The following is a 43,214-nucleotide window of genomic DNA, read 5'->3' as shown; positions in this document are numbered from 1 at the left end:
TCCGATGGCATGCCAACCTACCACCTGGCCAACGTGGTTGATGATCACCTGATGGCCATTACTCACGTGATCCGTGGTGAAGAGTGGATCAGCTCCGCGCCTAAGCACAAGCTGCTGTACGAATACTTTGGTTGGGATATGCCAGAGCTATGTCATATGCCGCTACTGCGTAACCCGGATAAGAGCAAGCTCAGTAAGCGTAAGAACCCAACGTCGATCATGTTCTATGAGCGTATGGGCTTTATGCCAGAAGCCGTACTGAATTACCTCGGTCGTATGGGCTGGTCTATGCCGGACGAGAGCGAGAAATTCAGCCGTGATGAAATGTTCAGTAACTTCGACATCAATCGTGTGTCTCTGGGTGGCCCGGTATTCGATGTAGAGAAGTTACGTTGGCTGAATAGCCTCTGGCTGCGTGAGCTGTCTCCTGAGCAGTTTGTTGAAAAGTTCGCTCAGTGGGGCTTCCGCCCAGAGAACGTGTTGCCGGTGATCCCACACGTTCAACCACGGGTTGAAGTCTTTTCTGACGTTGCCCCTCTAGCCGGGCACTTCCTGTCGGGTATGACGCCGCTGACGCCTGAGAGCTTTGAGCACAAAGTGCTTGATACAGAAGCGACAACCAACATTCTGCAGATGGGGTTGTGGCAACTGGAAGCTATCCGTCACTGGGAAAAGGAGAACATCGAGCAGGCGCTGTTTGGGTTAGCAAAGCAGATGGATGTCAAAATCCGCGACTTCCTGTACCCATTCTTTATCGCGATTGCCGGAACATCATCAACTATCTCAGTACTCGACACCATGGCCTTGCTTGGCCCGGATATGAGCCGTGCGCGTGTTCGCCATGCTGTCGATACACTGGGTGCTCCGGGTAAGAAGAAGCTGAAGAAGCTCGAGAAAGAGTACACCTCGCTGCTTATCGCGATGGAAAATGCCCAGCAAGCTGATTGATCAGTTCAGCGGTACTGATTAACCAAAAGAGCGGCTTCTATGCCGCTCTTTTTGTTTGAGGTGGCGTTGTAAGTTGTTGTTTATGTGAATTTTTTTCGCAAAAGAGTTGACAGCCCTGAGGGACGCCATTAATATTCGCGCACGTTTTGAGACGGGGCCTTAGCTCAGCTGGGAGAGCGCAACACTGGCAGTGTTGAGGTCAGCGGTTCGATCCCGCTAGGCTCCACCAAAACCTTCTTGCTTGTCCTTGTGTCCCCATCGTCTAGAGGCCTAGGACACCGCCCTTTCACGGCGGTAACAGGGGTTCGAATCCCCTTGGGGATGCCACTTATTTTTTCATATCCGTTTATACACCCTCAGTTTTTAAGAACTAATCCTTAAGACCGTTTTTTGATGCCTGTTTTTTGGTGTCATTCGTCGTGAGACGGTACAATGCCAAAAATTTTTGGTGGTTGGATATGGTTCATCTCCCTAATGCAATTAAAGAAAAAGCCCGCGCAATTCGCCTTGTCGTATTCGATGTGGACGGCGTATTAACAGACGGCACGCTCAGTTATTCCGCCTCCGGTGAAGAGGTGAAGCACTTCAATGTGAAAGACGGTGTTGGTATTAAACTGCTCAATGTATTTGATATAGATACCGCCATCATCTCCGCAAAGGACTCGGCACCGCTTGCCAAGCGAGCTGCTGACCTTGGCATTAATCGTTTTTTTCCTGGCACCAAAGAAAAGTGGCCAGTGTTGGCGAACCTGATGGATGAGTTGATGGTTGACCCGTCGGAGGTCTGTTACGTCGGTGATGATGTTATTGATCTTAAGGTAATGACCCGCGTTGGTTTAGCTATTTCCCCTGCAGACGGTTTCTGGATGGTGCGTGATCGTGCCGACCTTATTACTGAAGCATCGGGCGGGAAGGGCGTTGCCCGCGAAGTTGCCGATATTGTTCTGGGCAGTCGCATGCCCTTAGAAGAGGCCTATATCAAGGCCATGCTGCCTGAATTCGAAAGCCTGAATGATGTGAAGGATAAATAATTAGTGAAAATTTTAGTTACAGGTGCAGCCGGTTTTATCGGCGCTTTTACCAGTAAAAAACTGGTTGAAATGGGTCACGAAGTAATCGGTGTTGATAACCTGAACGATTACTACGATGTTGCACTTAAGCACGGACGTCTTGGATGGCTTGAGCCACTGAGTGGTTTTCAGTTCAAACAGCTCGAGCTGGCTGACCGGGATGCCGTTGCCGCGTTGTTCAATGAACATAAGTTTGATCGCGTTATTCACCTGGCAGCGCAGGCGGGTGTCCGTTATTCGATCACCAATCCTCATGCCTACGTCGATAGTAACCTGATTGGGTTTGTGAATGTGATGGAAGGCTGTCGTCACCATGAGGTAGAGCATTTCGTTTATGCCTCATCCAGCTCAGTATACGGGCTCAACACACACCTGCCGTACAGCACAGGCGACCGGGTGGATCATCCGGTGTCACTGTACGCGGCGACGAAAAAATCCAATGAGCTGATGGCTCATACCTATGCTCACCTGTACCGTTTGCCGACGACTGGTCTGCGCTTTTTTACTGTGTATGGCCCGTGGGGGCGTCCGGATATGGCGTACTTCAGCTTCACTAAGGCGATTCTTGAGGGCAAAACCATTAATGTCTTCAACCATGGCAAGATGCAGCGTGATTTCACCTACATCGATGACATCGTTGAAGGCGTAGTGCGCATCGCGATGAAAGTGCCAGAGCCGGTCGAGAACTGGACGCCGGAATCTGGTGATTGCTCACGCAGCTCCGCGCCGTACAAAATCTACAATATCGGTAATCATAATTCGGTTGAGCTCGGTACCTTCATTGAAACGATCGAAGGCGCGCTGGGTGTTGAGGCCGATAAAAACTATATGGAAATGCAGCCCGGTGACGTGCTGGCCACTTATGCGAACGTGGATGATCTGGCGGCTGATGTTGATTTTGCCCCGAATACGCCACTGGCAGACGGCATCGGCACCTTCGTCGACTGGTATAAAGACTTCTATAAGGTCAAATAATGTCTGGATACAAAATCGTAATCCCCGCTCGTTTCGCATCAAGCCGTTTACCCGGCAAGCCGCTGATTGATCTGGCCGGTAAGCCAATGATCCAGCATGTTTATGGGCGCGCACTTGAGGCTGGCGCCGAAGACGTTGTCGTTGCTACCGACGACGACCGGATCGCTGATGTTGCCCGGGGCTTTGGTGCGGATGTTGTAATGACCTCTCCGGATCACGAGAACGGCACTGAACGCATTGCAGAAGTGGTCTCGGTAAAAGGCTGGTCTGCGGATACTGTCGTCGTGAACCTGCAGGGCGATGAGCCGCTTATTCCTAAGTCTCTGATCGAATTGACCGCGGAAGGTCTGCTGCAGAACTCAGATGCTGGTATGAGTTCTGTCTGTACGCCGATTACCACTGCGCACGATGCGTTTGATCCAAACGTCGTAAAAGTTGTCCTCAATGAGCGGCATTTTGCGATGTATTTCAGCCGCGCACCTATTCCATGGGATCGCGACCTGTACAAAGAGAGCCAGGAGGAGGTGACAGCGCGCATGCCTGTATACCGTCACATTGGTATGTACGGATACCGGGTTTCTTTCCTCAACGATTACCGTGAGATGGCGCCTTGCCCGATTGAACTGACCGAATCGCTGGAGCAGCTGCGTGCGCTCTGGTACGGCGTGAATATTCACATGTCAGTCATTGATCAGGCACCGGGCCATGGCATTGATACGCCACATGACGTTGAACGTGTAGCTGCTATTCTGAAAGCAGGTCATCACAACTAAGGTCTGGAGCCACTATGAACGGAATTAGCCAGAAGTTAGGTTACGCGGGGCTGATCCCGTTCGTATTTTTTGCTCTATCTGTCCTTGCTGGCAGTACCTGGGCCCCCGATTTTTTCACGCTTTACTCGGCATTGATTCTCAGCTTCATGGCGGGTGCTTGCTGGGGCGTTATGCAGGCGCAGCGTGATCATGTGTCTTCGGCAGAGCTCGGATTGTCGATTGGCGTGTTCTTGTGGGGTTGGCTGATGTACTTCGTTCCTCATCTCGCGGGACTGCCTGGCCTGTTACTCGGCTACTGGGTTCTGGTCTGGCTGGAGCGCCAGCCCGTCTTTCGTCAGAGCTATAAGCGGGATTACCGGACCATGAGGTGGACGCTCACGCTTGTGGTCAGTGCCTGTCATGCGGTCGCTTTCTGGGGCCTGCTGACGTAAGTTCTTCGCAGGCCAGTTTTTACAGGGGCAAGCGCTATAGAGACAAGCGTCGCGCTTCTCGTGGGCGCTGACCTGTCTCCGTAAGGGGCTTGTAGTAGGCTTCCATGCGCTTCACCCGGCTGGCGTCACCCATAGTCGCGATCCCTTGTGTTTCATCGGTAAGCTGCAAGAGGCCCCACGGTGCAGTAATAAGCAGATCGTCCTGTACTTCAGGGGAAACTCGCAAGCTGATACGGCTGCTGAGTCTCTGTTGTAATCGTAACAGTGGGTGGCGGTTAATGCCGCCCCGCTCAGAGGGAATCAGAATTTTCACCCGGCGCCTGTGTGAATCGAGAGCAAACTCTCTGACGGCATTGAGTGCTGCTTTGTCCCACCATAATGGGTGGGTTAAATCGCAGCAGGTGATAATAGCGTTGCGGGGGCGCATGGCGAGAATCATTTCGACCCAGCCCACAAGTGAAACTAAGTCGTTCTGCGGATAAATATTCTTATCGCGACCCGGGCGAAAAACATAGTTTGTTTCAGGCGCGCCAGGTGCCTTGTATATATTCAGGTGCGGAATCCCTGCATCATCAAAGAAACCCGCTTCAATATTAAAACCATTCTTCTGATAGAAGGGGACGGCATGCGCCTGAGCCGCGGCTCGAATTTCGCGGATTTTTAATTCGTTGCGGGCGAAGTCTTCGATGGCATTGATTAATCGTGAGCCCCAGTGCTGCCCTCTGAACTCTCTGAGTACTGCCATGCGCCCGAATTTACCCGTGTGCATAAGTCGTGCGCAGCCTATCGGATTCCTGCCATCCAGTGCCAGAAAATGAATTGCTTCAATGTCGTATTCGTCCCACTCCAGTTTGGGCGGCACACTCTGTTCCTTAATGAACACTTCTTCCCGGATCTTTCGGATGATATCGCGGGATGCACGCCAGTCGGTGATGCGAATTTCCAAGTTTCTGCTTCCCTGTCTTTATGTAATAAAAAGAATGGCTGCTTAATCGTAAATCATCAAGGAGCCGGGAGTTTAAATAGCAACAATCAGGTCACAAAAAATGAGGTTGCTGAGCAGGTTTTTTGTTTCTGGCTCTACGAAAGAGCCGATCAACCATTCGCTGTCAAAGTAAGGGGAGTCGCAGAGCTGCTTAATAGTGTCGCAGCAGGATACTGGTAACCGAACCACTTCGCCCTGACAGTAGAAAGCGACAGACGAGTCATCGATGCTATATGCGAAACGCGCCTGAGGGTGGCGACCCCACTGATCAGCTTCCTGCAGTGTGTTGACGGTATCGGCCCAGTCATGATCCGTGACCTCGTAAACCGGTGCTTGTTCATCATATTTCGCTTCTGTCATAAGTTGCCCCAGCGTCGCTTTGAGCAGAGCAGGGTTATCAATGGCTTTTATCAGAAGAGACTTCAGGCGCTCTGCAGCATGCCCGGTAATTTCGCTTGGGGAGCTCTGAATGCTCAGGTCTGGGTCTGAGTATCTGTCGTCTTCGGTCAGTTGCGGTAAGGCCGAGTCGATCGCGCGTTCAAGGAGCTCGGAACTTGATGGAGCACGGAAACCAATGGAGTAGGTCATGCACTCACCTTGTGATATTCCCCAGTGTGCGAGGCCGGGAGGAAGGTAAAGCATATCGCCGGGTTCAAGAATCCAGCGATCATTCTCTTCAAAGTCAGCGAGAATCTTTACGCTGGGGCCTTCCAGTATGCTGCTTTTTTCGGTGCACATCTGACCCACACGCCACTCTCGCTGCCCCTCCGCCTGAAGCAGGAACACATCATACTGATCCCAGTGCGGGCCAACGCTGCCGCCGTCGGTGGCGTAACTGATCATCAGGTCGTCGATACGCCATGAAGGGACGAAACGGAAATTCTCCAGTAGTTCCGCCGCTTCTGGTACCCACTGATCGACCGCCTGTACGAGCAGGGTCCACTTGTTATGGGGTAGGTCTCGGTAGTCGGTTTCGGTGAACGGACCTTTTTTGACTTCCCATGGGCCTGTCTTACCTTCTTCGATGATCAGGCGTGATTCGATGTCATCCTCGAGGCTGAGGCCTGCAAGCTCGTCGGCCGCCAATAAAGGCTTAAAACCTGGAATCGCCTGACGGATAAGTACCGGCTTTTTTTGCCAGTAGTCGCGCAGGAATTCTTCAACAGAGAGGTGGCCGAGGACGTGCATCAGTAGGGCTCCGAAAAGGCTGTGGTAAGGGTACAAAAAAGCCCCCTTGCGGAGGCTTTATCAGAAGCGCAGGAGCGATCAGACTTTTTTAGCCTGAGCCTCTGCGTTACCTACGTAAGAGGCAGGAGTCATTGCATTCAGCTCATCTTTTGCAGACTGCGGCAGCTCAAGAGACGCGATGAATTCGCCCATTGCATCTTTGGTGATGGCTTTGCCACGAGTGAACGCTTTGAGTTTTTCGTATGGCTGCTCAATACCGTAGCGACGCATCACAGTCTGAACTGGCTCGGCCAGAACTTCCCATGCGTTGTTCAGATCTTCGCCCAGGCGAACTGCATTGACTTCGAGCTTGCTGATGCCTTTCAGAGACGCCTGATACGCGATCATGCTGTAGCCCATACCAACACCCATGTTACGTAGCACAGTGGAGTCAGTCAGGTCGCGCTGCCAGCGGGAGATCGGCAGTTTCTGCGCCATGTGTGCAAGTACGGCATTGGCCAGACCGAGGTTACCTTCGGAGTTTTCGAAGTCGATCGGGTTAACCTTGTGCGGCATAGTAGAAGAACCCACTTCGCCAGCGATGGTCTTCTGCTTGAAGTAGCCGTTCGAGATGTACGCCCAGATATCGCGATCGAAGTCGATCAGGATAGTGTTGAAGCGCGCGAAAGCATCGAACAGTTCAGCGATGTAGTCGTGTGGCTCGATCTGAGTCGTGTACGGGTTGAAGGTCAGGCCCAGTGACGTCACGAAGGTTTCAGCGTTGGCTTCCCAGTCGATATCCGGGTACGCAGACAGGTGAGCGTTGTAGTTACCAACAGCACCATTGATTTTGCCCAGCAGCTCAACGGCTTTGATTTGCTTGATCTGACGTTCCAGACGAGCAACAACGTTCGCCATTTCTTTACCCAGCGTTGAAGGTGATGCAGTCTGGCCGTGAGTGCGGGACAGCATTGGCAGGGCAGCCTGCTCATGAGCAAGCTTACGGATCTCGTCAGCGATCTTCTGCATCATCGGCAGAATGGTGTCGCGACCTTCTTTCAGCATCAGGCCGTGTGACAGGTTGTTGATGTCTTCAGAGGTACAGGCGAAGTGAACAAATTCGTTAACCGCTTTGAGCTCTTCGTTGTCTGCAAACTTCTCTTTGATGAAGTATTCAACGGCCTTTACATCGTGGTTGGTTGTTGCTTCGATGTCTTTTACGCGCTGAGCATCGGCTTCGCTGAAGTTGGCAACGATGGCGTCAAGCTGAGCATTGGTGTCTGCAGAGAACGCTGGAACTTCGGTGATGGCTTCGTGTTCGGCGAGACGCTGCAGCCAGCGGATCTCAACTTCAACACGGGCACGGATAAGACCGAATTCAGAGAAAACAGCGCGCAGTGAAGCAGTTTTGCTGCCGTAGCGGCCGTCCAGCGGAGAAATAGCGGTAAGTGCAGACAGTTCCATGGGGTCTCTCAATCTTTGGTAATAGGTTGGGCATTCGATGCATTTTCTGGCGCGGGATTCTAACGGATTTTGAGCGAGATCTCAGTACCTGAGAGCCAATATGAAGAGAATCAGTCGTGAATTATTACCGGTAAGTCGAATATTCGGGTATTTAAAGCCAGTTACGTAGGCAATGTGGGCACTTCTGGTACAATCGCCGGTCAATTTTTACGGGTGGCTTTAGCAGGACCACGAATGCTCGACAGTTTATTTGGTTATATCGATCACCCCGCCTGGCCTGTTCTGGTCGTGGTTATATCTACCTTTATGCTCGAAGACCTGGCGATTATCGGAGCGGCTCTTCTTGCCGCAAGTGAGAAAATGGCGCCGGGCGTCGCTTTTTTTGCTGTGTGCCTCGGGATGTTTATCGGAGATACAGCGCTTTATCTGTTGGGGAGGGCGGCTCTGATATGGCCAAAACTGCGTCGTAAAATACGTCACCCCATTATTCAGAAGCAGGTCCAGCCATTACGGGACTCACCTTGGAAGCAGCTGATGCTGATTCGCTGTATGCCAGGGCTCCGCACGTTTGGGTATATTGCCTGTGGTCTGGCAAGAGTACCTGCAACGCCTTTCTGTTTTGCTAATCTGGCGTCGATTATTGCCTGGGCGGCGGCTTTGTTTATTACAACCTACGTACTCGGACGCCAATTCGGAGAGCAACTGCATGAATGGATGTGGTTTCTTTTGCCATTCGCCATCATCGCGTTCATTTATACACAACGGCGCGCTCGTCAGTCGATGGAGGAGGCGGCCTGATTGGCCAGGCTGCTGCGCAAGCCGCCGTATTGATCAGACTTGTACCATAGCGCCTTTGTTTACCCCCTCAAAGGCGCGAACACGAATATCTTTGCCCGGGTGGCGCTTGCTGATTTCTTTAGCGAGGTGATCGGCGATCAGTTCTACTGTCGAATCGGTGCTCATCATATAGCAATGTGCGCGGTTCAGGGTCAGTGAGAAATCACCTTGTTGTGCAGTGTAAGCGAAAGAAAATGTGTCAGTGTCGTCTGAGGCGAGATCTTCAGTGCTGCCGATATAAATATCCCGCCAGAGGTCAGCCCAGTAGGACTCTTCCTGCTCATCACGTTGACCATCAAGCCAGATCTGGATGCGCGAACGGTGTCCGTGGGCAATCCGTTGGCAATTCCCTGCGTGCTTCTTAAGGCCGTGAGAGTAGTGGTAGAAGGCACCGTCAATCGTTTCAGGGGTGAAGTCCAGGGTCAGTTGGTCAATGGTATCCGGGAAATACATCTGGAGCTGTTTGATAGACCAGGCAGCGACGCTCGCCGCTGTAATTTCAGTCGAGTCGATCAGGGTCACGGCTTCTGCTGGAGCACTCATTTCGACGATGCCGCGCCCGGTTTGCATAGAAATATTCACGCGCTCGCCGGTCTTCTTAACTTCGAGGCCAGGTGCCTCGGCAGGCACAAGAAGTCTGTGGTCGAGTTCGGTATCCAGCCACTGACGAAGTGTTTTCTTAACAATGCCGAAGTCACAGACCATGCCCTGGTCATCCAGTGCTCCTTCAAGGATGGCTGACGCCCACCAGGTCTCTCCGACGATCCCTCTGTTCGCGTCTAGGTAGCTGAAATCGACATTGGTGAGTTGTTCGACAAATAAGTGCATAAATACTCCGGTGCAGATGGGCGCGATTATAGAGCAAAGATGGCGACGACGCAGCCAGGCAGATCCGGCATGGCGAAGTGCCGGGTTTTGTCAAAAGGGCGCTGTCTCTGGTGGCATCAGAACGCGTGGCTGATATGATGGCGCATATCTACATCCCTTTTTATTTGAGGCTCGTGTGACCAGACCGCTTTTTCATGTCAGTCGTTTAGCGTTTCCCGACAGTATGTCTGTATCCCGCTGGGTTGTTATCCCGATGGTCGCTGCGCTGGCAGCCTGCAGTGATAATGACAGCAGCTCATCTGTTACAACCATCAATCTGGATGTGCAGGTTGGTCAGGAAGATTTCAATGAAGCCATGCTCAGACGGGTAACTGTCGACGAAACCGGTATGCCTTCAGAGGTGCAGCCGGGAGTTCTTAGCTTTGCCCGCTTCACGACGGATGATGAGGGTCAGGCCGTAGTCGCTGCCGATGGTACTGAAATCGTCTATCTCGATGTCTATGGGCGTGAAAATGTCGATGGCACGTCGACGACTCGACGCTGCCAGCTCGTTGATGGTTGCGGCTCTGTCGCTTTCGGTGCTCAGTACACAATTGTTGGTGCGCCTGGTTGGCGATCGGTTGCTGCTGGTATCGAGGATGGCCAGCGCATTCGAATCACGCCACTCACTGATCTGGCAGCTCAGCTCGCTTTCGATCGTGTATACAGTCAAGATTCTGGTACCCAGCAGGATGCAGGTTGGTTAGATACTGGTTTCTATTCTGTGTATTCGACACTTCAAGCCGAATCACAGGTTTCACGCTTGTTTGGTATCGATTCTATCCAGAGTCGGGAACCCGCAGACCTGACTCAAATAGAGGAGTGGCGGGGCGCTAACCAGACAGAAGCACAATATTCAATTCGCTATGGTGCTCTTTTAGCCGCGTGGCAGTCCTATGAATTGTCCTATACATCAACGACAGATCTGCCGTCTTTCGCTTCAGCGGTTGCTGCTGACCTGGTGGCAAATGACGGCCAGTTGATGCAGCGCGGCGGAGCGCAGACTCTCGCTCTTTACGATCTTTATGACGCAGCCATCAGTAACCTGAATGATTTAAATGTCACGAATTCAACCGTGTCTGGTTATGTTGCCAGTGTTGTTGCTCAACTACAGACGGAGCGCGATGCGTTTGTAGATGGGGACCTGACGTCGGTTATACCGGCTTCTTTGAGCTCGCTCCTGGGTGACGAGCTGGAGGATTACCAGTTAGGCCTTCAGCGCACGAAAGCCTTTGTGCAGGAACTTCGCGACTACGGCAACAGCTTTTTCGAAGACGGTTACCGGGAGCAACTGGATAGCTACGCCGATCTGTTGAGGGGTGTTGGTGAAGACAATGCTGAAAATCTCGATGAAATCACAACCGCAGTGTCGGAAATCGCTGGTTTCTACCGGGATTGCTATCTCAACAGTGGCTGCCCATCAGTCAGCCCTGAGTGGGAGTGGTATCAGAGTCATACCTACTCTGCGCCTGTACTGACGCTTAACGGCGGTGATTTTGAAGTATCGCAGGCCGTTGCGGACATTAATTTGCTTGATGAAGATGATGCTCCGACCAGTTCCCGCGCAATAGATATTCTGATGACTGGGACTTTAGTTGCCAATGGTCTGCGTCTTGAGCTGGATCATACCTACAGTGATGACGAAATCAGCAGCCCAAGTGGTTTGCGAATTTTCTATGAAAATACCGTGACGGTTCTTCAGGATGAGGTGTCTGCCCCGGCATTGGCCTACCAGATTCGTTGGACCGATTTCACCCTTTACGATGCAGGCGATGTTGGTAGCGCTAACGAAACTGAGCTTACCGGTGCATTTAGTATCCTGTACCAGGGCGTCGATGACCCTGACGGTGTCTCCGGGCGTCGTTTTAATATCTCAGAAGTGGTTCTGAATAGTCGCATCTCTGATGTTTATGAAGACGATAACGGCACGGATTCAAACATTACGACGGTATTTCTCACGGCCAGTGCCAATCAGGCAGCAGATTATTACCCAGAGTCTGAGTTTGCTTCGTTCAATGCATTCTTTGAGCGGGCACCCCTTTACCCTGAAGGGACAGTTGCTAGTGGGCTGGTTCAGTACCGTACTGGTACGCAAACCGTAAACGGGCGCGAGACTCAATATCTGGACTATTTCGTTGAAGGTGGGGACGATTACCGTTATCGATTCTACCCAACGGTACAGCGCGAAGACGTCAGTGATATCGATGGTGATGGTGATACCGAAGAACTAATTGCTACGCATGATTATGAAGCGTGTTTACTGAGCGGTACTGCTGAGTCGCCAGTGATTGAGCGTTGCCAGCCGAAGCAGCGGTTAAATGCTGAACAGGATCTGCAGAATGCGGTGAATGAGTTGTGGCAGATTGGCGTTTTCTCCCGCCCGGAAGTACCGGGGCAGGGTGTGTACTTCGTTGAATTCCCAGTTGAAGCTGCCGATGATCAAGGGTGCCTGACACTTTCTCCGTTGCCGACATCTCTATCTTCATTGGACGGCACCTTGTACAGAAGCGCGCAATTGGGCCTGTCGAATGCACGTTTTACCAGTGAAGTCGTGCTCGACTACTCAACGGCGACTGAACCGAAAACGCTTGTCGATATTCAGGTGACAGCCCCATACAGTGAACAGGTTGATGTGTCGCTTTCAGTGTCACATGACTATACGAGCGTCAATACTACGGGTCTCTATCAGGGCGTGGGCGCTGACCTTGATCGTCTGATTTTCGATTTCAGTACTGAGAGCGGTACGGTTGAAGCCACGAGCCTGTCTGTATTTAAAGACGGTGTTGAACTCTCTCTCGCTGATGGCTCAACCGACACGGTGGACAGCGAAATTATCCTGGGCAGCAACCTTGATTTGGTCGACGGTGCACCGGTTTATCGTTATATCGTCGGTGATGATGGCGAGTACCGTCGCTGTGTTGTGTCAAACACGGCCGAGCCTTCGTTCAGTCGCGATCCTCAGGAAGCCGTCTACGTGCTGAATTATCGCGATAAGGTTTACGGAAAAATTGTCTATGAAAGCGGTGTCTGGATCATCCGTTATATCGATGGCACCTGGGAGTCACTGAACTGATTCTGCAAGCACCGGCAGTGCCGGTGCTATTGGGGTTCCCGTGTTGAATCAGAGTGTTCCGTAGGAGATAGGAAGCTGTATATTCACCCGTGTATTGGGATTGTATCCGTTGCGCGGGCGCTTCCAGCCGGTCTCCCCACTAATTCCTTCTTTAATGCGGTGAATCTTTCCGCCGCTCGTGAGGTAAGCCTGTACGTCAGCTTCCAGTTGTTGACGAAGCTCTTCGGGACTTGCTTTACGTCTATCTGCACCTTTCTTCGAAGCCATATCGGTTCTCCTGTGCGCCGCGTCAGATCTGGTTGTAAGTCAGACTGCTAACGGCAGAGTCAATGTCAGTTACTTCGGGTGCGGCCAAGCTCCTGAGTCATTATAAACACCTTGTATATTATATGTATAGGTTTTGTATTGCTTTTGGCAGGCAACGGTATGGAGGTTTTTGAGGGGCTGCCCGGGAATATCTGGCACGGAGTCGGAGAGGGGGGGCTGCGATACGTGGTCGCGATACGAAAACAGTTGCGTTATACTCCCGGCCCTGAAATTTCACCGGTCTAAGATGCAGCCGTACATTTGGCTGTGTCCCCAAAAGAGTTGAGGCTAAACAATGACAGAATACGTTCAGAAGGGTGGACTCCAGATCGCCCAGGAGCTGTACGATTTCATCAATGACAAAGCAATGCCAGGCACTGGTATTGAACAGGATGCGTTCTGGGCGAGCTTTGATGCTATTGCCAATGAACTGGCTCCAAAGAACAAGGCGCTGCTGGCTAAGCGTGATGATCTGCAGGCCAAAATCGATGCTTACCACACTGAGCGTAAAGGTCAGGCTCACAACGCTGCAGAATACAAAGCGTTCCTGCAGGAAATCGGTTACCTGCTGCCAGAAGGCGAAGACTTCGAAGCAACTACCGCAAACGTCGAGCCAGAGATCGGCCAGATGGCTGGTCCTCAGCTGGTAGTACCGGTTATGAATGCTCGTTTCGCTCTGAACGCTGCGAACGCGCGTTGGGGCTCACTGTACGATGCTCTTTACGGCACTAACGTCATTTCTGAAGAAGACGGTGCTGAGAAAGGTCAGGGCTACAACAAAGTACGTGGTGACAAAGTTATCGCTTATGCGCGTAACTTCCTGAACGAATCAGCCCCACTGGCGGCTGGCGATCACGCTGACAGCACTAAGTACGCTATCGACGCAGGTAAACTGGTCGTTACGCTGAAAGACGGCAGCACTACCAGCCTGAAAGATGCTTCTCAGCTGGTTGGCTTTAAAGGCGAAATGGCTGCACCAGAAGCGATTCTGCTGGTTAACAACGGCCTGCACTTCGAAATTCAGATCGACGCAACCAGCCCAATCGGTTCAACCGACGCTGCTGGCGTAAAAGACGTTCTGATGGAAGCGGCACTGACCACCATTATGGACTGTGAAGACTCTGTTGCTGCTGTTGATGCAGAAGACAAAGTCGTGACCTACGGTAACTGGCTCGGCCTGATGAAGGGTGACCTGGCGGAAGACGTAACCAAGGGCGGCAAGACTTTCACCCGTACTATGAACCCAGACCGTGAGTACACTGGCCTGAACGGTGAAACCGTTAAGCTGAAAGGTCGCTCAATGCTGTTCGTTCGTAACGTGGGTCACCTGATGACTAACCCTGCGATCCTGCTGGCCGATGGCAGCGAGATCCCAGAAGGCATCATGGACGGCATGATGACTACCCTGATCGCTATGCACGATCTGAAGGGTAACTCCCCGTTCCAGAACTCGACTACCGGTTCTGTCAACATCGTTAAGCCTAAGATGCACGGCCCAGAAGAAGTGGCATTCGCCAACGAACTGTTCGGTCGCATCGAAGACGCACTGGGTCTGCCACGCTTCACTATGAAGATGGGGATCATGGACGAAGAGCGTCGCACCACGGTTAACCTGAAAGAATGTATCCGTTCTGCGAAAGACCGTGTTGTATTCATCAACACTGGCTTCCTGGACCGTACTGGTGACGAAATCCATACGTCTATGCTGGCAGGTCCGTTTGTACCTAAGACTGTCATGAAGCAGCAGACCTGGATCAACGCCTACGAAAACTGGAACGTTGATACTGGTCTGGAAACAGGTCTGCAGGGCCGTTCACAGATCGGTAAAGGCATGTGGCCTATCCCTGATGAGATGGGCATGATGATGGAGCAGAAGATCGGCCATCCTAAGTCTGGCGCGAACACCGCATGGGTTCCATCTCCGACTGCCGCTACTCTGCACGCGATGCACTATCACCAGGTAGACGTATTCGCTGTTCAGAACGAACTGAAGAGCCGTGAGCACGCGTCTGTTGACGACATCCTGAGCATCCCTCTGATGACCGCTGAAGAAGCTTCAGCTCTGACTGAAGAACAGATTCAGAAGGAAATCGACAACAACTGTCAGGGTATCCTGGGTTACGTTGTTCGCTGGGTTGATGCAGGTGTTGGTTGTTCTAAAGTGCCAGACATCAACAACGTTGGCCTGATGGAAGACCGCGCAACGCTGCGTATCTCTTCTCAGCACGTTGCTAACTGGCTGGAACACGGTATCTGTACCCGCGAACAGGTTGAAGACAGCCTGAAGCGCATGGCTGCGGTTGTTGATGGTCAGAATGCGGGTGACGCTTCTTATATCAATATGGCGCCAGGCTTCGACACTATCGCGTTTAAAGCGGCGTCTGACCTGATCTTCAAAGGTAAAGAGCAGCCAAGTGGTTATACCGAGCCGCTGCTGCACGCATACCGTCTGAAGTTCAAAGCTCAGTAAGTAGCGTCAAGCACTGTAAAAAACCCGGCAAATGCCGGGTTTTTTTGTGTAAAGGGGCAGTAAAACACCTGTCTGAGAGCTATCCTGTGCCTACTCCAAACGTAGAATGACATAGAACAGAATAAGAGTAATAAGAAGATGGTTCATAAGCTTACCTCAGTAATCCTTATCGGCGTGCTCCTTCAGGCCTGTTCAGGGAACTCCAGTTCTACCCGCACCGTCAGCGGTGAAGAGGAGACTTATGGTATTAGCGGTCGAATAGGGACGGCGACCTGGGGTACCCGAATCAGTGCAACACCGATCAACTATGAGGGTGGCCCGACGCTCATAGAAAACGATAGCGGTAATCTTGTATACGATGGTGCAGCTTCGCAGTCTTCTCAAACGGGTACTTACGAGCTGACGGCAGAGGCCGAAGACGTATCAGGATCGTTTATCTTTATCGCGAATACGGACAACGGGGATGTGTTCTATCGCTGTGAGCGAGTACAGGGGTGCGACTCGCTCGCTTACGGAAAATACGTTCCTCTTCCAGATGATCTGGATGTCCGGGCTGGCGTCGGTGAATTGCTTGACGGCATGACGGTCAACGTCAACTGGATTACTGATATCGCAAGCAGTATGGCCAGAACGGTTTATATCGACGCAGTCACGAACGGCCTCTCTGCAGACGATCGGGCTGACATAAATCAAGCCGTGTTGGATGATATAGAAACTGCGAAAACAGGTGTGTATAACCAATACACGATGGAGTTGGCCAATCTTCATGTCTCTGAGCTCTTCGGTCTGACGGATATTATTTCGTCGCCTGTAGTTGCCCCCAGTCAGATTACGCAAGTTGAGACAGTTTCAGGTGACGCTCTGGTCGAAGGGGTCTATTACGGTGCGTTAATTGCTGCTTTGCCGTATCTCGCTGATTCGGCTAACACCGACTTCGTAACGAAACTGGGTGAAATTACCGGTGATGTAATTGATCGGCGCGGGCAGTTGTTGGAGAAAAGTGAGTCCCCAGATGTTGTAACTAAGTTCGAGATTTTCTCTACGGCCAGCACAATACTCCGGGATAACATCAATTACTTTAACGGGCTTGGTGCCAGAGTCCCTGCTGGTGCAGTCACAGCTCTTGAGAGGCTCGACGGCGTCGCAGCCTCTATGAGAGAGGACGTTGAAACATCGGTAGATATCGATGTGCCAGCCTGGTTAGCGGGTTGGCGTACTGCAATAGAAAACAGCAAATATTTTCTGACGGACCTTACTGCGGCAGTGAAGAATTTCTGGGGCTATGATGAAAATCAGCCCAGCTTCATCGATCCTGTTCATGGACGTCGCGTTGATTCATATTATCTGGCGCATGAAACAGCGCTGAACACAGTGGCAGACCTGGCATTTGGGCCTACTGGTGTTCTCAATGAAATATTGGAAGGTGCTGAGATCCTTGCTCGTTGTGAGTTCGGAGAGGGTGATTGCACCCCGCCAGTGGGGTTCGCCATCGAAACTGATGAGAGCGATTCGGCAGGGCTTCCTAGTGACCGTGTACTTATTGACGGTTCACTTCGGCTTGTTATGCGCCCGATTGAAACCACGGATGCGGATGCCGGACTCTATAATGTATTCGACTTTGAGATAGAGTCTGCTGACAACCCTGAAGATGACGTTGATGCCATTCCGTCCGAAATTAAGAATGCTCTGGCACTTGGAAACGGTAAAAAGCTTTACTGGTACACGGAGGCCATCTCTGACGGAAGCATAACAACTCGTCCTTATGTTCGGGTGTTTTATGAGGACAGCTACGCGTCTCCTCCAGTAGGATCATTTCTGGACGACTCTGATCCCTCGCACGTTGCCCCGACGCAGATCGCGATCGTCTGGCCTTTGGTTCGGTTTGAGCAGGGGATCTCAGGTGCAGGTGCTGGTGATAATGGTGAGCATGAATTCAACGCGCTCATTGAGGCCAACCTTGTAGGGGTCAAAGACCCACTCGATGATGCTTCTCAGACGAGGTATAACCCAGTTACATTCGTCGTTCGTGCAAGATCTACACTTGAACCGGATGCAGAGAACAGGACTGACTTGAACGTTCAGCTCAGAACGACAAACTCTTCATCGTATTACCCAACCAGCAAATGGCCTGCTACCCACGAGTTCTTCCTTGGGAGGCCAGATGCTCCAGCGACGATTGGTGTAGAACCGGACGACGAGCCGCTGGTAAAAAGCCTTTATCGCGATCAGACCGTCTTATCGAATGGTCGGGTTATAGAATATTTTGATGAAGAGCTTCGTGGGAGGGACTTTATTAGTCGGATCAAGTTGTACCCCTACGACTCTACTACTAACACGACCCGCTCCGAGTCATGTAATGTTTCCATCGTTGATGGCGAACGGGTTGAACAGAGTTGCGACACTGTTATTGAGCTAGCCGGGGAGGTAACTCTTGATGAGCTTCTAGAGAGAAATTATGAGAATAATGTTCTTTCCAGATACAGCGTGCCTGGCAACGGTATATATGAAATAGACTTGTCTACGTCTGATATTGTATCCGGTAATGAGTATCAGGGCCTTACCACAGGGACTCCGTATGGGCCGTTCAGCGGTACCTTCTATGACGATATAGAGCTGGGGATAGATCGTCTTACTGCCGTTGCAGAAAGTTACCTCAAAGACCCAGAAGAAGAAGCACTGATTCCTGTTATCTTTGAACTAGCTCTTGAAAGACAGGTAGAGGATGAATTCGCATTGAGTGCCTCGTACGGCTTCGGCTCCGAGGAAACTTATGAAAATATCAGCAACCAGTTAGGTGTTGTTGCTGGCGGAGATGCACAGGGCTTTTATCTCGAATTGGCCGTCTCGGAAGAGCAGATCAGTGATGGGGAAGGCGGACTGAAAACCATCGAAGTCGAACGTGGTTACTGGTTGATTTCACGCTCAAACGTATCTATGGGTGGTACTGATCAATCGGTTCTTGCTCAAATAGCTACTCGTACGGAATACACGCAAGGCAACGATGAAACGGCCTGCGGCTTTAACGACCGCGATAAATTGTCAGCAGCAGCGCCAACAGATGCAGATTCAAATGATGGCTGCGAAGCAGTCGCTTATCTGACTGTACGTGGCGCGCTAGTTGGCACAATTCGCGAAGAACGAGAGAACGTATTTGTCGCCCGTTTCGTTGATGGCACCTGGATGATTATTGGTGATTAAGAAGGTCATACTGCTGTCGTCTGCTGTCGCCATCGCGAATAGTGTTGATGCGGCAGCAGGGCAGCCTTCAGAGTACTCCGGCGATGTCAGTTTCTCCTTGTCTGCTGAAGCAAGCTCTGAGCCTGTTCCGATTGATCAGATGATCGAAGGTTGGGAGCAGGACGCTGATACCGGCGAGTACGCGTATGCGGATATGAGTCTCGCAGCATCCGCGTCTTACCGGAACTTCACGTTAAATGCGGAACGTCGCTGGTTCTATTCACTCAAGTTTTCTCCTGACACAACAGCCGTCTACCTGGACGCCGAGTTTGGTATAGAAACTCAGCAGGACAGAGACCTTAACCTGGTTGCCAAGGTATTCCAGGCTCGTGGGATTGGTGGTTCTTATCGCTTTGAGGGTGAGAATTGGTCGGTGTCACCCGCCTTTATGCTGTACAAGCTGATCCATTATCAGTTTGGTTCATTTGTTGGACGAAGCTTCGCTGACGAGGGTTCTAACTTTTCGGCAAGCCTGTCGTACTACTTTGACGAGTATCGCTTTCCTTCCTTCGATACGCTTCCTGAATATGAAGACCCGCAAGGCAGTGCATCTCAGGAGTGGTTTGGATACAGCGCGTCCCTTTCAGGAGCTTGGGCCCCGACGGATGAACTGGAACTTGCCCTGCAAGTGAGAGATCTCTGGAATCTTCTCGACATGGGTAACTCCGGACATCGCTCAATATGCGCAGAAGTCGGTGAGGTTACTAACCCTGTCTGTTCGAGTGGCGGTGCTGCCAGTGGCGACGACAATCCGAAGACACTGGAAACATCAATTAAATCGACAGTTGTCGCGAATGCAGTTCATAAGCCGCTGGATGTCTACGTCCAGTATTATTGGCATGACGTTTACCGGAACCTGTCTGTCGAAAAACGATATCCTTTCGGTAGCGGCAAAGTGGGTGTTGTTGGAACGTCGAAGCGCCAGCTCGGTGCTGCTTTCTACTGGCAGGGGCTCTCTGCCAGCTACATCGTAGATGATCTCAATATAAAACAAGTCCGCGATGCCCGTATTGGGTTGTCGTATCAATATCGGTGGTGACTGGTCTTCGTTGATCAGTCGCTGGTGAGAGATCCCCCGTGATTTCAGGCTAAGTCACCACTGCGTCAGACGTGCAATTCCGGTATCATGCCGGCATCAATCAGACAGGATGCAGCATGTACCTTGAGTACTTTGGCTTAGACAAACTGCCATTTACCATCTCTCCGGATCCGGATTTTCTGTACCCGTCACCTGGGCATCAGGAAGCGTTGGCACACCTGAGCTATGCCCTGACGGATCAGGGCGGGCTTATCTGCCTTACTGGCGAAGTGGGTACGGGTAAAACGACACTGTGCCGGGCGCTTATGGCGTCTATCCCAGAAGGTGATCATGTTGCGTATATATTTAATCCGCAGCTCTCGCCTATAGAGTTAATGCAAAGCATCTGTGATGACCTTGGCATCGCCTATGAAAGAAGCGCATCGCTCAAGGAAGTCTACGCATCCATCAATGAAGCACTGGTGAGCTTCTACGGGAAACATCAGCGTGTTATTTGCGTGATTGATGAAGCCCAGTCCATGCCAGTCGCGCTACTGGAACAGGTTCGCCTGTTGACCAATCTGGAAACAGACCGGGAAAAGCTACTAACCCTCGTTCTGGTAGGGCAACCAGAGCTTCGCGATTTGCTTAAGCGTCACGATTTGCGCCAGCTGAATCAGCGTATTACTGCCCGTTACCACCTGGATTTGCTGAGTCTCACCGAAACTTCCGAGTACGTTGAGCATCGTCTGGTCTGCGCTGGCGGGAATCAGATGTTATTTGATCCTGCCGCTATCGAAACTATCTGGCGGGCCAGCGAGGGAACTCCACGCCTGATTAACAGTATTTGCGACAGAGCTCTGCTAGGTGCCTACGCCACTAGTAACCATACCGTTGGAACAGACATTGCCAAGCAGGCGATTATTGAAGTGCTTGGGGCAGATTATGAGACGGTTTCTCCAGTTCATGCAGGAAAAGGGGCGGCTGGCATTGCAGAGACCTCAGGCAAAAGCATATTAAAAAGCGCACTCGCTTTCTGCGCGGCTGCTGTGTTTGTCTTTGCGGGTGTGATTGCGTACCAGAATATTCCTGCACTTAAGACGGTCTCATTAGACCGTAGTGATCCGTATGCCGTACTTGAGGCCTCCCGCACTGAGGGCGCCGCGAATTGTGACTCTTCAGGTTGGCGGTGTATTCCGGTCGACTGGGATATCTCTGAATTGCGCGAGCTGAATCTGATCGCAGTCGTCAGAGTGGGGAGCAGGGGTGCAGAAGCAGAATGGTATGACCTTGAAGAATACGAGAGAGGCTATGCCGGTGAGGCCGTGATTTTATGGCAGGGGCCTGCTGACTACACCAGTGCCGTCAAACCTGGGGAAACAGCTCCAGTCATTCGTTGGGTGCGCTCGCGTCTCGGCGCTGGCTGGGATAAGGAGTGGACCAGTATCGGGCCGGGTGGTGTTCAGGTTGAGGTCAACCCGGAATTTTACGACCCATTGCTAGAACGAGCAGTTGCTGAATTTCAGATCGCTGAAGGTTTAAAAGCAGATCGGATTATTGGGCCGAAAACCCTGATGTATCTGCAGGCGAGGCAATAGCATGTCATACATCCTCGATGCATTGAAGAAATCCGAACAAGAGCGGGATGAGCGCAACCCGGCCCAAATGCCGCCTAAAAAGGGCCTGATCTCAGAATCTGCTGAGACTGGAAAAGTGGCTTCAGAGCACGAGCAGCAACGTAATACGGACAGTAATACTTCTGCTCGCATGGGAATTTCTGCCGCTCTGGCCGTTGTGCTTATCTTAGGTGCTATCGCTACAGCCTTTTATTCTTCGCCCGCTGACAAGCAGGGCGCTACACCATCGGCTGCCGAAGAGACTTCGCTTTCTGAAACGGACTCAGAACCTGCAGCGGTTATGACGACGGCAGAGCTTTCTGCAACTCAAATCGTGGTAGCAGAAAGTGCAATTGAGGATATTGAGGCGGAACAAAGCGACGTTGAGCCAAAAGCGCCTCTTAAAGAAGCGCGAGCACCGTTCGAAGCATTGGAGCGAATTCCGGATCTGAATATTACGGGGCATACGTTCAGTTCTGTACCAGCTAAGCGAACAGTGACTATGAATGACCGTGTATGGCGAGAAGGTGAGCAAGTGGTGGAAGGTGTAGTCCTGCAGGAAATCACGCGCGACGGCATCTTGCTCGACGTTTCCGGGTGGCCCGTAGTAATTGGTCGTACGCGTGGATGGAAGGCTATTCGCTGATGCTGCAAAAAGAAACAAAAGAGCGTATTCAGTCGCTGTATCGCGAAGCGATCAAAGCATTGGAATTACGTCCACGCTATGGCCAGCGCGTCATGATTGCAGAAATCGCGAAAGCCCTGGGCTCGATTCATGAAGGCGAAAAAGACGAGCGTGACAACGACGCCGGAATTGCAGTCGTAGAGGCGGGGACCGGCACTGGTAAGACTCTGGCTTACCTTATCGCTTCTCTGCCAGTAGCTATAGAACGAGAACGTAAACTACTGGTCTCGACGGCAACCGTTGCCCTTCAGGAGCAGATCCTTGATAAGGATTTGCCTGCACTGAAAAAACACCTCTCTCTACCGTTTAATTTTGCATTGGCAAAAGGGCGAGGTCGTTACCTGTGCCTGGCGAAGCTGGATAAAGCCTTGCAGCAACTCTCCGGCATTCTGTCTACGGTCGATCTGTTCGAACAGACACCCGAAGAGCAGGATCGCGAGCTCTATGAAAAGATGCTGATGAAATACGGCAGCGGCGATTGGGATGGAGATCGGGATCGCTGGGATGATGAAATTGAGCATAAACAATGGTCCCACCTGACGGCGACTCACCGGGAATGCTCGAATCGTCGATGCCCCCATTTTCAGAACTGCGCTTTTTACAAAGCCCGGAGCGCCATGGAAGATGCCGATGTCATCGTCGCTAATCACGACCTTGTGCTTGCGGATCTTTCGCTTGGTGGGGGGGCTATTTTGCCGGCGCCTGAAAAAACCATTTATGTGTTTGATGAAGGGCATCACCTTGCCGATAAAGCACTGAATCACTTCCGGCTGGAATTTGGCGTGCGCTCAACACGCCAATGGCTAAAACAGCTGGAAAAAGTCATCGAGCAATTTATTGCTGATGCCGGAATGCCCGTCGGGTTAATGCATTCGTTGCAGGAGATGCCAGCGAATCTTCAGGCGTTGTCCCAGAGCGCGAGCCTTGTCTGGCCTCTGGTGATGGATTTGATGCAGGACAGAGATCGTCAGCGTTTTGAATTTGGTGTATTGCCAGAATCGCTCCGCGAGCTTTTGCAGACAATGAAGGCCCCCTTGCAGCCCGTAGTTCATTGTCTCGACAAAATGTCGGACATGCTGCAGAAGTCTCTGGACCCGAATGAGACTGGAGATTTTCAGCGAGAAGTTGCTGAGGCCTGGCAGGCGCCGGTTGGTATTATGTTGGCGCGTGCTGAAGAGCTTTCAGAAGCACTGTCATGGATAGCGGCGGAAGAGGCAGAAGGCGAATTGCCTGTGGCTCGGTGGCTAAGCAAACGTCCGTATGGTGATGACTGGGATATTTCGCTGTCGGCGTCGCCAATTTCAGTGGCAGCGCAGCTGCGCAGGAACCTATGGAGTCGTTGCTATGGTGCTGTTGTTACCTCGGCAACACTCACGGCACTGAATAGTTTCAACTCGCTGAAATGGGAAGCCGGTCTGCCAGACTGGGCGGTCTACGAACGTGTAGCCAGCCCATTTAACTACCCGGAACTCGGGCAGCTCGAAGTGGTTCAACTGGCGTCAGATCCCAAAAGCGAAGCGTTCGAGAGTGACGTTCAGAATTGGCTCAAAGAGGCAGTGAACCCCGACGAAGCAACTTTGGTCTTGTTTAGCTCGCGAGCACAGCTTGAAGCTACCAGAGACTACTTTATTCGTGACTGGTATGAGCACTTACTGTGTCAGGGGTACTTGCCGAAAAGTGAAATCGTACGTCGTCACAAGGAACGTATTGATGACGGGAAGGGCAATGTGATCTTCGGATTAGCATCCTTTGCAGAGGGGATCGACTTACCCGGTGAGTATGTGACCCATGTGGTGATCGTTAAGATTCCGTTTGCGGTACCAGATGATCCTATCCAGTCTGCCATATCGGAGTGGATGGAGAGCCGGGGGCGGAACCCGTTTATGGAATTAACGCTACCGGCTGCATCGATTCGCCTCATTCAGGCATGCGGCCGGCTGATCCGTAAAGAATCCGATCACGGCAAAGTCAGCATTCTCGATAAGAGATTGGTGTCTTCCCGGTACGGGCAGCTCTTGCTTGATTCTCTGCCGCCGTTCCGGCGTGTGTGACTCTCGCTTGAGTTAATGCAGTCCGGATTTCAGGCAATAAAAAACCCGCCGAAGCGGGCTGTGTATCTGGCAGTCCTGCCGTGCACTCAGTTTCAGGCCAGTTGGCCTGCTACTTCCTCAACTGTTGGTTGATCTTCACGGACCATCAGCAGGTGGTCCTGGAGATAGTTCAAAAGGGCTTCTGCACCTTTCATTTCGCGTTGCATTAACAAGCAACGCAAGGATTTTTTGTCTTTACCCAGAACACGAACATGGTAAGTGTGACCCGTTTCTGGAATTTCCAGCCAGAGCTGATCAGACGACTCGTTCAGCGTCATATCCATGTTGATCTGCTCAATTTCGCAACCGCTGAAGTTAATGTTGCTGATGCGTACAGTGTGTTCTTTGCCAGTGGCCTTGTCGTGAAGGCTGTATGGCTGCTCCATTGGGCGCAGACGAGCTTGCAGGCGCTGGTTGGCGAAGTCGTACGCTTGTGGGTCATACAGGTCGACGCCCTGGATACCTTCGAGTGACTGGCCGCTCATGAAGCGACATACGACTTCCATTGAAGCAGATTTCTGTTCGAACTGTGCCAGGTGATCAGCGTTACGGATAACAGCAAACTTACCGTTAACGCACTGACGTGCTACCGCAGCGTTTTCCTGCGGCAGGGTGAAATTATCGAACTCGCCAGTCGCAATCAGGGTTTCGCAGGTCGGGAACGACTTAAAGCCCTGGAAACGCAGCAGTCGGCGTGTGTTCTGAGCGTAACGCTGACGCTCATTATCATTCAGACGAGCAATCTGACGGAACAGAAGACGACGATAGGTTGCGCCGATCTGAGTGTCTTCCATGCGGTTGTGATTGATCAGGTTGCAGACGGCTGTGGTTGCAAAGGCATCCATGTCGCCGCTGTCGAGTAGCTTGAGTGAATCTTCAAGCAGTGTGATCAGGCTTTCGCGACGGAAGCAGGTGATACCAGAAATAAGAAGACGGTCGATCATCTGCGGGTAAGCAGATGCGAAAAGAGTCGCCATTGCAGAGCCATAGCTCACACCCATCAGTTGAACCTTGCTTACACCCTGTGACGTCAGGAAACCCGCGATCAGGTCTGCGAAGTCTTCCATATCGAGTTCAGGCGCAAGCTGGTCGTTGCCACCCTGAGAAGGGAAGTCTGCAAGGATAACAGGGCAGTGCTCAAGCATTTGCTCAACTTCGTTACGGAACGAAGAAAAGCTCTGGAAAGCACCACCAAGAAACATGACTGGCGACTTATCCATGTTGCCCTCACTTTCGTAGGCAACAAACTCAACCTTATAGTCACCAATCATCTGGATGTTTGGTGCTTGCTTTAACGCTGCTGGGGAGTAGTTGGCAAACTGCATGATGGTGTCGACTCTTCATTCTTATAGTGTGATCACTCTATCGCACTTATAGACAGAATGCCACACTTGTATGTTTTCTTTACGTTACATTGAAGTCTTTATAACTTATTGATTTATATGGTTATTTTAAAAAATGTAACGCGAGTCGAGTGGGTCGGTGAAAAAAATTGTTGCTCTCGTCACATTTCTTAACGTGGCGAATTAAATTGAAACCGGATCTCGTCAGGCGTCACGTCAATATCAAAATCTCCGTTAGGAGTAGAGTGCGATTCTGGCGCCAGGTTCCCGGCGTTCGGAATAACGATTTCGAATGAATACGGGTTGATAGCAAGCTCGGATGGTGGGACCGCACCGTCTGGGTACACCGCGTTTGAAAGACTCAGGTTTTCGTAATCGATCGGAGTGCCTTCGTCGAGCCCCAGTGCATCGCGAAGTCTCGTCTCATTAACGAACTTGTCGTGATCATAAATAGGCGTATCAGGAATCGTCTGAGAAATACGCGCGAACTCATATTCTGACTGAGCCGTCATGTCATAAGGTATCGCCTCATACTGCTCACGCATATCAATCGTGGACTGCGACGTGGATTCGCCCTCAGAAAAGTCGTCTTCAAGTGGCGATACACGAATAATGCTGCGACGCTCATTCTGTTGAGTAGGCGCCTTCTTGCGCACAATCACGGTGGTATCGCGGATGTAGGACTCGGTCATCTCTTCAGCCGGAATTTCGGTGATTTCGGCGAATGTGAGAGGAGATGCAGCGATAGAGAGGCTCAGCACGGCGCCGGCGAGGACTGAGAAGTTATTGATATCTTTCATGATGAGACTCCCATTGATGTTTTACTAATCCTAGAGGAATGCCGCAGAGTTACAAGCGTACATTAGCGTCAGCAGTGCCGCATTTCAGGCCTTTCAGTTAACAATTGAATCTGAACGGTAAGCTCTCTGTAAGCTGGAACACGGGTACAACTTAGGGCACACTTGCGCGCACGCTTTATTATCACTGGTTGTAGTCCCTATGAGAGCCAATATCCCCCTCTGGATTGGCCTGCGTTATCTGGCCGCGAAACGCAGAAATCACTTTATTTCTTTTATATCAATGTCATCGATGATCGGCATGACGCTCGGTGTGGCGGTTCTGATCCTCGTTCTCTCCGTGATGAATGGCTTCGACCGTGAGTTGAGGGAACGCATCCTCGGTATGGTGCCTCATGCAGTGCTCTATAAATATGGAGGCATTGAGGACTGGGAAGTTCTGGCAACGCGTGTTGAGGGCCTGCCGGGCGTTGCCGCGGCAGCACCTCTAACCCGGCTCCAGGGGATGCTTGGTTATGGCGGTCGGGTGCAGGGGGTAATGATCACCGGCATTGAGCCCGGCGTCGAAGAGCGTGTATCTATCCTTCCTCAGCATATGACAGAAGGTGAGCTTGAGTCGCTGCAGCCGGGTGAGTTCGGCGTAGTGATCGGTGAGCTTCTCGCGAGGCACCTGAAAGTAGGCATGGGCGATAAAATCACCATGATGTTGCCCGAGGCGACCTTGTCTCCAGCGGGTGTTCTCCCGCGTATTAAGCGCGTCACTGTCACAGGGATATTTTCAGTCGGAGCTGAGCTGGACTCGAATCTTGCTGTTATCAATATTGATGATGCCCGCAAACTGGGTCGCATTGACGCAGAGGTTCAGTCTCTGCGCATACGCTTTGATGATCTGTTTGATGCACCAGCAGGTATCTGGGAAATCGTCGGGCAGCTGGATGGCCGCTACAGTGGTACCGACTGGACCCGTACACACGGCAACCTCTTCCAGGCGATTCGTATGGAGAAGACCATGATCGGATTGCTACTGCTGATGATTGTTGCGGTTGCAGCCTTCAATATTATCTCCACACTGATCATGGTGGTCACCGACAAACAGGCGGACATCGCGATCTTGCGCACAATGGGCGCCACCCCGCGTACCATAATGGGTATTTTTATGGTGCAGGGCCTGTCTATTGGCGTGGTCGGGGTTCTTCTTGGCACAACGCTCGGGATTATTGGTGCATTGACCATCTCAGATCTGATTGCGGCGCTGGAAAGACTGTTTCAGTTCCAGATTCTGAATGCAGATGTTTACTTTATTTCGTACTTGCCGAGTCAGCTGAAGCTGTCTGATGTTCTGATCGTTGTGTCTGCATCGCTGACCATCAGCTTCCTCGCTACCCTGTACCCATCTTACCGGGCGTCGCGCGTCCAGCCTGCGGAGGCCCTGCGTTATGAGTAATCCAATCCTTGTCGCTGAAGGCCTGAAAAAGACCTACACCAGTGGCCCACAGGCGGTCACGGTCTGGGAGGGTATCGATCTTACGGTGGATGCCGGAGATTCTGTTGCTATCGTGGGGGCGTCGGGCTCAGGCAAGACGTCACTTCTGAACGTTCTTGGTGGTCTGGATGATATGGATGCGGGGGACGTTCAGATCTGCGGGCGTAAGTTAAGTCAGCTCACCGAGCACGAAAAGACGAAACTGCGTAATCAGGATGTAGGTTTTGTATATCAGTTTCATCATCTGTTGCCTGAGTTTTCAGCGCTCGAGAATGTGATGATGCCACTACTGCTTGGTGGTGTGTCGCGCACTGAAGCTAAGCGCCGGGCAACGGATAGCCTTGAGAGACTGCGCCTTGGAAGTCGTGTTGTTCACAAACCTTCAGAGTTGTCTGGTGGTGAACGACAGCGGACAGCCATTGCCCGGGCACTCGTGACGCGTCCGAAGCTCGTCCTGATGGACGAGCCAACAGGAAACCTGGATCAGGGAACGGCGTCAGAGGTTGAGCAATTGATGGCAGAGCTACGTACGGATGCCGAAACCGCGTTTATCACGGTGACGCATGATCAGGCTCTGGCTCGTAGAATGAATCGGGTGTACCACCTGATAGAAGGGCGCCTTCAGTCTGACTGAAGCGCTCTTTGCTGCCGCAGGCGCTTGCGTTTTTCCCATGCCTTGCTGACATGGCGTCTCCATACCAGATGGATCGCAAAGTAGGCGATAACGCTCAGGAAAATGCCTGCGACCAGTGAGCCGACAAAGAGCGGCGCCCAGAAATCGGCCAGATTATTCAGAACCCAGTCGATTGATAATTCGATGTTAAAGTCCAGCGGGTCTGCGTTCAGAATCTGAGCGCCAAGCAAGTAAGTGGCGTAAAAGATCGGTGGAATAGTGACCGGATTGCTGATCCAGACAAGGCCGATAGAGATCGGCACATTCGCATTGATGTAGAAAGCAAGGAACGCCGCGATCCCCATCTGAAAGGGTAATGGCAGAAACGCTGTGAACACACCGATCAGGAAAGCGCGGGCCACAGCTCGGCGGTTAACGTGCCAGAGGTTGGGCTTGCTGAAGAGTGGTGACAGGAAACGCAGGGAGCGTTTTCGCTGGACCTGTTCCGGCGACGGGAAAAATCGTTTTAAAAGCTTTTTGGGCATGCTGGTCGCCGTTCATTGATCGCGGCTGAATTATGCACATTACGCCATGGAGTGGCAATGAATCTGACCCTTCTGGGATGCCTTGCGGCTTTGCTTGCAGGGACACTCATACCAATGTCATCGGCAGCCTTGATATCTGCTGCCATTGTGAGTTGCTCTCTGGCAATGGTTGTCATTGCCAGGGCTCGCAATTCTGGCCTGGAAATTATTTTTACGTCCGGCGCTCTCGCTTTGTCACTGCTATGGGGGAGTGGATTTACCGATGCCCAGCTTGGGCACCGCTTGCCTGATGTTTTATACGGTCAGGATGTCTCTGTCACAGGCTGCATTGTCGGCGAGGTTGATCGACAGAACCTCTCAGCTTCAAGATCCCGGGCCAGGTTTCTTCTCGAACTACACGCCAATTCGCTCTCAATAAATGGCCTCCGTTCTGTGCGGGTAAGTTGGTTTGATGCGCCGGATTGGCTTATGACAGGAGCCTGCCTGAAGGGCATCGCCCGACTTAAGCCGCCACGCAGCTATGCCAATGGTCTCAGCTACGACTATGTCGCCAGTATGATGTTCCAGGAGATCGATGCGACTGGCTACCTGACTCGCGGCGAGCAGGTAGAGAGTGTAGCGCCCGGCGTCCTGCTCGGCTCTGGTCTGGCGGATAAGATAAAGCAGGTTGCGTTGGCTGGCTTGACGCCAGAATCATCTGCCTGGGTTAAGGGGTTGGTGTTCGGAGATAAGGCTGCTTTTTCAGCTGAACAATGGCGGAGGGTGAGGGACAGCGGCACGCTGCATCTGCTGGTCGTCAGTGGTCTGCACGTCAGCATGATCGGAGTGATGGCGTTGGTTCTTGGGGCCTTAGTCGCTCGGTTGTTGGCACTACTCTTTGAACTACTCCCGGTGAATCGATCGGTTGTAGGGCTTCGTGCTTTGCCTGTCGCCTGCGCACTTGTGGTGACAGCCGCGTACGTGCTGCTGGCGGGCTCGGGGATTTCCTTAATCAGAGCGTGGTTTATGTTTGCCGTTGCCCTGGCCATCTGGAAGCTACCAATGCGAGTACGACGCGCGTCTTTGTTGCTTATGGCGGCGCTGGTTATCATGATCATTAACCCCCTCAGCTGGACCCAGGCGGGATTCTGGTATTCATTTTGTGCGGTTGCAGCGTTGGTATTCTTCTTTGAAGGGCGACGTTCGACGCGTGTTTCTGCACTGCTAACTCCTCAGCTTCTGATTCTGTTCGCTATGTTGCCGGTTATGCTCTATTTCGGTCAGGAGGTGACGCTGGGCCACCTAATTGCGAACTTTTTCGCTATACCGCTGGTGACTTTGATAATCCTCCCGCTATCACTATTGAGTGCCTCGCAATTGAGTTCATGGGCTGATCCGGCTCTGTCTTTCTCTGTTAGCTTATTCTGGGGCTTGCTCGACGGTCTGCCTGAATTGCCGTCGTTGAACTTGCATGGCAATTCAACACTGGGGGTACTTGCAGTCGCTGTCTTAGCGTGGATCTGGGCGGGTCGATCGTGGGCGCTTCCTGCCTGTGTATCTGCAATATACGGACTGATGTTCTTTACCTCCGGTGGCATCGGTTCTCAGGCTTCTGGCGTATGGGTTGTAGATAGCGGGCAGGGGCAGGCGATACTCGCCAGCGATGGTGTAACGTCGGTACTGATCGATACAGGCCCTGCGTATTCTGATTCCTTTTCGGTAGCGAGCGCCGCTGTTCTTCCTTTGATGCGTCAGAAAGGAATCGATCATCTGGACGTTCTTATTGTTTCTCACTCGGATAATGACCACTCCGGGGGCACTCGGGATATTCTGGAAGCTGTTTCAGTTGGGCGATTCTATGTCGGGCAGCAGCTTCATGGTTTAAAGCATCAGATCAACTGCCATGCGTTGAGCTCAATGAATAACGAAGCACAAGTCGTCCTTGACGCAAAAATGCGCATCGAGTTTGTTCCGGTTCCTGAGCGCGTGAGGGATCGCGATAATAACCAGAGTTGTGTGGTCCGTTTGCACTGGTCAGGGTATCGCATCCTGATCCCTGGCGATGCTGACTCGAAGGTTGAGCGGGCTTTAATTGCGGACGACGCTGAGCGGCTTAAGTCCGATATCCTGATCGCGGGTCATCACGGAAGTAACAGCAGCACCAGCTCGATGTGGCTGAAAGCCGTTGAGCCTCAGGTGGTTGTTTTTAGTGCAGGTTATCGCAATCGCTTCAATCATCCTCACCCTGATGTAATAGGCCGCATAGTTCGGGAAGGGCTGCCTTACGTGAATACAGCAACGTCTGGGTTGATCGAAATAACACCAGAAGGGCAGATAAAACTCATGCGCGCCCAGTGGATGCCTCGTTGGCACGTATCACCCGACGCGGAAAGGGATTTTTCACTTCACGGCCATGTGCTAGAGTAGCGCGCAAACAAAAACTGGCAGGAGACGCTGGACATGCTTGAGATCATCCAGAGTGGTGGTTGGATGATGGTGCCAATTATCATCGCCTCTGTATTGGCACTCGCGATTACCGTAGAACGTTTCTGGACGCTACGTCCGGGTAAAATTGCGCCGCCTAATCTGCTGTCGCAGGTTTGGGGTTGGATGAAAAATAAACAGTTAGACTCGGCGAAAATCCGGTCTCTGAAAGATTCCAGTCCGTTAGGTAACGTCTTAGCAGCCGGTTTGATCAACTCCCGACATGGTCGCCAGATCATGAAAGAGAGCATTGAAGAGGTGGCTTCGCACGAGATCCATGAAATGGAGCGCTATCTTAATGCTCTTGGTACTGTCGCAGCCGTCGCACCGCTGATGGGCCTGCTCGGTACAGTGATCGGTATGATTAAGGTCTTTGCTGAAATTATGGCTCAGGGTACTGGTCAGGCTAATTTGCTGGCAGGTGGTATTTCGGAAGCTCTGATCACCACGGCAGCAGGTCTGGTTGTTGCGATTCCGGCGCTTATTTGTCATCGCATACTGCAACGCCGTGTCGACGAAATTGTCGTTTACATGGAGCAGGAAGCGCTGAAACTCGTTGATGTACTTCACGGTGAGCGTGAAGTAGCAGACGCTCCGGAGAACGCTGGGTGAATTTTCGTCGTCAGTCGAAAGAAGAGGTAACAGTTAATCTGACGCCTCTGATTGATATCGTATTCCTGTTGCTGATTTTCTTTATGGTGTCGACGACATTCACGAAAGAAAATCATCTCAGCATCAGCTTGCCGGAGTCCAGCTCGGAAGAGACAGGCCAACCGCCGAAAGCGATTGAGATACTGATTTCAGAGAGCGGAGAGTACAGTATTGATGGCCAACCTCTGGTGAATACCAAGGTAGAAACTCTTAAGCGTGCCATTGAAAAAATCTTAGACGGACGTGAAATCGCCCCCGTTGTTATTTCAGCGGATGCCAGAACGTCTCATGAATCTGTTGTGCGCGCCATGGATGCGGCAGGTCAGCTCGGGTTAATTAACCTCAGCATTACGACACGCAAATCTGCCGGTGGTGACTGAAACTATGGCTACTGAAGCAACTGCAGGCGCTATTTATAAGCGCCTGCTGACCTACCTGGGGCCGCAGAAGTGGTACTTTTTGCTGAGTATCATCGGTTTTGCGATGTTTGCGGCTTCTGCTCCGGCGCTTGCTCATTTAATGGGTGTTGTTGAAGAAACCCTGAATGAGCCAACGCAGGAGAATATTTTCCTTCTGGTATCTGCGCTCTTTGCTGTTTACCTCTTTCGTGGTATCGGTACCTTTCTTGGTAAGTATTTTACGGCCTTGGTTGGGCGTGAAATTGTGCATGCACTGCGTACCCAGCTGTTCAATCGTATGCTGCGTCTGCCCAGCCAATATTATGATAATGAATCCAGTGGGCGCGTAATATCACGGGTTATTTTTGATGTTGAGCAGGTCAACGGCGCCAGCACCAAAGCGTTGACGACGGTGGTTCAGGAAGGTCTCACAGTGACTCTTCTGATGGGGTATCTGATCTGGCTGGATTACACTCTGACGGCGATCTTTCTTGTCGTTATTCCAGTGATTGGTGGTCTCGTTTCTTTAGCAAGTAAATTTTTCCGCCGTTACAGTCGTCGCATCCAGAAATCCATGGGCCAGGTAACTCAGGTTACCAACGAATCGATCAGCGGTTACCGTGAGGTTCGTACCTATAATGCCACCTCGGTTGAGGAACAGCGGTTTCTGAAAGCAAGCAATGAAAACCGCAAGCAGGTGATGAAATTCGCGTTAACGAATGCGATCAACGTCCCTTTGTCTCAGCAGGTTATTGCTACCGGCCTGGGGGTGATGATTTATCTGATGTTTCAGCGTGTGGCCAGTGGCACCATGGACGCAGGTGAATTTCTCCAGTTTATTACTGCTGCGTCTCTGATCGCCAAACCTCTTCGTGCGCTCACTGACGTCAACTCGGTTATTCAGAAAGGCGTTACCGCTGCTGAGTCTGTATTTAGTGTGCTGGATACTGAAACTGAGAAGGATACCGGCACAAAAGAATTAGGAAAAAGCACGGGCGCGGTCGAGTTTAAAGAGGCTCGTTTCCGTTATGCTCAAGCAGAGACTGATGCTATCAAAGGCATCAACCTGAATATCAAAGCCGGTACTTCGGTCGCGTTTGTCGGTCGCTCTGGCAGCGGTAAAACGACCCTGGTCAATCTGCTACCGCGCTTTTACGAATTAACGTCGGGCAGCATCAGCATAGACGGCCACCCAATCAATGAGCTGACGCTTAATTCACTGAGAGAGCAGATTGCCATCGTGTCGCAAAGCGTGACCCTATTTAATTGCAGTATCCGTGAGAATATCGCATACGGCAGTCTTGCTGATGCCAGTGATGATGACGTTATTGCAGCGGCCAAAGCCGCTCATGCGCATGAGTTTATTGAGAAGCTTCCGGAAGGGTATGACACACAGGTCGGTGAAAATGGCGTCATGCTTTCGGGCGGTCAGCGTCAGCGTCTGGCAATCGCACGGGCCATTCTCAAAAATGCCCCAATTCTTATTCTGGATGAAGCCACTTCGGCCCTGGATACAGAGTCTGAGCGACACATCCAGGCAGCGATGGAAGAAGTCATGAAGGGCCGTACCACATTGGTTATCGCCCATCGCCTGAGCACCATTGAAAACGTCGACACGATCGTTGTGATTGATGATGGACAGGTCGTTGAATCTGGCCCGCATCAGGAGCTTCTTAATCAGCAGGGCGCATATGCTCAGCTTCATCAGCTGCAATTTGCAGAGGAAGAGTGATCGTGGGGTTGGCGGCCCATATAGAGAAAAACTGGTACGGCCGTGCGCTGGGAAATCTTTGGTTGCTGCCGCTCTGGTGCCTGTTTGTTCTGATCAGTGCGCTTCGGCGTGCTAAATATCAGATTTTTCCGGCAACCCCGGCAGACACGCCGGTACTCGTTGTTGGCAATATTGCCATCGGCGGAACCGGAAAAACGCCGTTGATCACCTTGCTCGCCGGGCTCGCCGCAAAGCAGGGAATTCGCGTCGGTGTCGTGTCTCGCGGGTACGGCGGTCGTGCAGAGCAATACCCTCTGATTGTTGATACAGATACACCGGTTGCGCAGTCGGGTGATGAGCCTGCACTGCTGGCAGGGCTGGGTCTCCCGGTGGTTGTCGACCCTCAGCGAGCCCGTGCGGTAAACGCGTTAAAAGATAAAGTAGATCTGATTCTGTCAGATGATGGCCTGCAGCATTATGCGATGGCCAGAGACGCCGAAATTGTTGTCAGTGATGCGACGCGCGGATTTGGTAATGGCTGGCAGTTGCCGGTTGGGCCTCTGCGTGAGCCCATATCCCGTATCGATACGTGTGATCTGCACCTGGTAAATGGCGTTGACTTCACGGTGCAGCCGACAGGTTATTTCGTTGGTTCGGTTGAGCTGGCGCCTGAGAGCCTGAAAGGCAGGCGTGTTCACGCTGTTGCCGGTATCGGAAACCCAGCGCGCTTTTTTACCACGCTCCGGCAGTTAGGCGCTGATGTTGTAGAGCATGCATTTTCCGATCATCACGCGTTTGTAAAAGACGACCTCGTATTTAATGATGATTTACCCGTCGTCATGACAGAGAAAGACTGGGTAAAATGTCGTCACTTTGAACTACCAAATTCTGGATTTCTTCGGGTGAGCGCCGTACCGTCGGAAGCCGCCGAAGAAAACATTTCGCAGTTATTGAAAAGATTGGGAGCAATCCGTCATGGATAAAAAATTACTGAGCATGCTGGTATGCCCTGAGTGTAAAGGCAAATTGAAGTACGACCGTGAAGCTCAGGAGCTTCTGTGTACGTTCGATGGTTTAGCGTATCCGATTCAGGATGGCGTGCCGGTAATGCTGGAAGGCGAAGCTCGTAAGATGAGCGAAGAAGAAAAGCTTGAGAAAGCCAAAGCGGTGAAACCAGCCGAATGATCCGGGTACTGTTTGTTTGCCTCGGCAATATCTGTCGCTCTCCAACGGCGCACGGCGTCATGCTGGGGCTGCTGGAGAGTGAGGGTCTGAATGATCAGGTCTTTGTCGACTCTGCGGGAACAGCAGGGTGGCATATCGGTAAAACGCCAGACCCGCGCTCTCAGCAGGCGGCACTCGCGCGGGGCGTTGATATTTCAGACCAGCGTGCACGCCAGGTTTCTGCAGAAGATTTTGAAACTTTCGATTATGTTCTGGCAATGGATCGATCAAACCTCGACGATCTGAAAGCGCTCTATGCCAGTAATGGAAGTCAGGGCACTGAGCCCAAACTGTTTCTGCGTGCATTTGGACGCAGCTTTGACGAACATGAAGTGCCTGATCCCTATTACGGTGGTGAGGCAGGATTTCGTCATGTTCTTGATCTGGTTGAAGACGCCTGTGACGGCTTGTTGGCCGACATCCGGCAGAAGATGGATGCCTGATGTCTCAGATGCCGGTCATTTCTGAACACTATTCACTCCACGATAAAAATACGCTCAGGCTGGCTTCGTGTGCGGAGTACTTCGCAACATTTACCTCAAGTGACGAACTTGTGGCGCTTGCTCACTGGGCAGAGCAGAAAAGCCTTGCGATCCGCGTCCTCGGCGGGGGAAGCAATGTCCTTATGCCTGAGTTTGTTCCGGGGCTCGTTATTCAGTCAAAAGATGAAACGGTATCGGTCGTTTCTGAAGATGAAAACTCAGTCGTTATAGATGTGGCGGCCGGGAAGTGCTGGCACGACTGGGTGGTAGAAAGCATTCAGTATGGCCATGGCCTTGAGAATCTTGCACTGATTCCAGGTTCGGTCGGCGCCTCGCCCGTGCAGAACATCGGTGCTTATGGTGTTGAGGTGTCAGACCTTCTTGTCTCTGTGACTGGGTTCAGTATTGCAGAACAGCGCATGCTGACAATTGAAAAAGCAGATTGCGATTTTTCCTATCGGGATTCTGTTTTTAAACATCGCCTGAAAAATAATTTTGTTATTTGTAGTGTCAGGTTCCGATTGAATAAGTTCTTTGAGCCAAATCTTGAATATGCGCCGCTTAATTCACTCGAACCAAATGCCTTGTCTGCTCAGGATTTGATCGATTTTGTGTCCGGCGTCCGGTCGGCAAAACTGCCAGATCCTGGGCTGATTCCTAATGCTGGCTCCTTTTTTAAAAACCCGATTGTCAGCACTGAGACCGCCGAAGACCTGAAAAACCTGCACCCGACACTGCCTGTTTATCCGGTTCATAGTTCTCCCCAGAGTGCTAAGTTGGCGGCAGGTTGGTTAATTGAGCAGTGTGGTTTTAAAGGCAAAGCGTATGGGCCCGTTGCCATGTATGAAAAACAAGCGCTCGTGCTGACCGCTCCGGGGGAGGCTGAGCTACAGGATGTCGCCCGCTTGCAAAGCCTGGTGCAGACAGAAGTCGAATCACGCTTTGGTGTCCACCTCGAACCTGAGCCGCAACTCTTTACTGACTGAGGTTTCGGCTCAGTTTATTCAGAATATCAAGGCACTGAGTCAGGTCGGCAGCGCTTATTGCGGGGCAGGCTTCTTAGAAAACGTGACGATGGCAATACCGCCGAGCACCAACAGAGAGGCAATAACGAATCGACTGGTGATGGGCTCTGCCGCGAATAGCAATCCACCAACGGCGGCAATGACCGGCACTGAGAGCTGGACGACCGCCGCTTGAGATACCCGAAGGTGGCTGATGACGGCATACCAGACTGCATATCCAGCGCCTGATGCTAGTGCGCCCGATGAGATGGCGAGCAGGAGGCCTCTTTCCGTTAGGTAAACGTCGCCCAAAAAGTAAAAAAGCAGAATCAGCGCAGGTATACACGAGCGTAAAAAGTTTCCACTGGTGTCGGCCAGAGGCGTCGCAGAGCCTCGCCCGATCAGGGTATATACGCCCCAGGCTGCGCCCGATATGGCCATAAGAACGAAGCCGGCAAGTTCAGGAGCTTCTGACCCTGGCAGCAGCATATAACTTAAGCCGCCAAAGGCCAGAAGAGTGCCGGCCCATTCTGTGAGCACAAGTCGATGCCCACGAAAAACGCCAATCAGAATCATGGAAAGCTGCACAAAACCAAATAAAATAAGTGCGCCAGCGCCGGTATCAATGCTGATGTAACCGAATGACAGGGTCGCTGCGTAAATAAACAGAGCCATTGCGGCGGGCCAGTTGCCGTAATTCAGGATTTGGCTCGGTCGACTGGGCTTCAACAGGATTAACGAGAGCAGGGCAAGGAAAACGGCGCCAGCAATAAGCCGCACCAGGGTGTATCCGGCCGGGTCGATAGTTTCGTCTTTGAGTGCCAGTCGGCAGAGGACAGAATTACCGGCAAAGGCAAGCATTGCAAAGGCGGTGAACCCTAGTGTGCGAAGCCAGTGAGGCGGGCGGGAGTGATCTTGATCGCTGGGGCTAATGTTGGAACTCATAAAAGTCCGGGTTAAAACCCGAACTTTTCTAAGACAGGGCTTGAGCCCTCATCCCAGTGGATAAGCCAGCCGTGATCGTCGCCCCAGTCACCGAGTACGATGCGCTGACGCTCCTGGCCGTTACATTCCCAGTCATGAGTTGCAGGGCGGTGAGTGTGACCGTGGATCAGCAGGTTTACACTCGCATCATCCATCACCTTGTCGACCTCTTCGGGGGTGACGTCCATGATGTCGTCCGCTTTCATCTGCTGGCCAGCTTTGCTCTCTGACCTGACCTGTTGACCAATGGCCAGTCTCTCTTCGATCGACTTGCTCAACAGATCTGCCTGCCACTCAGGGTTGCGGAACAGCTGTCGCATGTTCATGTAAGCAACGTCACGTGTACACAGGCTATCACCGTGCATCAGCAGCGCTTGCTGATCGCCAACGGTAATAACCGTACCCTCAGCGAGCATCTCCGCGCCGCAGGCGTTGGCAAATACATCGCCCATCAGAAAGTCGCGATTACCGTGCATAAAGAAAATCTTTACGCCTTGATCTGCGAGAGCTTTCAGTGAGGTTTGAATGCGTTCAACCAGAGCGTCGGTGTAATCGTCACCGATCCAGACTTCGAAGAAGTCGCCGAGAATATACAGTGTCTCTGCGCCTTTGAGCCGGTCCAGCAGTCCGAAGAAGCCTTCGGACATGGCTGGGCGATTGCCCTGCAGATGCAGGTCAGAAATAAAGTAATGCGTCATAGAAACCGGATCAGTCAGCGATGACTTCAGCTTTCTCGATGATTACGTCTTCCGCAGGTACGTCCTGGTGGCCCATAGCCATCGTAGTGCGCACGCCTTTGATGCGGTTTACCACATCCATGCCTTCAGTTACTTTACCGAATACCGCGTAGCCCCAACCCTGCATGTCTTTGCTGGTGTGGTTAAGGAAGGCGTTATCAGCAACGTTGATAAAGAACTGCGCGCTGGCAGAGTGTGGGTCCATAGTGCGGGCCATCGCCAGGGTGCCAACTTCATTCTTGAGGCCGTTGTCAGCTTCGTTTTCGATAGGCTCGCGAGTCGCCTTCTCTTTCATGCCAGGCTCCATACCGCCGCCCTGAATCATGAAACCGTCGATGACGCGGTGGAAGATAACGCCGTCGTAGAAGCCATCTTTAACGTACTGCTCGAAGTTCGCGGCAGTTTTAGGAGCTTTCTCGTGGTTCAGTTCGACTTTGATGTCACCAAAGTTGGTTTTCAGCAGGATCATGATTTCTCTCAGCTCAAATAGTGTGTTCGGGTATCCCTTACGGGCTTTCGGCGCGTATAATACCGCCTTTTTCCACGGCCCGACATGGGGCGGCTATCGTTTCTGTACAGATACGGACCAATATGACTGATACGACATCGAACACCAGTAATAATTTCATCGCCAAAATCATTCAGGAAGACCTTGATGCCGGGCGCGTACAATCGGTGCAGACCCGATTCCCGCCAGAGCCAAATGGTTATCTCCATGTCGGCCATGCGAAATCTATCTGCCTCAACTTCGGCGTTGCCAAACAGTTTGATGGCGCATGTAACCTGCGTTTCGATGACACCAACCCAGAGAAAGAAAGCCAGGAATTCATTGATGCGATCAAAGACGACATCACCTGGCTTGGTTATCAGTGGAAGGGCGACATTCACTACGCCTCTGATTACTTTGACCAGCTGCACGACTGGGCGGTTGAGCTGATCAAGGCCGACAAGGCCTATGTCTGTGACCTGAACGCCGAAGAAGCGCGCGAATATCGCGGTACGCTGACCGAACCGGGTAAGAACAGCCCATATCGCGAACGTACTGTCGAAGAGAATCTCGACCTGTTTGCTCGTATGAAAGCGGGTGAGTTCGATACAGGTGCAAAAGTTCTGCGCGCTAAGATCGACATGGCGTCGCCGAACATGAATATGCGCGACCCGATCATCTACCGCATTCGTAAGATCACCCATCACCAGACCGGTGATAAGTGGTGCATCTATCCGACCTATGACTTTACTCATGGCCAGTCAGACGCGATTGAAGGCATCACGCACTCCGTATGCACGCTGGAATTCGAAGATCACCGCCCATTGTACGAGTGGTTCATTGAAAACCTGCCGGTACCCGCGCAGCCTAAACAGTACGAATTCGGCCGCCTGAACCTCGACTACACGGTAACGTCTAAGCGTAAGCTTAAGTTCCTGGTCGATGAAGGCGTGGTTGCTGGCTGGGATGATCCACGTATGCCGACGATCTCCGGCATGCGCCGTCGTGGCTTTACCCCAAGCTCAATTCGCACCTTCTGCGACATGATTGGCGTAACCCGCAGTGATGGCATGGTAGATGTAGCCATGCTGGAGCACGCGTTGCGTAGCGACCTGAACCAGAATGCACCTCGGGCCATGGCCGTACTCAAGCCATTGAAAGTGGTAATAGAAAATCTTCCTGAAGATCACAAAGAAATGCTCAAAGCGCCGTTCCACCCAGAGCTGGACCTGGGCGAGCGTGAGATGCCATTTACGCGTGAAATCTTTATTGATCAGGACGACTTCAAAGAAGAGTACAGCAAGAAGTTCAAGAAGAAGTTCTGTCCGGGCAAACGCATCCGTCTACGTTTCTCTTATGTCATTGAAGCAACCGATTACGAGAAAGACGCCGATGGCAATGTCACGCTCGTGAAGGCGAAGCTGATTGAGAATACCCTTGGTGAAAACCCGGAAGACGGCGTAAATCCGAAGGGTGTTGTTCATTGGGTGTCGGCCACCGATCACAAAGAAGCCGAACTGCGTCTGTACGAGCGACTCTTCACCAGCGCGACGCCAGACAAAGGCGAGGGCGACTTTATGGATCACGTGAATAAAGATTCTTTGAGTGTTGTTACTGCACTGATCGAACCGGCACTTGCAGAAGTGGATGTTGAGGCAAACTTTCAGTTTGAGCGCGAAGGCTACTATGTTGCTGATCGTTTTGATTACACCGCTGAAAAACCGATCTTCAATTTAACTATCGGTCTTCGCGAAGACAAAGCCCTTTTGGGCTAACTACCTTGAAACTACAGCGTTGAAGTGCGCCTCAAAAATACTCATTTACTCTAGTAAACTCCGTTTTTTGATGCGCCCTTCGCCTTGTATTTTCGGCGTCGTAAACGCCCAAAATTAACCGGCAACTAAAGCCTCAAATTTAGCTATCGGAAAAAACATGACACTGAAGATTTTTAACACCCTGACCCGACAGAAAGAAGAATTCAAACCCCTCGTACCCGGTAAGGTCGGCATGTACGTGTGTGGCATGACGGTCTACGATTTCTGTCATCTGGGGCATGCCCGTGTCATGGTCGCGTTTGATGTTATTGCGCGTTATCTGCGCCATCGCGGTTTCGATGTGAATTACATCCGTAACATCACCGACATCGACGACAAAATCATTCAGCGTGCTAACGAAAATGGCGAAGCCTTTGACGCACTGACTGAGCGCTTTATCGCAGAAATGCACAAAGACTCAGAGTTGCTCGGTATCGAAAAGCCAGACGCAGAGCCAAAAGCCACCGCACACATCGGTGACATCATTAAGCTGGTTGAAACTCTGATCGAAAAGGGTTTTGCCTACGCTGCTGATAATGGTGACGTGTATTACCGTGTTCGTAAGTTTGAAGGTTACGGCGAGCTGTCGGGTAAGGTTCTTGATGAACTCGAAGCCGGCGCCCGTGTAGAGGTGGGCGACGTTAAAGAAGACCCGCTTGACTTCGTACTCTGGAAGTCGGCTAAGCCAGAAGAGCCGCACTGGGATTCGCCATGGGGTATTGGTCGCCCGGGCTGGCACATCGAATGTTCTGCGATGTCGACCTGCTGCTTAGGCGATACCTTCGATATTCACGGTGGTGGTCCGGATCTTAAATTCCCGCACCACGAGAACGAGATCGCTCAGTCAGAAGCAGCAACCGGCAAAAAATACGTCAACACCTGGATGCATGCTGGGGCAGTGCGTGTCGATGGTGAAAAGATGTCTAAATCACTGGGCAACTTCTTCACCATTCGTGAAATCCTCGACAAGTACCCGGCAGAAGTTGTGCGCTTCCTGCTGCTGTCGAGCCAGTACCGTAGCCCAATTAACTACTCAGAAGACAGCCTCAAAGAAGCGCAGACCAAACTCGAACGCTTCTACAATGCACTGCTGAGTGTTGAAGTGGGTTCTGTCAGCGATATCGACAACGACTACAGCGCACGCTTCCACGCAGCGATGGACGATGACTTCAATACGCCGGTTGCTATCGCCGTGCTGTTTGATCTGGTGCGTGACCTGAACAAAGCATCAGGCGAAGAGCAGGCCGCACTGGCAGGCCAGCTTCGTTATCTGGGCGGTGTCTTGGGCTGCTTGCAGTCTGATCCGCAAAGCTTCCTACAGTCGGGTGCTGGTGATGAAGCGGAATGGATCGAAGAAATGATCCAGAAGCGTGCAGAAGCCAAAAAAGCCAAAGACTTTGCGACAGCAGACGCTGTACGTGATGAGCTGGTTGCTAAAGGCATTGTGCTGAAAGACGGACCGGAAGGGACGACCTGGTCGAAGTCGTGAAGTAAGGTAATGACGCAACATCTGAACGCCGGGCAATGCCCGGCGTTTTTGTATCTCATGAATGTAAAGATGTACTGTGTATAGCAACAGTATATTTCCGAGATTCGCGGAAATCTGGCACGCTTTACACTCGAGCTTGCGCGTTTTGCCGCAGGGTAGTACGGTGAACCTTCTATTAATCAGATAGTTACAAACTTGGTTTACAAGTTTATGTGCGCAGCGCTATCGAAATAACAGGCGTGCGCGTTTTTCTGGAAGGGAGGTTTAAGTTATGGAAGATTCTTCAATGCAGTCAATGAGTTATCCTAGAAACCTCGAAAGAGTGTCCCAGGATAAACGCGCACGCACACTAACAAGCTGTTAGGCCAATGCAATCTGACTAATATGGAAGTTTTTCTAAAACGATACGAGGGTATCAAATGAAAGAATTTGGCTCATTTCTGCTGGCTGTAGGCGCAATAGCATTTCTCGTCGGGCTCAGCATGGATACATCTGTATCGTCTGGACTTGGTGGTCGCGTCCACAACATTTGGCTTGCCAACGAAAGGCTGAGCATAATCATTTTCGCTGGAGTAATGGCTGTAGTTGGTGCGATATTCTTCGGATTGGCGGCTAAAAACCAACAGGCCGTAGATCAAAGCTCACCGACAATAACATGCCCGTTCTGTGCGGAAAAAGTTAAGGCAGAGGCCATCATCTGCCGATTTTGTCAAAGAGAGTTGCCAGAGATTGATAAATCAATTATTCAATCCGAACGAGCGGAGTCATCAAAAAAGACTCAAACTGAACAAGAGATATTGTGGATTCACGTCTTGGTGGGGTTTATTGCAGGCTTGTTTCTTCTAGGAATTTTTTTCTAATGAGCTGCCCTAACAAGGAAAATTAACTCGGACCAAAAAATTCGCTGCGCGCCTTTTGCGCCCTGATCTGTAACCACTTTCATGGACAGTTTTTTCTGTTCATTAAAGAGGTGCAGT

At 51.6% G+C, this 43,214-nt stretch carries 37 protein-coding genes and 2 tRNA genes; 28 read left to right on the top strand and 11 right to left on the bottom strand.

The window, feature by feature from the left end:
• From AC5E51_RS14340 to AC5E51_RS14310, 7 genes are all read left to right on the top strand, one after another.
• The coding region (locus AC5E51_RS14340) for a glutamate--tRNA ligase (protein WP_491778749.1) at positions 1-948 on the top strand (948 nt) is incomplete at its 5' end.
• Positions 949-1,101: 153 nt separating this feature from the next.
• A tRNA-Ala gene (locus AC5E51_RS14335) sits at positions 1,102-1,177 on the top strand.
• 22 nt (positions 1,178-1,199) lie between these two features.
• Positions 1,200-1,275 (top strand) — tRNA-Glu (locus AC5E51_RS14330).
• A 131-nt stretch (positions 1,276-1,406) separates the two neighbouring features.
• A complete protein-coding gene (locus AC5E51_RS14325; RefSeq protein WP_273090664.1) occupies positions 1,407-1,979 on the top strand; it encodes a KdsC family phosphatase in 573 nt (190 codons plus the stop codon).
• A gap of 3 nt (positions 1,980-1,982) precedes the next feature.
• Positions 1,983-2,993 carry an NAD-dependent epimerase gene (locus tag AC5E51_RS14320; RefSeq protein WP_297532565.1) on the top strand — a complete coding sequence of 337 codons (1,011 nt, stop codon included), beginning with the start codon at positions 1,983-1,985 and terminating at the stop codon, positions 2,991-2,993.
• The gene (kdsB, locus tag AC5E51_RS14315) at positions 2,993-3,766 is read left to right on the top strand and encodes a 3-deoxy-manno-octulosonate cytidylyltransferase (RefSeq protein ID WP_297532563.1); all 774 of its coding nucleotides are present in this window, start codon (positions 2,993-2,995) and stop codon (positions 3,764-3,766) included. The genes AC5E51_RS14320 and kdsB overlap by 1 nt, the downstream gene beginning before the upstream one ends.
• Before the next feature lie 14 nt (positions 3,767-3,780).
• On the top strand, positions 3,781-4,197 hold the full coding sequence (locus tag AC5E51_RS14310; protein WP_297532561.1) for a DUF3429 domain-containing protein: 417 nt from the start codon (positions 3,781-3,783) through the stop codon (positions 4,195-4,197).
• Positions 4,198-4,231: 34 nt separating this feature from the next.
• Here the strand turns inward: AC5E51_RS14310 and AC5E51_RS14305 are convergent, their stop codons facing one another.
• The 3 genes from AC5E51_RS14305 to purB all read right to left on the bottom strand — a co-directional run bounded on the left by AC5E51_RS14305 (position 4,232) and on the right by purB (position 7,813).
• Positions 4,232-5,143 carry a GNAT family N-acetyltransferase gene (locus tag AC5E51_RS14305; protein ID WP_297532559.1) on the bottom strand — a complete coding sequence of 304 codons (912 nt, stop codon included), beginning with the start codon at positions 5,141-5,143 and terminating at the stop codon, positions 4,232-4,234.
• A gap of 72 nt (positions 5,144-5,215) precedes the next feature.
• Positions 5,216-6,370, bottom strand: coding sequence for a JmjC domain-containing protein (locus AC5E51_RS14300; RefSeq protein ID WP_491778748.1), 1,155 nt, complete (start codon positions 6,368-6,370; stop codon positions 5,216-5,218).
• 78 nt (positions 6,371-6,448) lie between these two features.
• Positions 6,449-7,813: an adenylosuccinate lyase gene (gene purB / locus AC5E51_RS14295; protein ID WP_297532544.1), complete on the bottom strand. Its 1,365-nt coding sequence runs from the start codon at positions 7,811-7,813 to the stop codon at positions 6,449-6,451.
• 234 nt (positions 7,814-8,047) lie between these two features.
• Between purB and AC5E51_RS14290 the strand changes: the two genes are divergently transcribed.
• On the top strand, positions 8,048-8,611 hold the full coding sequence (locus tag AC5E51_RS14290) for a DedA family protein (protein WP_068444251.1): 564 nt from the start codon (positions 8,048-8,050) through the stop codon (positions 8,609-8,611).
• Positions 8,612-8,644: 33 nt separating this feature from the next.
• Here the strand turns inward: AC5E51_RS14290 and AC5E51_RS14285 are convergent, their stop codons facing one another.
• On the bottom strand, positions 8,645-9,478 hold the full coding sequence (locus AC5E51_RS14285; RefSeq protein WP_301378597.1) for a 6-pyruvoyl trahydropterin synthase family protein: 834 nt from the start codon (positions 9,476-9,478) through the stop codon (positions 8,645-8,647).
• A gap of 175 nt (positions 9,479-9,653) precedes the next feature.
• Here AC5E51_RS14285 and AC5E51_RS14280 point away from each other — a divergent pair, with 175 nt between their 5' ends.
• Positions 9,654-12,590: a hypothetical protein gene (locus tag AC5E51_RS14280; protein ID WP_491778747.1), complete on the top strand. Its 2,937-nt coding sequence runs from the start codon at positions 9,654-9,656 to the stop codon at positions 12,588-12,590.
• A gap of 48 nt (positions 12,591-12,638) precedes the next feature.
• On the opposite strand, the gene AC5E51_RS14275 is transcribed toward AC5E51_RS14280, so the two are convergent.
• Entirely contained in the window at positions 12,639-12,857 is a 219-nt protein-coding gene (locus AC5E51_RS14275; RefSeq protein WP_068444259.1) for a hypothetical protein, read from the bottom strand.
• A 334-nt stretch (positions 12,858-13,191) separates the two neighbouring features.
• Between AC5E51_RS14275 and AC5E51_RS14270 the strand changes: the two genes are divergently transcribed.
• From AC5E51_RS14270 to dinG, 6 genes are all read left to right on the top strand, one after another.
• Complete coding sequence (locus AC5E51_RS14270) at positions 13,192-15,366, top strand: malate synthase G (RefSeq protein WP_301378600.1); 2,175 nt, start codon at positions 13,192-13,194, stop codon at positions 15,364-15,366.
• Positions 15,367-15,504: 138 nt separating this feature from the next.
• A complete protein-coding gene (locus AC5E51_RS14265; protein ID WP_491778746.1) occupies positions 15,505-18,564 on the top strand; it encodes a hypothetical protein in 3,060 nt (1,019 codons plus the stop codon).
• On the top strand, positions 18,557-19,642 hold the full coding sequence (locus AC5E51_RS14260) for a hypothetical protein (RefSeq protein WP_068444269.1): 1,086 nt from the start codon (positions 18,557-18,559) through the stop codon (positions 19,640-19,642). Before AC5E51_RS14265 ends, AC5E51_RS14260 begins: the two co-directional genes overlap by 8 nt.
• Positions 19,643-19,758: 116 nt before the next feature.
• The gene (locus tag AC5E51_RS14255; RefSeq protein WP_491778745.1) at positions 19,759-21,219 is read left to right on the top strand and encodes an ExeA family protein; all 1,461 of its coding nucleotides are present in this window, start codon (positions 19,759-19,761) and stop codon (positions 21,217-21,219) included.
• A gap of 1 nt (position 21,220) precedes the next feature.
• Positions 21,221-21,883: a general secretion pathway protein GspB gene (locus AC5E51_RS14250; RefSeq protein ID WP_297532529.1), complete on the top strand. Its 663-nt coding sequence runs from the start codon at positions 21,221-21,223 to the stop codon at positions 21,881-21,883.
• Complete coding sequence (gene dinG, locus AC5E51_RS14245) at positions 21,865-23,973, top strand: ATP-dependent DNA helicase DinG (RefSeq protein ID WP_491778744.1); 2,109 nt, start codon at positions 21,865-21,867, stop codon at positions 23,971-23,973. Before AC5E51_RS14250 ends, dinG begins: the two co-directional genes overlap by 19 nt.
• 92 nt (positions 23,974-24,065) lie before the next feature.
• Here the strand turns inward: dinG and AC5E51_RS14240 are convergent, their stop codons facing one another.
• Entirely contained in the window at positions 24,066-25,337 is a 1,272-nt protein-coding gene (locus AC5E51_RS14240; protein ID WP_297532526.1) for an alpha/beta fold hydrolase, read from the bottom strand.
• Between the two features lie 188 nt (positions 25,338-25,525).
• The gene (locus AC5E51_RS14235) at positions 25,526-26,155 is read right to left on the bottom strand and encodes a hypothetical protein (protein ID WP_297532524.1); all 630 of its coding nucleotides are present in this window, start codon (positions 26,153-26,155) and stop codon (positions 25,526-25,528) included.
• Positions 26,156-26,354: 199 nt separating this feature from the next.
• Here AC5E51_RS14235 and AC5E51_RS14230 point away from each other — a divergent pair, with 199 nt between their 5' ends.
• The gene (locus AC5E51_RS14230) at positions 26,355-27,596 is read left to right on the top strand and encodes a lipoprotein-releasing ABC transporter permease subunit (RefSeq protein ID WP_068444281.1); all 1,242 of its coding nucleotides are present in this window, start codon (positions 26,355-26,357) and stop codon (positions 27,594-27,596) included.
• The gene (locus AC5E51_RS14225; RefSeq protein ID WP_491778743.1) at positions 27,589-28,269 is read left to right on the top strand and encodes an ABC transporter ATP-binding protein; all 681 of its coding nucleotides are present in this window, start codon (positions 27,589-27,591) and stop codon (positions 28,267-28,269) included. The genes AC5E51_RS14230 and AC5E51_RS14225 overlap by 8 nt, the downstream gene beginning before the upstream one ends.
• Here AC5E51_RS14225 and AC5E51_RS14220 read toward each other — a convergent pair.
• Positions 28,257-28,793 (bottom strand): DUF2062 domain-containing protein, encoded by a 537-nt coding sequence (locus tag AC5E51_RS14220; protein WP_068444287.1) that lies wholly within the window; start codon positions 28,791-28,793, stop codon positions 28,257-28,259. The genes AC5E51_RS14225 and AC5E51_RS14220 overlap by 13 nt on opposite strands.
• A 57-nt stretch (positions 28,794-28,850) precedes the next feature.
• Between AC5E51_RS14220 and AC5E51_RS14215 the strand changes: the two genes are divergently transcribed.
• Genes AC5E51_RS14215 through murB form a run of 8 tightly spaced genes read left to right on the top strand, consistent with a single transcriptional unit; the run spans position 28,851 to position 36,708 of the window.
• Positions 28,851-31,199, top strand: coding sequence for a DNA internalization-related competence protein ComEC/Rec2 (locus AC5E51_RS14215; protein ID WP_491778742.1), 2,349 nt, complete (start codon positions 28,851-28,853; stop codon positions 31,197-31,199).
• 33 nt (positions 31,200-31,232) lie between these two features.
• Positions 31,233-31,868, top strand: coding sequence for a MotA/TolQ/ExbB proton channel family protein (locus AC5E51_RS14210; protein ID WP_068444293.1), 636 nt, complete (start codon positions 31,233-31,235; stop codon positions 31,866-31,868).
• Positions 31,865-32,287: an ExbD/TolR family protein gene (locus AC5E51_RS14205; RefSeq protein ID WP_076517940.1), complete on the top strand. Its 423-nt coding sequence runs from the start codon at positions 31,865-31,867 to the stop codon at positions 32,285-32,287. Before AC5E51_RS14210 ends, AC5E51_RS14205 begins: the two co-directional genes overlap by 4 nt.
• A gap of 4 nt (positions 32,288-32,291) precedes the next feature.
• Positions 32,292-34,037 carry a lipid A export permease/ATP-binding protein MsbA gene (gene msbA / locus AC5E51_RS14200; RefSeq protein WP_491778741.1) on the top strand — a complete coding sequence of 582 codons (1,746 nt, stop codon included), beginning with the start codon at positions 32,292-32,294 and terminating at the stop codon, positions 34,035-34,037.
• Between the two features lie 2 nt (positions 34,038-34,039).
• Complete coding sequence (lpxK, locus tag AC5E51_RS14195; protein WP_491778740.1) at positions 34,040-34,999, top strand: tetraacyldisaccharide 4'-kinase; 960 nt, start codon at positions 34,040-34,042, stop codon at positions 34,997-34,999.
• Complete coding sequence (locus AC5E51_RS14190; protein WP_068434729.1) at positions 34,992-35,201, top strand: Trm112 family protein; 210 nt, start codon at positions 34,992-34,994, stop codon at positions 35,199-35,201. Before lpxK ends, AC5E51_RS14190 begins: the two co-directional genes overlap by 8 nt.
• The gene (locus AC5E51_RS14185; RefSeq protein ID WP_068434726.1) at positions 35,198-35,683 is read left to right on the top strand and encodes a low molecular weight protein-tyrosine-phosphatase; all 486 of its coding nucleotides are present in this window, start codon (positions 35,198-35,200) and stop codon (positions 35,681-35,683) included. The genes AC5E51_RS14190 and AC5E51_RS14185 overlap by 4 nt, the downstream gene beginning before the upstream one ends.
• Complete coding sequence (gene murB / locus AC5E51_RS14180; RefSeq protein ID WP_491778739.1) at positions 35,683-36,708, top strand: UDP-N-acetylmuramate dehydrogenase; 1,026 nt, start codon at positions 35,683-35,685, stop codon at positions 36,706-36,708. Before AC5E51_RS14185 ends, murB begins: the two co-directional genes overlap by 1 nt.
• Before the next feature lie 54 nt (positions 36,709-36,762).
• Here murB and AC5E51_RS14175 read toward each other — a convergent pair whose 3' ends face one another.
• The 3 genes from AC5E51_RS14175 to AC5E51_RS14165 are packed head-to-tail and all read right to left on the bottom strand — an operon-like array spanning position 36,763 to position 38,916.
• Positions 36,763-37,671 (bottom strand): DMT family transporter, encoded by a 909-nt coding sequence (locus tag AC5E51_RS14175; protein ID WP_491778738.1) that lies wholly within the window; start codon positions 37,669-37,671, stop codon positions 36,763-36,765.
• Positions 37,672-37,682: 11 nt separating this feature from the next.
• Positions 37,683-38,408, bottom strand: coding sequence for a UDP-2,3-diacylglucosamine diphosphatase (locus AC5E51_RS14170; RefSeq protein ID WP_491778737.1), 726 nt, complete (start codon positions 38,406-38,408; stop codon positions 37,683-37,685).
• A 10-nt stretch (positions 38,409-38,418) separates the two neighbouring features.
• Positions 38,419-38,916 (bottom strand): peptidylprolyl isomerase, encoded by a 498-nt coding sequence (locus tag AC5E51_RS14165; RefSeq protein WP_068443159.1) that lies wholly within the window; start codon positions 38,914-38,916, stop codon positions 38,419-38,421.
• 122 nt (positions 38,917-39,038) lie between these two features.
• On the opposite strand from AC5E51_RS14165, the gene AC5E51_RS14160 reads away from it, so the two are divergent.
• The 3 genes from AC5E51_RS14160 to AC5E51_RS14150 all read left to right on the top strand — a co-directional run bounded on the left by AC5E51_RS14160 (position 39,039) and on the right by AC5E51_RS14150 (position 43,097).
• A complete protein-coding gene (locus AC5E51_RS14160; RefSeq protein WP_491778736.1) occupies positions 39,039-40,709 on the top strand; it encodes a glutamine--tRNA ligase/YqeY domain fusion protein in 1,671 nt (556 codons plus the stop codon).
• Between the two features lie 163 nt (positions 40,710-40,872).
• Positions 40,873-42,237, top strand: coding sequence for a cysteine--tRNA ligase (cysS, locus tag AC5E51_RS14155; RefSeq protein ID WP_491778750.1), 1,365 nt, complete (start codon positions 40,873-40,875; stop codon positions 42,235-42,237).
• Between the two features lie 419 nt (positions 42,238-42,656).
• Positions 42,657-43,097 (top strand): hypothetical protein, encoded by a 441-nt coding sequence (locus tag AC5E51_RS14150; protein ID WP_491778735.1) that lies wholly within the window; start codon positions 42,657-42,659, stop codon positions 43,095-43,097.
• The last annotated feature ends 117 nt before the right edge of the window (positions 43,098-43,214 follow it).

Source organism: Thalassolituus sp. (assembly GCF_984348125.1).
This window is presented reverse-complemented; position numbering and strand designations above follow the sequence as displayed.

What these genes read in the sequence shown, in the direction of transcription:
- AC5E51_RS14325 (WP_273090664.1), top strand. Translation starts at nt 1,407, where the DNA reads ATGGTTCATCTCCCTAATGCAATTAAAGAAAAAGCCCGCGCAATTCGC.
- kdsB (WP_297532563.1), top strand. Translation starts at nt 2,993, where the DNA reads ATGTCTGGATACAAAATCGTAATCCCCGCTCGTTTCGCATCAAGCCGT.
- AC5E51_RS14310 (WP_297532561.1), top strand. Translation starts at nt 3,781, where the DNA reads ATGAACGGAATTAGCCAGAAGTTAGGTTACGCGGGGCTGATCCCGTTC.
- AC5E51_RS14300 (WP_491778748.1), bottom strand. Translation starts at nt 6,370, where the DNA reads ATGCACGTCCTCGGCCACCTCTCTGTTGAAGAATTCCTGCGCGACTAC.
- purB (WP_297532544.1), bottom strand. Translation starts at nt 7,813, where the DNA reads ATGGAACTGTCTGCACTTACCGCTATTTCTCCGCTGGACGGCCGCTAC.
- AC5E51_RS14290 (WP_068444251.1), top strand. Translation starts at nt 8,048, where the DNA reads ATGCTCGACAGTTTATTTGGTTATATCGATCACCCCGCCTGGCCTGTT.
- AC5E51_RS14285 (WP_301378597.1), bottom strand. Translation starts at nt 9,478, where the DNA reads ATGCACTTATTTGTCGAACAACTCACCAATGTCGATTTCAGCTACCTA.
- AC5E51_RS14275 (WP_068444259.1), bottom strand. Translation starts at nt 12,857, where the DNA reads ATGGCTTCGAAGAAAGGTGCAGATAGACGTAAAGCAAGTCCCGAAGAG.
- AC5E51_RS14270 (WP_301378600.1), top strand. Translation starts at nt 13,192, where the DNA reads ATGACAGAATACGTTCAGAAGGGTGGACTCCAGATCGCCCAGGAGCTG.
- AC5E51_RS14265 (WP_491778746.1), top strand. Translation starts at nt 15,505, where the DNA reads ATGGTTCATAAGCTTACCTCAGTAATCCTTATCGGCGTGCTCCTTCAG.
- AC5E51_RS14255 (WP_491778745.1), top strand. Translation starts at nt 19,759, where the DNA reads ATGTACCTTGAGTACTTTGGCTTAGACAAACTGCCATTTACCATCTCT.
- AC5E51_RS14250 (WP_297532529.1), top strand. Translation starts at nt 21,221, where the DNA reads ATGTCATACATCCTCGATGCATTGAAGAAATCCGAACAAGAGCGGGAT.
- dinG (WP_491778744.1), top strand. Translation starts at nt 21,865, where the DNA reads ATGGAAGGCTATTCGCTGATGCTGCAAAAAGAAACAAAAGAGCGTATT.
- AC5E51_RS14240 (WP_297532526.1), bottom strand. Translation starts at nt 25,337, where the DNA reads ATGCAGTTTGCCAACTACTCCCCAGCAGCGTTAAAGCAAGCACCAAAC.
- AC5E51_RS14235 (WP_297532524.1), bottom strand. Translation starts at nt 26,155, where the DNA reads ATGAAAGATATCAATAACTTCTCAGTCCTCGCCGGCGCCGTGCTGAGC.
- AC5E51_RS14230 (WP_068444281.1), top strand. Translation starts at nt 26,355, where the DNA reads ATGAGAGCCAATATCCCCCTCTGGATTGGCCTGCGTTATCTGGCCGCG.
- AC5E51_RS14225 (WP_491778743.1), top strand. Translation starts at nt 27,589, where the DNA reads ATGAGTAATCCAATCCTTGTCGCTGAAGGCCTGAAAAAGACCTACACC.
- AC5E51_RS14220 (WP_068444287.1), bottom strand. Translation starts at nt 28,793, where the DNA reads ATGCCCAAAAAGCTTTTAAAACGATTTTTCCCGTCGCCGGAACAGGTC.
- AC5E51_RS14215 (WP_491778742.1), top strand. Translation starts at nt 28,851, where the DNA reads ATGAATCTGACCCTTCTGGGATGCCTTGCGGCTTTGCTTGCAGGGACA.
- AC5E51_RS14210 (WP_068444293.1), top strand. Translation starts at nt 31,233, where the DNA reads ATGCTTGAGATCATCCAGAGTGGTGGTTGGATGATGGTGCCAATTATC.
- msbA (WP_491778741.1), top strand. Translation starts at nt 32,292, where the DNA reads ATGGCTACTGAAGCAACTGCAGGCGCTATTTATAAGCGCCTGCTGACC.
- AC5E51_RS14190 (WP_068434729.1), top strand. Translation starts at nt 34,992, where the DNA reads ATGGATAAAAAATTACTGAGCATGCTGGTATGCCCTGAGTGTAAAGGC.
- AC5E51_RS14185 (WP_068434726.1), top strand. Translation starts at nt 35,198, where the DNA reads ATGATCCGGGTACTGTTTGTTTGCCTCGGCAATATCTGTCGCTCTCCA.
- murB (WP_491778739.1), top strand. Translation starts at nt 35,683, where the DNA reads ATGTCTCAGATGCCGGTCATTTCTGAACACTATTCACTCCACGATAAA.
- AC5E51_RS14175 (WP_491778738.1), bottom strand. Translation starts at nt 37,671, where the DNA reads ATGAGTTCCAACATTAGCCCCAGCGATCAAGATCACTCCCGCCCGCCT.
- AC5E51_RS14170 (WP_491778737.1), bottom strand. Translation starts at nt 38,408, where the DNA reads ATGACGCATTACTTTATTTCTGACCTGCATCTGCAGGGCAATCGCCCA.
- AC5E51_RS14165 (WP_068443159.1), bottom strand. Translation starts at nt 38,916, where the DNA reads ATGATCCTGCTGAAAACCAACTTTGGTGACATCAAAGTCGAACTGAAC.
- AC5E51_RS14160 (WP_491778736.1), top strand. Translation starts at nt 39,039, where the DNA reads ATGACTGATACGACATCGAACACCAGTAATAATTTCATCGCCAAAATC.
- AC5E51_RS14150 (WP_491778735.1), top strand. Translation starts at nt 42,657, where the DNA reads ATGAAAGAATTTGGCTCATTTCTGCTGGCTGTAGGCGCAATAGCATTT.